The organism is Hugenholtzia roseola DSM 9546 (assembly GCF_000422585.1).
GTDB classification, from domain to species: domain Bacteria; phylum Bacteroidota; class Bacteroidia; order Cytophagales; family Bernardetiaceae; genus Hugenholtzia; species Hugenholtzia roseola.
In genome coordinates this window covers 24,408-81,882 of the sequence record NZ_KE383878.1, presented here as the reverse complement: position 1 = coordinate 81,882, position 57,475 = coordinate 24,408, and the positions used below count along the sequence as shown (strand labels likewise).

53 protein-coding genes, 1 tRNA gene, 1 other RNA gene and 1 pseudogene (1 of these 56 running past the window's edge) are annotated in these 57,475 nt (G+C 42.8%); 21 read left to right on the top strand and 35 right to left on the bottom strand.

Going from position 1 to position 57,475, the window contains the following annotated elements; translation table 11 throughout:
* On the top strand, positions 1-845 hold the 3' portion of the coding sequence (locus G500_RS0108705; RefSeq protein ID WP_027002267.1) for a M23 family metallopeptidase. 13 nt of this gene lie to the left of the window's left edge; only the last 845 of its 858 coding nucleotides appear in the window; its start codon lies off the left edge, out of view; the stop codon is at positions 843-845.
* An 18-nt stretch (positions 846-863) separates the two neighbouring features.
* On the opposite strand, the gene G500_RS0108700 is transcribed toward G500_RS0108705, so the two are convergent.
* Positions 864-2,027: an FtsW/RodA/SpoVE family cell cycle protein gene (locus tag G500_RS0108700; RefSeq protein WP_027002266.1), complete on the bottom strand. Its 1,164-nt coding sequence runs from the start codon at positions 2,025-2,027 to the stop codon at positions 864-866.
* 372 nt (positions 2,028-2,399) lie between these two features.
* Here G500_RS0108700 and G500_RS0108690 point away from each other — a divergent pair, with 372 nt between their 5' ends.
* The 3 genes from G500_RS0108690 to G500_RS0108680 all read left to right on the top strand — a co-directional run bounded on the left by G500_RS0108690 (position 2,400) and on the right by G500_RS0108680 (position 5,062).
* Complete coding sequence (locus tag G500_RS0108690) at positions 2,400-3,596, top strand: NAD(P)/FAD-dependent oxidoreductase (protein WP_027002265.1); 1,197 nt, start codon at positions 2,400-2,402, stop codon at positions 3,594-3,596.
* Positions 3,597-3,759: 163 nt separating this feature from the next.
* An RNA gene (gene ffs / locus G500_RS25495) (signal recognition particle sRNA small type) lies at positions 3,760-3,846 on the top strand.
* Positions 3,847-3,904: 58 nt separating this feature from the next.
* Positions 3,905-5,062: an aminotransferase class I/II-fold pyridoxal phosphate-dependent enzyme gene (locus G500_RS0108680; protein ID WP_027002264.1), complete on the top strand. Its 1,158-nt coding sequence runs from the start codon at positions 3,905-3,907 to the stop codon at positions 5,060-5,062.
* A 13-nt stretch (positions 5,063-5,075) separates the two neighbouring features.
* Here G500_RS0108680 and G500_RS0108675 read toward each other — a convergent pair whose 3' ends face one another.
* On the bottom strand, positions 5,076-5,456 hold the full coding sequence (locus G500_RS0108675) for a hypothetical protein (protein ID WP_027002263.1): 381 nt from the start codon (positions 5,454-5,456) through the stop codon (positions 5,076-5,078).
* Positions 5,457-5,513: 57 nt separating this feature from the next.
* Positions 5,514-5,978, bottom strand: coding sequence for a hypothetical protein (locus tag G500_RS22960; protein WP_161626108.1), 465 nt, complete (start codon positions 5,976-5,978; stop codon positions 5,514-5,516).
* 246 nt (positions 5,979-6,224) lie between these two features.
* On the opposite strand from G500_RS22960, the gene rlmB reads away from it, so the two are divergent.
* Positions 6,225-6,995, top strand: coding sequence for a 23S rRNA (guanosine(2251)-2'-O)-methyltransferase RlmB (gene rlmB, locus G500_RS0108655; protein WP_051203393.1), 771 nt, complete (start codon positions 6,225-6,227; stop codon positions 6,993-6,995).
* A gap of 376 nt (positions 6,996-7,371) precedes the next feature.
* Here rlmB and G500_RS0108650 read toward each other — a convergent pair whose 3' ends face one another.
* Positions 7,372-9,021 (bottom strand): pyruvate dehydrogenase complex dihydrolipoamide acetyltransferase, encoded by a 1,650-nt coding sequence (locus tag G500_RS0108650; RefSeq protein ID WP_027002261.1) that lies wholly within the window; start codon positions 9,019-9,021, stop codon positions 7,372-7,374.
* 228 nt (positions 9,022-9,249) lie between these two features.
* On the opposite strand from G500_RS0108650, the gene G500_RS0108640 reads away from it, so the two are divergent.
* Positions 9,250-9,816 carry a hypothetical protein gene (locus tag G500_RS0108640; protein WP_027002260.1) on the top strand — a complete coding sequence of 189 codons (567 nt, stop codon included), beginning with the start codon at positions 9,250-9,252 and terminating at the stop codon, positions 9,814-9,816.
* Between the two features lie 3 nt (positions 9,817-9,819).
* Here the strand turns inward: G500_RS0108640 and G500_RS0108635 are convergent, their stop codons facing one another.
* The 5 genes from G500_RS0108635 to G500_RS0108615 form a co-directional block, all read right to left on the bottom strand.
* The gene (locus G500_RS0108635) at positions 9,820-10,488 is read right to left on the bottom strand and encodes an MAE_28990/MAE_18760 family HEPN-like nuclease (RefSeq protein ID WP_027002259.1); all 669 of its coding nucleotides are present in this window, start codon (positions 10,486-10,488) and stop codon (positions 9,820-9,822) included.
* Positions 10,489-10,505: 17 nt separating this feature from the next.
* Positions 10,506-11,636, bottom strand: coding sequence for a DUF262 domain-containing protein (locus G500_RS22955; RefSeq protein ID WP_035756850.1), 1,131 nt, complete (start codon positions 11,634-11,636; stop codon positions 10,506-10,508).
* A 97-nt stretch (positions 11,637-11,733) separates the two neighbouring features.
* Positions 11,734-12,351, bottom strand: a complete 618-nt coding sequence (locus G500_RS0108625) for a Uma2 family endonuclease (protein ID WP_027002258.1) — start codon at positions 12,349-12,351, stop codon at positions 11,734-11,736.
* A 40-nt stretch (positions 12,352-12,391) separates the two neighbouring features.
* Positions 12,392-13,780, bottom strand: a complete 1,389-nt coding sequence (locus G500_RS0108620) for a high affinity choline transporter 1 (RefSeq protein WP_027002257.1) — start codon at positions 13,778-13,780, stop codon at positions 12,392-12,394.
* A 67-nt stretch (positions 13,781-13,847) separates the two neighbouring features.
* Positions 13,848-14,528 carry an N-acetylmuramoyl-L-alanine amidase gene (locus tag G500_RS0108615; protein WP_154657088.1) on the bottom strand — a complete coding sequence of 227 codons (681 nt, stop codon included), beginning with the start codon at positions 14,526-14,528 and terminating at the stop codon, positions 13,848-13,850.
* Positions 14,529-14,780: 252 nt separating this feature from the next.
* On the opposite strand from G500_RS0108615, the gene G500_RS0108610 reads away from it, so the two are divergent.
* Positions 14,781-15,860: an asparaginase gene (locus G500_RS0108610; RefSeq protein WP_027002255.1), complete on the top strand. Its 1,080-nt coding sequence runs from the start codon at positions 14,781-14,783 to the stop codon at positions 15,858-15,860.
* Between the two features lie 35 nt (positions 15,861-15,895).
* Complete coding sequence (gene proC / locus G500_RS0108605; protein WP_027002254.1) at positions 15,896-16,699, top strand: pyrroline-5-carboxylate reductase; 804 nt, start codon at positions 15,896-15,898, stop codon at positions 16,697-16,699.
* A 15-nt stretch (positions 16,700-16,714) separates the two neighbouring features.
* Here proC and G500_RS24965 read toward each other — a convergent pair whose 3' ends face one another.
* The 12 genes from G500_RS24965 to G500_RS0108535 form a co-directional block, all read right to left on the bottom strand.
* Entirely contained in the window at positions 16,715-17,557 is an 843-nt protein-coding gene (locus G500_RS24965) for a Uma2 family endonuclease (protein ID WP_051203391.1), read from the bottom strand.
* A 50-nt stretch (positions 17,558-17,607) separates the two neighbouring features.
* Positions 17,608-18,450 carry a Uma2 family endonuclease gene (locus G500_RS24960; RefSeq protein WP_051203390.1) on the bottom strand — a complete coding sequence of 281 codons (843 nt, stop codon included), beginning with the start codon at positions 18,448-18,450 and terminating at the stop codon, positions 17,608-17,610.
* 117 nt (positions 18,451-18,567) lie between these two features.
* Positions 18,568-19,041 (bottom strand): hypothetical protein, encoded by a 474-nt coding sequence (locus G500_RS0108590; protein WP_027002253.1) that lies wholly within the window; start codon positions 19,039-19,041, stop codon positions 18,568-18,570.
* A 57-nt stretch (positions 19,042-19,098) separates the two neighbouring features.
* Positions 19,099-19,563, bottom strand: coding sequence for a peroxiredoxin (locus G500_RS0108585; RefSeq protein WP_027002252.1), 465 nt, complete (start codon positions 19,561-19,563; stop codon positions 19,099-19,101).
* Positions 19,564-19,575: 12 nt separating this feature from the next.
* The gene (gene surE / locus G500_RS0108580) at positions 19,576-20,385 is read right to left on the bottom strand and encodes a 5'/3'-nucleotidase SurE (protein ID WP_211220147.1); all 810 of its coding nucleotides are present in this window, start codon (positions 20,383-20,385) and stop codon (positions 19,576-19,578) included.
* Between the two features lie 332 nt (positions 20,386-20,717).
* The gene (atpG, locus tag G500_RS0108570) at positions 20,718-21,638 is read right to left on the bottom strand and encodes an ATP synthase F1 subunit gamma (protein ID WP_027002250.1); all 921 of its coding nucleotides are present in this window, start codon (positions 21,636-21,638) and stop codon (positions 20,718-20,720) included.
* Positions 21,639-21,734: 96 nt separating this feature from the next.
* On the bottom strand, positions 21,735-23,315 hold the full coding sequence (gene atpA, locus G500_RS0108560) for a F0F1 ATP synthase subunit alpha (RefSeq protein WP_027002249.1): 1,581 nt from the start codon (positions 23,313-23,315) through the stop codon (positions 21,735-21,737).
* 182 nt (positions 23,316-23,497) lie between these two features.
* Positions 23,498-24,040: an ATP synthase F1 subunit delta gene (atpH, locus tag G500_RS0108555; protein ID WP_027002248.1), complete on the bottom strand. Its 543-nt coding sequence runs from the start codon at positions 24,038-24,040 to the stop codon at positions 23,498-23,500.
* Positions 24,041-24,178: 138 nt separating this feature from the next.
* The gene (gene atpF, locus G500_RS0108550; RefSeq protein WP_027002247.1) at positions 24,179-24,691 is read right to left on the bottom strand and encodes a F0F1 ATP synthase subunit B; all 513 of its coding nucleotides are present in this window, start codon (positions 24,689-24,691) and stop codon (positions 24,179-24,181) included.
* Between the two features lie 193 nt (positions 24,692-24,884).
* Positions 24,885-25,130, bottom strand: coding sequence for an ATP synthase F0 subunit C (gene atpE, locus G500_RS0108545; protein ID WP_425402041.1), 246 nt, complete (start codon positions 25,128-25,130; stop codon positions 24,885-24,887).
* Positions 25,131-25,292: 162 nt separating this feature from the next.
* Positions 25,293-26,339: a F0F1 ATP synthase subunit A gene (atpB, locus tag G500_RS0108540; RefSeq protein WP_027002245.1), complete on the bottom strand. Its 1,047-nt coding sequence runs from the start codon at positions 26,337-26,339 to the stop codon at positions 25,293-25,295.
* Position 26,340: 1 nt separating this feature from the next.
* On the bottom strand, positions 26,341-26,760 hold the full coding sequence (locus tag G500_RS0108535; protein WP_027002244.1) for a hypothetical protein: 420 nt from the start codon (positions 26,758-26,760) through the stop codon (positions 26,341-26,343).
* 504 nt (positions 26,761-27,264) lie between these two features.
* Here G500_RS0108535 and G500_RS0108525 point away from each other — a divergent pair.
* On the top strand, positions 27,265-27,705 hold the full coding sequence (locus tag G500_RS0108525; protein WP_035756950.1) for a DUF7832 domain-containing protein: 441 nt from the start codon (positions 27,265-27,267) through the stop codon (positions 27,703-27,705).
* 222 nt (positions 27,706-27,927) lie between these two features.
* On the opposite strand, the pseudogene G500_RS25490 reads toward G500_RS0108525, so the two are convergent.
* Positions 27,928-28,107 (bottom strand): annotated as a pseudogene (locus G500_RS25490) (helix-turn-helix domain-containing protein); the annotation flags it as partial.
* A 148-nt stretch (positions 28,108-28,255) separates the two neighbouring features.
* Between G500_RS25490 and G500_RS0108515 the strand changes: the two are divergent.
* Entirely contained in the window at positions 28,256-30,292 is a 2,037-nt protein-coding gene (locus G500_RS0108515) for an N-6 DNA methylase (RefSeq protein WP_027002242.1), read from the top strand.
* Here the strand turns inward: G500_RS0108515 and G500_RS0108510 are convergent.
* From G500_RS0108510 to G500_RS0108495, 4 genes are all read right to left on the bottom strand, one after another.
* Positions 30,289-30,957: a hypothetical protein gene (locus G500_RS0108510; RefSeq protein ID WP_027002241.1), complete on the bottom strand. Its 669-nt coding sequence runs from the start codon at positions 30,955-30,957 to the stop codon at positions 30,289-30,291. The two genes, G500_RS0108515 and G500_RS0108510, sit on opposite strands and share 4 nt — an antisense overlap.
* Positions 30,958-31,030: 73 nt before the next feature.
* On the bottom strand, positions 31,031-31,663 hold the full coding sequence (locus G500_RS0108505; protein WP_027002240.1) for a Crp/Fnr family transcriptional regulator: 633 nt from the start codon (positions 31,661-31,663) through the stop codon (positions 31,031-31,033).
* Positions 31,664-31,895: 232 nt separating this feature from the next.
* The gene (locus G500_RS0108500) at positions 31,896-33,329 is read right to left on the bottom strand and encodes an ABC1 kinase family protein (RefSeq protein ID WP_425402040.1); all 1,434 of its coding nucleotides are present in this window, start codon (positions 33,327-33,329) and stop codon (positions 31,896-31,898) included.
* 22 nt (positions 33,330-33,351) lie between these two features.
* Entirely contained in the window at positions 33,352-33,801 is a 450-nt protein-coding gene (locus tag G500_RS0108495; protein ID WP_035756944.1) for a hypothetical protein, read from the bottom strand.
* 116 nt (positions 33,802-33,917) lie between these two features.
* On the opposite strand from G500_RS0108495, the gene G500_RS0108490 reads away from it, so the two are divergent.
* The gene (locus G500_RS0108490; RefSeq protein WP_051203387.1) at positions 33,918-34,841 is read left to right on the top strand and encodes an NAD-dependent epimerase/dehydratase family protein; all 924 of its coding nucleotides are present in this window, start codon (positions 33,918-33,920) and stop codon (positions 34,839-34,841) included.
* 75 nt (positions 34,842-34,916) lie between these two features.
* Complete coding sequence (locus G500_RS0108485) at positions 34,917-36,026, top strand: DNA polymerase III subunit (RefSeq protein ID WP_027002236.1); 1,110 nt, start codon at positions 34,917-34,919, stop codon at positions 36,024-36,026.
* A gap of 11 nt (positions 36,027-36,037) precedes the next feature.
* Here the strand turns inward: G500_RS0108485 and G500_RS0108480 are convergent, their stop codons facing one another.
* The gene (locus G500_RS0108480; RefSeq protein WP_027002235.1) at positions 36,038-36,703 is read right to left on the bottom strand and encodes a hypothetical protein; all 666 of its coding nucleotides are present in this window, start codon (positions 36,701-36,703) and stop codon (positions 36,038-36,040) included.
* 171 nt (positions 36,704-36,874) lie between these two features.
* Between G500_RS0108480 and rpmH the strand changes: the two genes are divergently transcribed.
* Positions 36,875-37,030, top strand: coding sequence for a 50S ribosomal protein L34 (gene rpmH / locus G500_RS25485; protein ID WP_086047860.1), 156 nt, complete (start codon positions 36,875-36,877; stop codon positions 37,028-37,030).
* 20 nt (positions 37,031-37,050) lie between these two features.
* The gene (rnpA, locus tag G500_RS0108470) at positions 37,051-37,437 is read left to right on the top strand and encodes a ribonuclease P protein component (protein WP_027002233.1); all 387 of its coding nucleotides are present in this window, start codon (positions 37,051-37,053) and stop codon (positions 37,435-37,437) included.
* 32 nt (positions 37,438-37,469) lie between these two features.
* Here the strand turns inward: rnpA and dapB are convergent, their stop codons facing one another.
* Entirely contained in the window at positions 37,470-38,207 is a 738-nt protein-coding gene (gene dapB / locus G500_RS0108465; RefSeq protein ID WP_027002232.1) for a 4-hydroxy-tetrahydrodipicolinate reductase, read from the bottom strand.
* Positions 38,208-38,354: 147 nt separating this feature from the next.
* Here dapB and G500_RS0108455 point away from each other — a divergent pair, with 147 nt between their 5' ends.
* The 5 genes from G500_RS0108455 to G500_RS0108425 all read left to right on the top strand — a co-directional run bounded on the left by G500_RS0108455 (position 38,355) and on the right by G500_RS0108425 (position 48,826).
* The gene (locus G500_RS0108455) at positions 38,355-38,951 is read left to right on the top strand and encodes a hypothetical protein (protein ID WP_027002231.1); all 597 of its coding nucleotides are present in this window, start codon (positions 38,355-38,357) and stop codon (positions 38,949-38,951) included.
* A gap of 66 nt (positions 38,952-39,017) precedes the next feature.
* Positions 39,018-39,620, top strand: coding sequence for a hypothetical protein (locus G500_RS0108450; RefSeq protein ID WP_027002230.1), 603 nt, complete (start codon positions 39,018-39,020; stop codon positions 39,618-39,620).
* A 210-nt stretch (positions 39,621-39,830) separates the two neighbouring features.
* Positions 39,831-43,733, top strand: a complete 3,903-nt coding sequence (locus G500_RS0108440) for a response regulator (protein ID WP_027002229.1) — start codon at positions 39,831-39,833, stop codon at positions 43,731-43,733.
* Between the two features lie 592 nt (positions 43,734-44,325).
* Positions 44,326-47,475: a SusC/RagA family TonB-linked outer membrane protein gene (locus tag G500_RS0108430; protein WP_051203386.1), complete on the top strand. Its 3,150-nt coding sequence runs from the start codon at positions 44,326-44,328 to the stop codon at positions 47,473-47,475.
* A gap of 34 nt (positions 47,476-47,509) precedes the next feature.
* Entirely contained in the window at positions 47,510-48,826 is a 1,317-nt protein-coding gene (locus G500_RS0108425; RefSeq protein WP_027002227.1) for a SusD/RagB family nutrient-binding outer membrane lipoprotein, read from the top strand.
* Positions 48,827-48,836: 10 nt separating this feature from the next.
* On the opposite strand, the gene G500_RS25675 is transcribed toward G500_RS0108425, so the two are convergent.
* From G500_RS25675 to G500_RS0108390, 7 genes are all read right to left on the bottom strand, one after another.
* Positions 48,837-49,004, bottom strand: a complete 168-nt coding sequence (locus G500_RS25675) for a hypothetical protein (RefSeq protein WP_154657086.1) — start codon at positions 49,002-49,004, stop codon at positions 48,837-48,839.
* Positions 48,989-50,356, bottom strand: coding sequence for a dihydroorotase (locus G500_RS0108415; RefSeq protein ID WP_051203385.1), 1,368 nt, complete (start codon positions 50,354-50,356; stop codon positions 48,989-48,991). Before G500_RS0108415 ends, G500_RS25675 begins: the two co-directional genes overlap by 16 nt.
* Positions 50,357-50,456: 100 nt before the next feature.
* Positions 50,457-50,528, bottom strand: a tRNA-Arg gene (locus tag G500_RS0108410).
* A 95-nt stretch (positions 50,529-50,623) separates the two neighbouring features.
* Complete coding sequence (rimM, locus tag G500_RS0108405) at positions 50,624-51,196, bottom strand: ribosome maturation factor RimM (protein WP_027002225.1); 573 nt, start codon at positions 51,194-51,196, stop codon at positions 50,624-50,626.
* 104 nt (positions 51,197-51,300) lie between these two features.
* Positions 51,301-54,336: an excinuclease ABC subunit UvrA gene (gene uvrA, locus G500_RS0108400; RefSeq protein ID WP_027002224.1), complete on the bottom strand. Its 3,036-nt coding sequence runs from the start codon at positions 54,334-54,336 to the stop codon at positions 51,301-51,303.
* Positions 54,337-54,535: 199 nt separating this feature from the next.
* A complete protein-coding gene (gene ftsY, locus G500_RS0108395; RefSeq protein WP_027002223.1) occupies positions 54,536-55,498 on the bottom strand; it encodes a signal recognition particle-docking protein FtsY in 963 nt (320 codons plus the stop codon).
* A 244-nt stretch (positions 55,499-55,742) separates the two neighbouring features.
* Complete coding sequence (locus tag G500_RS0108390) at positions 55,743-56,483, bottom strand: hypothetical protein (RefSeq protein WP_027002222.1); 741 nt, start codon at positions 56,481-56,483, stop codon at positions 55,743-55,745.
* A 224-nt stretch (positions 56,484-56,707) separates the two neighbouring features.
* On the opposite strand from G500_RS0108390, the gene G500_RS0108380 reads away from it, so the two are divergent.
* Entirely contained in the window at positions 56,708-57,019 is a 312-nt protein-coding gene (locus G500_RS0108380; RefSeq protein ID WP_027002220.1) for a winged helix-turn-helix domain-containing protein, read from the top strand.
* Positions 57,020-57,117: 98 nt separating this feature from the next.
* Positions 57,118-57,429, top strand: a complete 312-nt coding sequence (locus tag G500_RS0108375; RefSeq protein WP_027002219.1) for a hypothetical protein — start codon at positions 57,118-57,120, stop codon at positions 57,427-57,429.
* Positions 57,430-57,475: the final 46 nt, after the last annotated feature.

Genomic DNA, 57,475 nt, shown 5'->3' with positions numbered 1-57,475 from the left:
GTACCCTTTGGGAACTGCTCACGCGCGGCTACCTTTTTATTGTGCGCGACGAGGAGAACTTCGAAATTCGTCGTTCTTTCCGTTTTAATTATGCCAAAATTGCCGTCTTGGGCATGGTGCTAAGTTTGTTCTTGCTTATCCCTGCGTTTTTTGTGGGTAGAAGTTTGGGTACAAATGCCATCACTATCGGTAGCGATAAAGCCGAACTACTCAAATTGTTGCAAAAAACGGACTCTTTGGAAACTACTTTGACACAACAAGAAGAATATCATAAACGTTTGCGAAGTATCATCAGCGGCAAGCCCATTGAAGAATTGATAGAGCAGGAGCAAGCGCAAGAAAATAGCGGCAGCATTTCGCCCGAAGAATTGGGCAAAATTTCAAAGCAGGATTCGCTTTTCCGCAAAGAATTTGAAGAAGATGAATCAGAATCGAAAAATAATTTGAAAAATAAACAAGAACAAGTAGAAATTCGAAATATCGTCTTTTTTCCCCCTGTTACGGGCATTATCACAAATCGCTACCAAAGCCAAACTGAGCATTACGGCGTAGATATTGTAGCTCCGAAGAACGAGCCTATCAAAGCCACTGCCGCAGGAACGGTGATTTTGGCTTCTTGGACACAAGACGCAGGTTATGTAATTGGGGTGCAGCACGCCAACGAATTGATTTCATTTTACAAGCATAATTCTGTATTGCTTAAAAGTGTAGGCGAAACGGTGAAAGCAGGCGAGCCGCTTGCCATTATAGGCAATACAGGTGAGCTTACTGATGGTCCTCACCTGCATTTCGAACTTTGGTATGCAGGAAACCCTGTCAATCCCGAAGATTTTGTTTCTTTCTAAAAATTAAATAAGTGTTTATTAGACGCGCTGAAAACCCGTTTCCACAGGTTTTTCATGGTCTAAAATTTCGCGCTCCCCTCGGCTAACACTTAGCACAATGCCAAGCGAAATGCCCGTAAAGAGCAGCGAAGTACCGCCCATGCTGATAAGGGGCAAGGGTAAGCCCGTTACAGGGGCAAGCCCTACCACAACTGCCATGTGCGTGAGTGCTTGCAAGACCAGACTAAAACTTAGCCCTGCCGAAAGCAAGCCCCCAAAGGCGCGTTCTGATTTCGCCATCGTAACCATGCCCCGATAGAGCAGAGTAAGAAATAAAATTAAGACAATAATTCCTCCGAAAAGTCCATATTCTTCTACAATAATCGCATAGATAAAGTCAGAATAAGGGTGCGGAAGCAGGTTGCGCTGATGGCTATTGCCGATTCCTTTCCCCACAATACCGCCCGTGGCGACGGCAATATAGGATTGTTCTTCCTGAAAAGAAACTTTATTATTCGCCCTTACAAACGTACTGACGCGCTCGATGGCTGTTCCCAGACGCTGCCCCAAGGCTAAGGCGATTCCGCAGGCAAGTCCGCCAATGACGACCATCGTCGCTAAATAGCGCAGCGGCACACGCCCAATAAACATCAGCAATAGGCAAGTAACGAAGAGCAAGACGGCACTCGAAAAATTACTAAGGGCTATCAAACCGCATATCAGACCACACCAAAAAATGATGGGCAAAATGGCGCGTTGTAGTTCGCGGATGCTCTGTTGTCGCTTTGAAAGCATGCTGGCAGTATTGGCAATGAGGGCTAATTTTGCCAAATCAGACACCTGAAAACTTTGGTTAATAAAAGGAATCATGAGCCAACGCGTTGCCTCATTGACCGTAGAGCCAAAAAGCCAAGTAAGCAAGAGCAGCGGGGCAGAAATGAGCAGGGCAAAGCGCGAAAGGCGCGAATAATATTTGTAGTCTATCCGATGACAGACCCACATCGCGACTAAGCTAAGTGCCAACAAAATGGCGTGTTTGAGCAAATAATATTCTGTATCACCATCTAAACGCTTGAAAGCCAGCGTGCCTGTGGCACTATAAACCGCCAAGACGCTAAAAATGGAGAGCAAAATGACGATAGCCCAAATGGTACGGTCGCCTTCAAAGAATTGCTTTTGGGTTTTGGTATAAAGGGTTTCCATCATACAGAGAAGACAAAAGAAAAAAGGAGAAAGATAACAAGGCAGAAAGATAATCATTTTTTCCACTTTTTCCATAGAAAGCCCCGAAAAATAGTAAAAAAATCGCCGACAGGCAGAGCCTACATAAATTGGCATCTGGAAGGCGCAAGACAATAAAAGACATTTTAGAGAGGCTAAAACCAAATAAAATAGTACATAAGTCTGATTCAGTGGCAATAAACGCTTGTTTTTTGAACACTTGAAAAAATGTTGTTATCTTTATAGAACTTTTGGCGCGTAGCTTCTTTTAGAAAGGCAACATTTTCAGCCAAAAACAAAAATTTTGATACCACAAACAACTCAAAAACAATCTAACAATAATATTGAAACTTTATGAATCAGACCCATTTTCAAATCCTTATCGCAGGGGGAGGCAATGCTGGAATAGGCACTGCCGCCCAACTTTTGCGCCAAAATTCGCAACTCAAAATAGGCATCATCGAGCCTTCGGATAAGCACTATTATCAACCTGCTTGGACGCTTGTCGGTGGTGGCGACTACGACATCAATGCCACTGTACGCCCTCAAAGTGAGTGCCTGCCCAAAAAAGCGACGCACATCAAGGCACGCGTTACGGCTTTCAAGCCCGAAGAAAATACCGTCGAAACCGATAACGGCATCTTTACTTACGACTACCTTATTGTGGCTTTGGGTATTCAATTAGATTGGGATAAAGTAAAAGGATTAAAAGAAAATTTAGGTAAAAATAATATCAGTAGCAACTATACCTTTCAAACCGCACCTTACACTTTCGAAGCCCTCAAAACTTTGAAAAAGGGACAAACGGCACTCTTTACAAACCCAAACACGCCTATCAAATGTGGGGGCGCACCCCAAAAAATTATGTATTTGGCGGCAGATTACCTCCGAAAACAAGGTATTTTGAAAGATGTGGGTGTACATTTTTATTCCGCAGGTGGTGTTATTTTTGGTGTAAAAAAATACGCCGATACGCTCAATAAAATCATTGCGCGTTATGGCATACAAACCCATTTTAAGCACAATTTAATAGAAATTAAAGGCGACGAAAAAAAGGCAATTTTTGTAAATGAAAATCAAGAAAAAGTAGAAGTAGATTTTGATATGATTCACGTAACGCCGCCTCAATCTGCCCCCGATGTTATTAAAAAAAGTGCTTTGGCAATGCCCGACAACCCTTTGGGGTGGGTAGAAGTAGATGCTGCTACGCTCCAACATAGGCGTTTTGCCAATGTTTTTAGTTTGGGCGACGCAGCTTCCACGCCTAACGCCAAAACTGGGGCAGCCATTCGCAAGCAAGCACCCGTATTGGTGCAAAACTTACTTGCTTTGATGCAAAATCAGCCACTCCTTGCTGCCTACAATGGCTACGGCTCTTGTCCGCTCATTACAGGTTATGGCAAATTGGTCTTAGCCGAATTCGATTACAAAAATGAACCTACGGAAACTTTCTTTTTCAACCAAGCCGAAGAAAGATTGAGCATGTATTGGCTCAAAAAGTACGCCCTGCCCTATTTATATTGGAATAAAATCTTGAAGGGGACAGCTTAGAAGGGCAAGCACGCGCTTCTTTTTTGTTTTTTAACTTTTTTTAACGAAAATAAAATGCTTGATTTTCAGTTTCTTAGCTTTTCGTTCATCTAAAAAGGCGAAATTTCGAATTTTTGTGGCGAAAAAATTTGGAAGTGTGCGCAAAAGATGCGTACCTTTGCACCGTAGTCAGTACGACAGCTCCCGCGAACCTCCCCAGAGTCGGAAGGCAGCAAGGATAAACGGTGAAGCGTCGGTGCTGGCTATTTTTTTATATTCAGATAGGATAGTTTTGTTTTCAAACTTTTTTAAAGGACACCTACAAGAATATGCGCCCCTTCCCTGCTTCTCTTGAAAAGGCTTTACAGCAACGTGCGTTGGCGGGCAATTTGCGTAGCTTGCAGCTTGCTATGCGAAAGGGCATCGATTTTTACTCGAATGATTATTTAGGCTTGGCGCAAAATGAAATTCTAAATCAAAAAATTAGAAGTGAGTACGAAAAATTAGTACAAAAAAAAGACTTTTTTCAGTATCAAGGGGCGACAGGCTCACGCCTACTTTCGGGCAACTACCCCTATTTAGAAGAAGCGGAAGCCTTTTGCGCTGATTTTTTCAAATCGGAAACGGCTCTTTTTTTTGCTTCGGGCTACCACGCCAATAGTGCCTTGCTTTCTGCTTTGCCTACGCGCCACGACCTCATTTTATACGATTCCCTCGTTCATGCTTCTTTAAAAGAGGGCTACCGTTTGAGTTTTGCGGAAAAAAAAGCCTTTGCGCATAATGATTTTGACGATTTAGAAAAAAAACTACAACAATTTAGAAAGCAAAAAAGCGAATGTTATATCATTTTGGAAAGTCTTTATTCTATGGACGGCGATAAGGCTGATATAAAAACTGCCGTTGCGTTAGCAAATCATTATCAAGCCTATCTAATTTTGGACGAAGCGCATACTACGGGCATTTGGGGCGAAACAGGGCAAGGCTGTGCAGTGGCTTTGGGCTTGGAAGGCGAAATTTTGGCGCGTGTGCATACCTTCGGGAAGGCGATTGGAGCGCAAGGGGCAGTAGTCTGTGGCAGTCAAGCCCTTAAATCCTATCTGGTCAATTTCGCCTTGCCTTTTATTTATTCTACTGCGCCGCCCTTGTTTCAGGTGCTTAGTGTGGTAGAATCGCTTACTTTTATCCAAAAAAATACCTATTTAATAAAAAAATTACAAGAAAATATTGATTTTTTTGGTCAGAAGATACAAAAAAAAGGTGCAAATATGCCATTTATGCCCGAAAGTCCCATTCAAACAGTGCCACAAAAAGGTAATTTGGCTTGTAAAACAAAAGCGAAAAAACTGCAAGAAAAGGGCTTCGAATTGCGCCCCATTCTTTCGCCCACCGTTAGAGAGGGGCAGGAAAGGCTTAGAGTTTGCCTGCATGCCTTCAATACGCACCAAGAAATTGAGCAGTTGGTAGAGGCGATTTGTGAAAATAATTGATTTTAGGCTATGCTTATTTTTTTATTAAAAATCCTACTAATAACTCTTTGGCTAAGGTCTTTAAAAAAGTTTGGGCTACTTTTCGCGCCTCTTTTTTGAAAAAATTTAGGGTAGGATTGCTGTTTTTAGTAGCAACAGTGGCATTGTCTAAATTATCTTTTTTTAGGTAGGTAGGATTTTCTTCTTTCTTTTTTGTAGATTTTTTTAGAATAAAACCAACTACTTTAAAACCAATAACCAATGTAGTGCCAAAAATGGCTGCACTTTTCAAAGTCTGGCTGCCTTCTTTTTGTAAGGTTAGGAGAGAAATTCGGATTTCCTGCTCATGAATCTGACGCTGCAATTCCAAAATTTTGCGATGTTCGGCGTAGGGTAAGTTTTTCAAATCAGACATAAAACAAATAATTTGAGGAGCGAATATAAATTTTAGAAAATAAACTTATAGAAAAGTCTAACTTGGATTTTCTTCGGAATTAGTGGGGTATGAAATAGAATTTTTTTCGGTTTCTTTTTCCAATCCTAATACTTTTTCCAAATCTTGGGGGGCTAAAAAAGTTTGGGCAAAGTGTGCCTTCAAACCTGCCGCTACGCCTTTGCGAATGGCATGGCGGGCGAGCCAAATAAGAAGCATAAGGAGCAGGTAGAAAAAGCCCATCAGGGCAAAACCCAATGCCATATTGTCTAACCACTGTCCGATAAGCAGCGCAAGAGAAAGGGTCAGAAAAAAGGCTGCCAACAAAAATAAAAGACTGAAAATGAGCGACTTAACAAATACATAGCCGAGATGACTTAGGTAGGCTTGTAGGTCTAATTTGACAATCTCAAAGCTGGTGCGTAGGTAGCCTTTGATGTCCTCTTTGAGGCGGTCTAAGCGAAAATGAGTCAGCAGCAAGTCGAAAAGAGTAGGTTTTTTCACAATCAGGGGGAGGTTTTTTATCAAAGTCCGCAATTTGCGCCAAAATTATGCGTAATTTGCCACATATTTACGAAAAAAACAAACGCAGGACTTCACTAAAAGTGTCAGCAGGTAGTTCTACTTTGCACCCAAAGCAGTTGCTTGTCATCTTTTTATGAGGCTAACGCCTTGATAGATAGCTTCTTAGCTTGCTTTTTCTTGCTTTTTTTTGAAGTCCCTTTCTCTCTTTTCTTATTCCCTTCAAAAATGACCATGCCTGCCTCGAATTTTCAAAAGCCTACGCCCAAAGATTTTATCTTCGGGATTCACCCCGTTTTAGAGGCTCTCTATGCCGAAACGGACATGGAGAAAATTTTTATCCAAAAAGACCTAAACAGTCCGCACATCGAGGAAATCCTCAAACTTGCCAAAGGCAGGCGCGTTATGGTGCAGCGCACGCCAAAAGAACGATTAGACCGCATTACGCGCAAGGTGCATCAGGGCGTTATTGCCTTTCTTTCGCTTGTCCCTTATGCAGATGTAGAAAACATTGTAGCCGAAACTTATTTGAAAGGCAAAGTGCCTTTTGTGCTGGCTTTGGATAGAATTACAGACGTGCGCAATTTTGGGGCAATGGTTCGAAGTGCCGAGTGTGCAGGGGTAGATGCGATTTTGATACCCGAAAAAGGGGCGGCGCGTATTGGCAGTGATGCGGTCAAGACTTCGGCAGGTGCGATTCACCACATTCCGATATGCAAGAGTCATAATTTTTGGCTTACGCTACGCAATTTGAAAGATGCAGGGTTGCAACTTGTGGCAGCCACAGAAAAGGGCAGCGATTCGCCCTACCAAACAGACTTCAATTTGCCTACGGTAGTGGTCATGGGGTCGGAAGAAGACGGCATCACAGAGGCGGTTCTTTCTCTGGCAGATAGAAAAGTTGCGATTCCGCTTCGAGGCAAAATCGGCTCTTTGAATGTATCGGTGGCAGCAGGTGTCTTGCTTTTTGAGGCATTGCGACAAAAAACAGAAAAGTAGAAAGTCGCTTAGATATGCAAGATTTATTAGCTTTTAAAACTAATAGTTTTCAAAAAACTATTAGTTTTTGGTTTTATACTATTTAGGACATTGATGTTAAATTCTAAAAATCAGGTGCAAACGTAGGGACAAGGCATTGCCTTTTTCGCATTGAGATTGAAATGAAAAAGGATTTTCAGACGTAAAAATAGGGTTCAGCCCAAATTTTATTTCGCTTCAAATTTGACCAAACAAGATTTTTTGCAGAACTTAACACTGCTACCCTTCGGTGTTCGCAATATTTGGCTTAAACCCTAAGTATCTTCAAAACACTTAGGGTTTGTTTTTTGCTTTTTCTCTCAATCCGACTTTGGATAAGGCAGTTCCTTTTTCGTAGTTAGACCAGCATGCGGACAGGATTTTCTAAAAGCGTTTGCAGCGTTTGTAGGAAAGACGCGCCTATTGCGCCATCTACTACGCGGTGGTCGCAAGAAAGGGTCATTTTCATCAAATTGCCTACCACAATTTGCCCGTTCCTGACAATCGGTTGCTCGATAATTGCCCCTACTGCCAAGATACAAGCATCAGGCGGATTGATGATACCCGTAAATTCCTCGATGCCAAACATGCCCAAATTAGAGATGGTGAAAGTATTGCCTTCCCAATCCGAAGGTTGGAGTTTTTTGTCTTTCGCTTTCTGTGCATAGCCTTTTACCTCACCTGCAATTTGTGAGAGCGATTTGGTGTCGGCAAAGCGCACAACAGGCACTAAAAGCCCTTCCTCTACCGCTACGGCTACGCCAATATGCACGTGCTGATTGTAACGAATGACATCTCCGCGCCAAGAAGAATTGACTTTGGGGTGCTTGCGAAGTGCCATCGCAACGGCTTTGATGACCATGTCATTGAAAGAAATCTTGACTTCGGAAACCTCATTGATGCTCTTGCGAGCGGCAATGGCGTTGTCCATATTGATAGAAATAGTCAGGTAGAAATGCGGTGCTGTGTATTTGCTATCTGCCAAACGCTTGGCGATAGTTTTGCGCATTTGGGAAACTTTTTCCTCTGTAAATTGCTCGCTTGCCGCCGAAATAGGGACTGCAAGCGGATTGCTGACAAGGGGTTGTGCCGCCGAAGGGCGGAAGGCTTCTACGTCTTTTTTTACAATTCTGCCCCCTTCGCCCGAACCTACAATTTGCGCCAAATCATACCCTTTTTCTTCTGCCAAACGCTTGGCAAGTGGCGAAATAAAGATGCGTCCGCCTGTTGTAGCAACGGCAGGCGTTGTCGCTTGTGCAGGGGCAGGCGTATGGACGGGGGTATTTTTTTCGCTATGGGCTGGCTCTTTTTTGCTCTCTTCCAAAACAGGCGTTTCCATTTCTAAGACCACGCCTTTTGCCTCTGCTTCCAAGATTTTGCTAAAATCTGCGCCTGCTTTGCCGACGATGGCTAAAATTGTCCCGACAGGAACGCTCGTTCCCGCTTCTACGGCAAGGTGCAGGATAGTGCCTTCGTCATAGGTTTCGAAGTCCATGGTGGCTTTGTCGGTTTCTACTTCGGCAACAGCGTCCCCAACTTTGACCTTATCGCCAACTTTGACCAACCAATTTGCCAAAACACCTTCTTCCATCGTGTCGGTCATTTTGCGCATGCGAATGGCAGTGGCTTCAATCGTGCTAAGGTCAATTTGGCTCGGCTTGGGCGCGGAGGTAGCCACAGGCGAGGGAGCAGCAACCGAAGGGAGAGCAGGAGCGGATTTTTCCGCGCCCCCTGCCCCAAATTCTTTGAGCAGTGCGTCAATGGCTTCGCCTTTCTTTCCGATAACAAAAACTGGAGCATTGACGGCAACGGTATCGCCTGCCTCGATGCCAACGTGCAAAATCACGCCCTCTACAAAAGATTCCCAAGGCATGGTAGCCTTATCCGTTTCTACCTCTGCCAATGTATCGCCCGATTTGACGCTATCGCCTACTTTTACCAATACCGAAGACACTACGCCTTCTTCCATCGTATCGGTCATGCGCGGCAAATTGATGATTTCTGCCATAATCTTGTTTGGGTTGTGGTGTATGTGTTGTATGTTTTCTCTGGTTACAAAAATAGGTTTTTTTTTGGGTTTTCGCCTGCTTTTGCCTAAAAATTACGAATTTGTTGAAATAGCATAGGGAGGATACCAAAACAAATTGCCTACGCTTTGCATTGAAAGAGCGTAAGTGGTCTTTCTTTTGTGCCTACGCCTCCTATTTTGCTCAAACTTGCCCAAAATATAAAAAATATGCACGACATTAGCCCTTTTTATCGCTGGGAAAAATTTTACCGCCCTTATCAAGACCCTCAATCACCTTTTTATGGCAAAAAATTCTCGAATCAGTACGAAAACGAAATTTATGGCTACTACATTCACCCCGATTGGGATTATATCGGCTCGGAAACGCTTTATATCAAAGTTTTATTTGTAGATTATCAGAAAAAAATCCTTATCATAGAACTGTTAGGCGAATGGAATGATGCCCTTCACAACGACATCATGCACCTGAAACGCAACATCATAGACGAATTTTTAAAACAAGACATACAGTATTTTATTCTGATAGGCGAAAATATTTTGAATTTTCATGGCTCTGACGATTGTTATTATGAAGAGTGGTTCGAGGAGTTGGAACAAGGCTGGATAGCCCTGCTCAATTTTCGCGACTTTGTCTTGAAGGAAATGACGCACTACAATTTAGACTCTTACCTCATCTGGGGCGGCTTGCTCGACCAATTAGACGAGTGGCGCACACAGCACCCCCTCAAACTTTTCCAACAAGTAGCACAGGAAGTGCGGCGCAGGATTGGGTGAGTTTTAGCGTAAATATGTTTTTAAATGTACTGCATTGAGAATTTCTGTTTTGAGTTCCTCAATGCTATTGAGTAGGGTCAAGCGCATTTGCTCATAATCTTCCCAACCATTCTTGTAATCTATAAATAATCGTTCGCCATGTACAATTTTATTTCTATTTTCTAATAATTTATCAAACGATTTTCTTTTTAGTTCAAAATTGTCGGGAATATTCAAGCCAATTGCATTCCAAATGTCTAATAAAACCTCATGGGTTAGGTTTGAAGTTGTATCAACGCCACTATTTGCCGCCAATTTTTTATCAAATTTACCGCCCTCAATCTGCCTAAGCGCGTTTAAAAAAGGCGCAATTCGTTTGGTATTTTCTATATCTTTTAGTGCCAAACGATTCAAAATTGCAGCGAAGTTGGGTTTGAGTTGCCTAAATTCTATCTCCTGAAATGCAACATACGCTAAGTAGGCGCGTGCGGCTTGCTTGACAAAGCCCTCCCAATGCGCGTAAAGATTTGCCCAAGCTGCTCGTAATAGCGTTTTTTGTCCCTCTTCCACCTGCCCTTTTTTATCTTTTCGTCTTTGGTTTAAAAGCTGAAAGAAAAACGCAATTTCTTTTTTGCGCCAACTACTTTCTTGTTCTAAAAAGGTTTGCAATTCTTCAAGGCTTTTTATGTCCATGAAAATAAATGTAAAAATTAAATTAAATTAGAGAAATATTTTCTTCCAAATTCTATTGTGTTACTGATACGTTGTACGAAATTTTTGCCTGCTCTAAGTTGATACATGTTTTCTTCTTGCTCACGCCATAAGTTCAAAACAAACTCTTTTACCACTTCAGGCGAAAGGGTTTCTAATTTAGAAGCCTGTTGTAAAAGTCCAAAACAAATAATTTCATACGCATAAACTGCAAATCGCCCTTCAAACCTATTTTTAGTAGGGTTGAAACGGCGAAAGGCATCTTCACCTAAACTGTTATCAAGTAGCAAGAAAAGAGATAAAATGTCGCTTTCTTCCTTTTCATAAGAAAAATCTGCTTTTTGTGCCAAAATAAGTGCTTCTTCTGTAAGAAAACTTTTAAAAGAACGAACTTTTTTTAAGTCCTCGACAGTTTTATTTTTAAAAACTAATAATCTTATCAGTAATTCTTTATCATATTGCTGCTCTTTTTCAGATTCGGAGATAATATTGCTAACTAAATTTGAGAAATTTGATGTTTTCGATAAATCTGTAAACCATTGATGAAAAATAGGGTTTTCCATCAAAAGTATTGCATTTCTTATCTCTGATTCTGAAAGTGGTGAGCCGCTAGTATTTAGTCTTTGGAAAATTTCATATTGGGCATTTTTATCACTTTGTTTTAGTATGACATTTACATCAATCCTTGCTCTTTTAATAAACATACGTTGTGCAGAGGTAAGACTATCTTCTGCGTCCTCCCCCTTTTCACCCCACTTTTTACCTTCCAAAGAGGGCAAGTATTTTGTTCCAACTAAATGAAGCTGTTTTTCCTTATGTTTTAAAATTCCCATGAACTCAAATAGAGTAGAAAGTCGTTGCAAGCCGTCTATCACACTCCAAACGCCGTTTTCGTCTGCCTGCACAAAAATAGGAGGCAGGGGGATACCCAATAAAATACTCTCAATTAAATTTGACTTTTGCTCAATATCCCAACGATACAAACGTTGAAAAGCGGGCTGAATTTCAAGTTCTTCATGTTCGTAAAGGTGCGCCAATTCTCCAATCGACATACTCATTGCATTTGTTTTGATGTCCGCAATTTTCCTGTCTATCTCTTCTTGTAGTGAATTTTTTATTTGTATAGACATAAGTTTTAAATGATTTTTGTAATAAGTTGTTATGTAAAAGTTATGCTTTTGTGTTTAAGATTCACAAAAACACAGAAGCAAATGTACAAAAAAATCCTCAATCCTCAAACACCTCCGCTACTTCAAACTGTAAATCGGGGAAAATGTGGGCAGTGATTTTGTCTTCGGCTAAATATATTTTTTTTAGGAAATACATATTTTTTTCGGGATTTTCAAAGTCTTTTTGTAGGATAAATTGAAAAATATGCTCTCTTTCGGGGTCAATTATCCAATATTCGCGCACGCCTACTTCACAATACAATTCATATTTGATTTGCATTTCTTTTTTAGAATTACCCTTTGAAAGAATTTCTATCACTAAATCGGGCGCACCCAAGCAGCCATTTTCGTCTATTTTTTCTATGTCGCAAATGACACAAAGGTCGGGCTGCACCACTGTTGTAATTTCTTTTGGGTCTTTGGCACGCGAAAGGCGCACATCGAAGGGAGCTTCATACAAACGGCAGGTTTTTCTTTTGAAATGGATACCCAAAAGAATGGTCAGATTGCGCGAAATAGCCTGATGCTTTGATTTGGGCGCAGGCGACATTCGAAAGACTTTGCCACGTATCAATTCGACAATTTCTGAAAATTGCCACGTGAGATAATCGGCATAACTATAAGATTTTTCTAAATCTAAGTGTGCAATGTTGCTAATTTTAGTCTGATTTTCCATGTTTTATGTCAAATTTGGTTTTAAATACAATCAAAAAAGCCTACTTATTGCGTGCCGCTTCCCAAAGGCTGCCACACCACATTGCCAAGCCGCTTCCTAATAAACCCCATATCAGCGGTGGCACTGCCGCTTCTGCAAAGGCAAATTCAGCAATTCCCCAAGCTATCATACCCAAACACATAGAGAGAAACGCACCCACAGGACTTGCTTTTTTCCAATACAAGCCTGCCGTAAGGGGTACGAAAAGCGATACTAACGAAAAAATAGAGGATTGGGCTACCAATTCGTGAATATTAGGCTTCCAAATTGCCATTGCTAATGAAAAAAGCATGACAAAAATAATAGAAATTCGAATGGTAAGTAAAAGATGTTTATCGGAAATGTCTTTTTTAAAATGGCGGATAATATTCTCTCCCAAAACAGAAGCTGGAGCTAATATCGCGCCGCTGGTCGTACTCATCACAGCCGAGAGCAATGCCCCAAAAAAGAGTACCTGAATAGCGATATGGCTATGATTTAATACCAAAGTTGGCAACAAATTTTCCCCTTTTTGCGCCAAATCTGGATAAACCTGAATCCCCGCCCATACCATCAGGACAGGCACAAGCCCCAAGCTAAGGTACATCAAGCCGCCTACATGCGAAGCCTGCACAGCCGTTTTAGGGCTTTTTGCCGCCATAACGCGCTGAAAAACATCTTGTTGTGGTATCGAACCCAACCCTATCGTTATCCAAGCTGCAAGATAGGTCATGCTGCTTGGCAGGTCTAATTCTTTGGGAGTCAGATTCCAAAAATCGGGTTTATGGGCAGGGGCTTGTAGTAAGATAGATAAATCTTCTATTTCTATTAAAATTCCAACTAAAACAGCAAGCAAGCCGCCAATGATAACAAAGGTCTGCAAAAAATCGGTGAGTGAAACTGCCCACATGCCACCGATATAGGTATAAAAAGTTACCAAAGCTGCACCAATCAATAAACCTGTATATTCGTCTATTCCCAAAACTGTTCCCATAATAATTTTGAGTGCCACAAGTTGCGCCCCTATCCAACCAAAATAAGAGGGAATGATAAGAAGGGCTGAAAGAAGTTCTGTTTTTTTACCAAAACGGATTTTAAAATAGTCGCAAAAGGTGAGCAAATTCAAACTGTATAGCTTTCGCGCATAAAAAAATCCTACCAAAAAAAGGCACAAAGCTGCCCCAAAAGGGTCTTGGATAAGTCCTAAAACGCCTTTTTCCACAAATTCGGCAGGCGAGGCTACGATAGTTTCAGAGCCAAACCAAGTGGCAAACATTACCGTCGCCGCCATAAAAAGGGGCAAACTGCGCCCTGCCACAACGAAATCTGCCGTATTTTTTACTTTCAAAGAAGCCAAATAACCTAAAATTAGCGTCAGAAGAAGGTATAAGGTGATGCAAAGGGCGAGCATAGCAGTATAAAAATAATTTGGTAAAAAATTTTGATAGAAAAAGCTATAAAAAATAAAATTTAAGATATTAAAGTCCTATTTTTTTCCAATCAAAAAGGCTACCTGGGTCGCTTCGGCGCGTAGGAGCGTACTCGTCATGCCCAACGATATGTTTTCGGTCATAGGAAATTGTGCTATGTCGTTTGCGAATATCTGCTAATAAAAGGTTCAAACTTTTATATTGTGCCTCTGTAAAACCAATACAGTCTTTCGGAATTTGCTCATATTGCGCTTCCGACATAAACATTTTCATCTCTTTTTTTGTGCCAATCGCCATCATTTCTATTCCGATAGAACGCCCGTTGAGGTCATTTTGGCGGTGCGCTTCGTGTGGCAAATGCCCTTTTCCAGCGTGATACGCAACCCGATTTTCCTCTACCAACTGATAAATCTGCCCTTCTCTATCGATAAGGTAGTGCGCCGAAACGCCATAGGTTTCAAAAGTCTTGAAAATATCCTCAAAACGGTAAGGATTTGTAGGATTTTCTATCGCATAACTGCAAAAATGCAGCATCACGTGCGTAATTGGGCTTGTTGAGCGCGGTTTCGAGCATTTGAGGCTTAATAATTTTTTGGTAGTTTGAAGGGGCGGTTCGGTTTGTGGATTGATGGTCTTATGACTTTGTAAAAAAACCAATAAAAGTAATAATCCTATAATTGCCAACAGAATAAAAATGCGATTTTGAGGACGTAAAATGAGATTTTTCATGGGTAAAAAGCAAGATAAAATAAGATAAAAGGAAAAGATAACAAACTTAAAAACAGAAGACTGCCCTAAGCCTCTCACAATTTAGAAACTGGGTGCAGGCTGCAAAGTAGCCTTGAAAGCCACGCTGGGCGGTATTCTTTTCAAAAACGCAAAGCTACCCCCTTCTCGACAACTCTAAAATACGGCTTTTTCTGTATTTTTGCAAACCCAACTCTTACAAAACTTTTTTACCTTCAAATTCTGCCCACACACATGCTTTTAGACCAATATCAAATCATCGAAGTAAGAACCGCTGCGGACGAGGATTGCGACACCAATATTTTGGTTATCTACACCGGTGGCACTATCGGTATGGACTATGCCGCTGATGGCAAGCACCTCATTCCCTTTGATTTTCAGGCACTTCTGGAAAAAGTACCCGAACTGATGCGTTTCCAATTTCGCCTGACATTGCTTGTTCCCTTCGAGCCGTTGGATTCTTCTAATATGGGCATTGACCATTGGTTGAGCTTGGGCTGGCTTATCGAGGAGGTCTATCATCAATACGACGGTTTTGTGGTCTTGCATGGCACAGATACGATGGCGTATAGTGCCTCTGCACTTAGTTTTTTGTTACAAAATTTGGATAAACCCATTATCTTTACAGGGGCGCAAATCCCTATTAGTGCCAATAGAACCGACGCACGCGAAAATTTGATTTCGGCTCTTGAAATTGCTTCGCACAAAACGGGCAATAGTGCTACTGTTTCGGAGGTCTGCATTTTTTTCGACAACCTGCTTCTGCGCGGCAATCGTGCAAGGAAGGTGCAAAGTTTAGATTTTACCGCCTTCGAATCGGAAAATTATCCACATTTGGCAGAGGCGGGTATTTTTATCAATTTCAATAAAAATGTATTTTTAGAAAGAACGACAAAACCATTTGTTTTTCATAGCGCAATGGAAAATAGCGTCTTGAATTGGAAAATTTTTCCAAGTATGAAGCCTCATTTTTTCGAAAAAATGCTCGACTGTGAAGGCATTAAAGGGGTTGTGTTGGAGTCTTTTGGGTCGGGCAATATTCCCACAGAAAGTTGGCTTTTAAAACTTTTACAAAAACTGGTAGATAGAAAAATCCTGATTTTCAACGTTTCTCAATGTGCAGGAGGCAAAGTCTTGCAAGGGCATTACGAAACGAGTCAGCCCTTAGACGATTTGGGGGTTGTGAGCGGACGCGACATCACACCCGAAGCCGCCATTACGAAAATGATGCACCTTTTGGCGATGGAGAAAGATTACAGCCTTTTGCAGGCGCGTTTGGCTACGCCTATTGCAGGTGAGATGAGCGAAAATTAGTCTTGTTTTTCATACAATATAAACAACAATTATTCATGGAAATTCTTATCGTTGGAGCAGGAAATATGGGCAAAACATACGCCGAAAGTTTTTTGCTCTCACAAAGTATCACCAAAGACGACTTGCTTATTTTGGAACGCGCTCCCGAAAAAGTGGAAGCCCTACAAGCCAATGGCTATCGCCACGTGATTTGTGAGCCTTCGCCGCTGATGGGGCAGGTCAAGTTGGTAATTTTGGCAATTAAGCCCCAAGACATCAAAGGACTTTTCGAGCGCATTGCGCCCTTTATGCACGCCGAGCAAGTTGTCCTTTCTGTGATGGCAGGCGTTACGATTGATACCATCAAGCAAGATTTGCCTACTACCAAAATCATTCGCGCCATGCCCAATCTGCCTGCACAAATTGGCATGGGCATGACGGCTTTCACCGCCGAACCTTCGGTTACGCGAGCGGAACTGTTTTTTGTCCAAAATTTGCTCAATACAACAGGAAAATCTTTATATTTTGATAAAGAAGAAAAATTAGATGCTGTTACTGCTATTTCGGGTAGCGGTCCCGCCTATGTTTATTTTTTTATGGACGCAATGATACAGGCAGCCGAAAAGATGGGCTTTTCGCCCTCACAAGCCGAACTTTTGGTTACACAAACTTTTATGGGGGCGGTGCATCTGGAAAATCGCAGTCCTTATTCTTGTCGAGAGTGGATTGAAAAAGTCGCTTCAAAAGGAGGGACTACCGAAGCCGCACTGGGGGTTTTTCAGGCGCAAGACCTCGAAGAAAAAATTGCGGCAGGTTTGCAGGCAGCACACCAAAGAGCGATTGAGTTAGGCAGAGGCTAACAAAATAAAAAATATTTATCTAAAAATTTTTTCTATATCCAAACTAAAACCTTCCAAGACTTTCGAGCGCACGATTCCATTTTGTTCGGCTTCTGAAAAAATTTGGTAGTGGCTACTTTGCGAAAGTGGGTCTTGCACTAAGGTTTCTATTTTTAGGTATTTTTTTTGTGGATAAATTTCCCAATATTCCTGCACGCCAAAATCGGCATACCGCGCCTTTTTTTCTTCTCTTAATTTTTTGTAGTTGGCGGGTGAAATTACTTCCACGACTAAATCGGGTGCTACCGTAATGGCTTGCATGCCAATGCTTGCTTTTTTAGAAATTGAAATAAAAATAATATCAGGTTCTAAGGCATTATTTTCATCTATTTTCACACTTACTGGCGCAACATAGACATCGCCTAAATCTTTTTCATTTACAAAAGTGTTTAGATAGGTCGATGTCTTTTTTAGTATTTTTTGGTGCAGCGTGCTTGGGTTTGGCATAAAATAGAGTTGATTATCAAGGAGTTGTTTTTTGATAGTGGTTTCGGGAAAGATGGTTTCGTCTTGCAAATCGCTAAAAGTCCAGAGCTTATCTTCGGGAAATTGTGCGACAATGGCGAGCAAATCTTCGTATCGATACGCTGTTTGAATGGGATAGTAAAGGCTATGAAAAGGTATTTTTTCGGATTCGAGAGCGGTATTTTTTTCTTGCGATTTTTCTTCTATGTTATTTTTTGTAAGATGATTTGTAAGATTTTCTGTATCATTTTTGTCATCAGGGCAGGCTTTCATTTCTATACCCAACTCTTGGGCAAGCAGCTGAAAGAGCAGAATTTGTGTCGCTTCTTCTATTTGGAGCAGAAAAGTTTGCATAGTTTTAGGTCTGAAAGGGTGAGAGGCAAAAGGTTAAATAATATTATTTTTTATCTAAAAATTTTTTCTATATCCAAACTAAAACCTTCTAACACTTTTGAGCGCACGATTCCATTTTGTTCGGCTTCTGAAAAAATTTGGTAGTGGCTACTTTGCGAAAGTGGGTCTTGTACTAAGGTTTCTATTTTTAGGTATTTTTTTTGTGGATAAATTTCCCAATATTCCTGCACGCCAAAGTCGGCATACCGCGCCTTTTTTTCTTCTCTTAATTTTTTGTAGTTGGCAGGTGAAATTACTTCCACGACCAAATCGGGTGCTACCGTAATGGCTTGCATGCCAATGCTTGCTTTTTTAGAAATTGAAATAAAAATAATATCAGGTTCTAAGGCATTATTTTCATCTATTTTCACACTCACAGGCGCAACATAGACATCGCCCAAATCGTTTTCACTCACAAAAAGGGTTAGATAAGTAGAAGTAAGATTTAGAATCTTCTGGTGCAGCGTGCTTGGGTTTGGCATAAAATAGAGTTGATTATCAAGGAGTTGTTTTTTGATAGTGGTTTCGGGAAAGATGGTTTCGTCTTGCAAATCGCTAAAAGTCCAGAGCTTATCTTCGGGAAATTGTGCGACAATGGCGAGCAAATCTTCGTATCGATAAGTCGTTTGAATGGGATAGTAAAGGCTATGAAAAGGCATTTTTTCGGATTCGAGAGCGGTATTTTTTTCTTGCGATTTTTCTTCTATGTTATTTTTTGTAAGATAATTTGTAAGATTTTCTGTATCATTTTTGTCATCAGGACAGGCTTTCATTTCTATACCCAACTCTTGGGCAAGCATCTGAAAGAGCAGAATTTGTGTCGCTTCTTCTATTTGGAGCAGAAAAGTTTGCATAGTTTTAGGTCTGAAAGGGGGTGAGGCGAGGTGTTGGTATAAAAAAGACTTTTCTCTGTTTGGGAAAGCAGAAAAAAGTCTTTTGTTTTTGGGTTTGATTTTATCGCAAAGATAAAATTATTGCAATCGTCTGATTCGAAAATCGTATCTTTCGCCGTTGCTTCTTCTGATGGCAAGATTGACTTCATTGATAATTTGCCCGTCAGATTTGTGTAGGAAAAAGCCTTGAATAGGACGATTGGCGTTGGCATCTAAGAATACGCCTTCTACTGTGCCACCTGCGGCAAAACTTTGTTGTGGCACTTCCAAGACCAACCCTGTGGAGGTTTCATCTTTTACCCGTAGGCGAAAGGTTACGGTGCTGTCGCTGTCGTTGAAAAACTGTTTGAAGTTGTATTCGCTACCATTGGCTTCGATGGTTACGATGGCAGGAAATTCGCCCAAGATACCTTTTAGATATGTACCTTCGTAATTGCCGAGCATCAATTTTTTGTAGTCAGGTGTGGTAGGTTCATCTTCTTTGCAAGCAGAAAAGACAAAGACCAAACAAGCCAAAAACAGATAAAGCGTCTTTTGTGATAAGGATTTCATTAGAAAATAGCGTTATGAAAAGAATGAAAATGAGAAATGAGGAAACAAAAGAGAACATTAGCGCAAAGCGGGTTCGTCTTTGAGCTTTTCTATCAGATTGCGAATTTCCTTTCCGTTGGCGAAAAGGTTTTTATAGATAGCCGCAATTTTAAGATTTTTGTCCAAAATAAAAGTATTCCTACTCACTACGCCTACTAAGGGAATCAGTGAGTCATAGCTTTTGCAGACTTTGCCCTCTGCGTCTGTGAGCAGTTCAAAGGGCAGCGCGTGTTCTTTCTGAAAGCGCAAATGAGTAGGCATATCGTCTTTATTGATACCCAATACTTTGACATCTAATTTTTTAAAGAAATCAAAGTAGTCGCGAAAAGCGCAGGCTTGTTCGGTGCAAACTGCCGTAAAGTCTTTCGGATAGAAATACAAAATAGAAGGCGCACCTTTTGCCTGCTCGTGCAGGTGGAAATCTGTGCCGCTGGTAGAGGGCAAAACAAAATCGGGTGCTAAATCACCTACGGAAAGTGCCATATCGATAAAATTTTAAAAGAGAGGAGCTTTTTCTAAATCCCATTCGTCGTTGATGCGTCCGATAAGGTGGTGTGCCGTCATATCAAACGAACAGGGTACTACGGAGGTGTAATTGTTGGCTATCGCCCATTCATCAGTATCCTCGCCGCGGTCGTGATTGACAAAATCGCCTGCTAACCAGAGATATTTTCTGCCGTAAGGGTCGGTGCGCTCGTCAAATTTTTCCTGCCACTTGGCACGCGCTTGGCGGCAAATGCGAACTCCTTTGATGGGCTGATTTTCCCTTTGGGCAGGGAAATTGACATTGAGGGCGGTAAATTTGGCTAACCCTTTTTCCAAAACCTGCTGGGCAATGAATTTTACATGCGAGCGCACATGGCTAAAATCTGCCTCGTCGCTATAATTGCACAAAGAATAACCAATCGAGGGCAAGCCTTCTATCGCCCCTTCTATCGCCGCCGACATCGTACCCGAATACAGCACGCTGATGGAAGTGTTGCTACCATGATTGATGCCACTAACTACCAAGTCAGGCGTTTGGTCGGGGAAAAGATGAAATTTCGCCAACTTGACACAATCGGCAGGCGTTCCCGAAACCTCGTATGCCTCTATGCCTTCAAAAATAGAAGAGCGGCGAACTTTTAGCGGCGAATGTATCGTAATGGCGTGTCCCATGCCTGATTGCGGACTATCGGGGGCTACCACCACTACCCGACCCAATTCAGACATAATTTCTACTAAGGTGCGAATCCCTTTGGCAGTAATGCCATCATCGTTCGAAACCAAAATCGTAGGACGTTTAGACAGAGCAGTTTCTGACATAAAAGTAGAGTTTGAGAAAGGCAAAGATACCAATTTATTCTCATTTGCCCAATTTTTACCAGAAAGAACCCCTTTCAGGAGTATTGATGTTAAATTCTAAAAATCAGATTCGAGTGTAGGGACAAGGCACCGCCTTGTCCTACTGTCTTGTTCGCAGTCTTATTCGTGGTGAGATTGAAATAAAAAAGAGTTTTCAGACCTAAAAATAATAATGCCCTTACAAACCAAAAGACAAAAAATAACCTTTCGTTCCGAAAAAGAAGAAAGGTTATCGCCTGTAAAGCATTTTGGGTAGGATAAAATGGCAGCGTTACTTGTCATTCCTTTTGGGCTTATTTCCCTAAGGCTTCTGCACCCCCTACAATTTCTAAAATCTCTTTGGTGATATTTGCCTGACGCGCTCTATTGTAGGAAAGTTTGAGTTCCTTCAATAGCTCACCTGCATTTTCGGTAGCCTTGTCCATTGCCGTCATGCGCGAACCTTGTTCGGAGGCGTTAGATTCTAAGACACTCTTGTAGAATTGTATTTTGAGCGTCTGTGGAATAAGACTTTCCAAAATCTCCTCTTTGTTGGGTTCGAAGACGTAGTCAGATTGTAGTTGTTTGTCTTTCGACTTAGACGTTTGCGAAGCCGCAGGCGCGTCCTCTTTCACAATTTGAATGGGAAGGAGCGTTTCGGTTTGGAGAATCTGGGTCGCAGCGTTCTTAAATTCGTTATATACCAATACTACCTTGTCGTATTTTTTGTCTAAAAAGCCCTTCATCGCAAATTCTGCCGCAGGAAGTACATCGCCAAAACCTAAGTCTTTGGCAGTCAGAATGGTGCTATAATCACTAATAAGTGGCACATTCCGACGCTTGAAATACTCGTATCCCTTTTTGCCGACACAAAGCAGGGTTACATTTCCTTTGGCGTGTTGGCTTCGATAGGTATCGTTGAGAAGCAGATTTACGGCTCTTGTTACATTTGTGTTGAAAGCACCGCAAAGCCCTTTGTCAGAGGTAATGACCACTAAGAGTATCTTTTCGGGTGTGCGTGCTTGGCTATAAGCATTGTTGAAATCATCACCCACCAAGGAAGAGGTTACATTCTGCAAAATTTGAGTGAGCTTCTGTGCGTATGGGCGCATCTGCACAATTTTGTTTTGAGCGCGACGCAACTTGGCAGCCGCCACCATTTTCATCGCCTTGGTGATTTGCTGCGTAGATTTAACAGAGGAAATTCTATTGCGGACTTCTTTTAAACTTGGCATAGGGTTAGATGAGTCTAATGCTTGTCAATCTTTTGCTTGTCAATCTTTTGAAACGCCAAGCCAGCAGCAGCCTGCCACTCGCTTGGCGTTTTGGGGTTATTTGCTAAATCCTTTGGCAACATCAAGGGCTACTTTTTTGAGTGTAGCCATAATGTTATCGTCCCATTTTTGGTTGCGGATTTGTGCAAGTGTATCTGCCTGATTGCGGCTTAATTCGCTCAAATAGGCTTCTTCAAAGGCTTTCACCTTTTCCACAGGAACAGTATCGATAAAGCCATTTGTAGAAACATAGATAATCGCTACTTGCTTTTCTACCTCCACAGGCGAATATTGCTTTTGCTTCAAAATTTCAGTGTTCCTACGACCGCGCTCAATGACAAGTTTAGTTGCTGCATCAAGGTCAGAGCCGAATTTTGAGAAGGCTTCCAACTCGCGAAACTGTGCTTGGTCTAATTTGAGCGTACCCGCTACCTTCTTCATAGGCTTGATTTGTGCCGAACCCCCTACACGCGATACCGAAATACCTACGTTGATGGCAGGGCGAATACCAGAGTTGAAGAGGTTGGTTTCCAAAAATATCTGTCCGTCGGTAATAGAAATTACGTTGGTAGGGATATAAGCCGAAACGTCGCCTGCTTGTGTTTCGATAATAGGAAGGGCAGTAAGCGAGCCACCCCCTTTTACGACAGGCTTCAAAGATTCGGGCAAATCGTTCATCTTTGCCGCCAATTCGTCAGAATTGATAACCTTTGCTGCACGCTCTAAAAGGCGTGAGTGTAGGTAGAATACGTCCCCAGGATAGGCTTCACGACCGGGAGGACGGCGCAAAAGCAAAGACACTTCGCGATAGGAAACGGCTTGTTTTGAAAGGTCATCATAAATTACTAAGGCAGGACGACCTGTGTCGCGGAAGTATTCGCCAATAGCCGCACCTGCAAAAGGCGCGTAAAATTGCATAGGGGCAGGCGAAGAGGCAGGCGCAGCTACAATCGTGGTGTATTTCATCGCACCATAGCGTTCTAAGGTAGAAACGATACCTGCTACCGTAGATGCCTTCTGACCGATAGCAACATAGATACAATAAACAGGATTGCCTGCTTCGTAAAATTCTTTCTGATTGATAATGGTATCTATCGCAACCGTAGTTTTTCCTGTTTGGCGGTCGCCGATAATAAGTTCGCGCTGTCCTCTGCCGATTGGCACCATGGCATCAATCGCTTTCAGACCTGTCTGCAAAGGCTCTTTTACAGGTTCGCGGAAAATTACGCCCGGTGCTTTGCGCTCGATGGGCATTTCATAGAGTTGCCCTGAAATAGCTCCTTTGCCGTCGATGGGCTGTCCTAAGGTATCCACCACGCGCCCTACCACGCCGTCGCCTACCTTGATAGAAGCGATACGTCCTGTGCGTTTTACGGTATCGCCTTCTTTGATAGTGGTGTAATCGCCGAAAAGTACCGCCCCAACGTTGTCTTCCTCGAGGTTGAGTACCAAGCCTGTAACATCATGGGTAAATTCTAAAAGTTCGCCTGCGCGAGCATTAGTGAGTCCGTAGATGCGTGCCACGCCGTCGCCAACTTGCAACACCGTGCCTACTTCTTCGAGTTCGGCTTCGGTCTTGAAGCTCGAGAGCTGTTCGCGTAATATCGCTGAAACTTCGTCAGGTCTTACTTGTGCCATATAGGTAACCGTTTTGTATGATGCGTATTTAGAAGATGCGTAATGGATTAGACAAAAAAGAGGCGGCAAAGGGGCAAACTACCTTGAATAAGTGGTGTCCCTTATCGGGGATTTGCAGATATAGTAGCGAATAAGCCATGCGAAGCCTCTTTGCAGAGCGGGGAAACCGACTCTGAAAGGAGTTAGTTGTGTGTATAAAGTTTCTTTCTCAACTCCTGCAAGCGCGTTTTGATAGAATCATCTACCTGCTTTCCTGCCACGCTCAATACGTAGCCGCCGATAAGGGTAGGGTCTATTTTTTCGTGTAATTCTACCGCTGCCTTGCCCGAAATTTGCTTAACACGTTCCTTGAAGGCTTCGCGTAGGGTTTCATCGAGGGGGGCAGCCGTAATAACTTGTGCGATAGAGATGCTCTTGTGCTGATTGTAGAGGTTGCGAAACTGTTGGGCTACTTCACCCAAAGCACCCTCTCTGCCTTTGCGAGTGAGGATTTCGAAGAAAGTCGTCAGTAGCGCACTGCTCTGCGTGAAGATGGCTTTTAGAACGTTGAGCTTTTTGCCACTATTGATAATGGGGCTTTTGAGCATCTTATCTAAATCGCGATTCTGTTTGATGGTAGCCGCAATCTCTGCCATGCTTTCAGCAACGGCTTCTAATTCACCGCGCTCAAGGGCAAGGTCGAAGATGGATTTGGCATAGCGGGAAGCAACTCTTACGTCAGACATAGCGTTAGGGCAGGGAGGGAAAAATTACGAAAATAGAAGAGAGAACAAGTAATAAACAAGGATTATTGAAAGTAGGGCTGCATGAGAAAATGTCGCCAATCAGACCTACTATGGGTAAAGTTGTAAGTGGAAAGAGCCTTAGTTTAACGGCGTTTCTTTGAGGTAGCTTTTCACCAACTCTTGCTGTGAAGCGTCGTTAGAGAGCTGCTTGCGAATGAGCTTTTCAGCAATTTCCAAAGAGATTTCTGCTACTTTGCTTTTTACTTCGCCTAAGGCTTGCTGTTTCTGACGCTCGATTTCTGCTTTTGCGTCTTCTACAATGCGATTGTACTCTACCGTCGCTTTCTGACGTGCTTCTTCGGTCAGGGCAGTAGCCGTTTCGCGTGCCTCTTTGAGGAGTTTTTCGCGCTCGGTGCGTCCTTCTTGTTTAATTTTTTCAATTTCTTTTTCCAAATCAGATTTGGCTTGGCGTGCAATCTCGGCAGCGGCTAAGGCTTCCTCGATAGACTTTTCACGCGCTTCTACTGCGCCCAAAATGGCAGGCCAAACGAACTTGCCCAAAACGATTACTAAAAGCACGAAAACAAGTGCCGTCCAGAAGACAAGCCCTATGCCGGGAGTTACGATAGCAGGTAGTTGCAGTAATTGCATAAGATTATATCGTTTAAAGATGATTTCGTTAGGAGTCGGGATATATCAGAAGTAGAACGAAATTTCGATAAGATTCGAACCTTTTTTATTCTCTGGTTCTCTTTGTGTTGCTTTTTGGAAAGTAGAAGATGTAGGTTTTGAAAACAAACTTTTCATTTGCCTACACCTTCTTTCCTTTTAGGAAAGGACAGAATTAGTTGCCCTGACCAATCAAGAAACCAACTACGATAGCAAAGAGAGCTGCACCTTCAATAAGAGCGGCTGCGATAATCATAGCAGTTTGGATTTGTCCTAATTTTTCAGGCTGACGTGCCATCGCTTCCATAGCGCGACCGCCTACCTGACCAATACCAATACCTGCACCAAGTACCGCCAAACCAGCACCAAGACCACCGCCAATTGCGTTGAGTGTGCCAGAAAGTTCCATGAAGATAGCCATCAAAGTAGAAAGCATAATGAGAATAAATTAAGGAGTAATGAATAGAAAGAAAAGAAAACGGGAATTTGAGGGGCTGCGCCTTTTGTGGCGCAAAGATAGCACAAAGAAATCAGATTAGAAACTTATCGCCTCAATTAAGACTTTTTCTAAAAGGCAGCGATTTTAATGATGGTCTTCCGCAACGGCTTGTCCGATAAAGAGTGCCGTAAGCAAGGTGAAGATGTAGGCTTGTAAAAGTGCTACAAAAAGTTCTAAGCAATTCATCGCCAATACGAAAAGCGTAACGGGAACACCTAAGAACATATTTTGGAAAATAAAGACCAAGCCTACTAAGCTCAAAATGATAGTGTGTCCTGCCGTAATGTTGGCAAAAAGACGAATCATAAGGGCGAAAGGCTTTGTAAAGATACCGATTACTTCGACAGGAATCATAATGATAAGCAAAGGCTTAGGTACGCCGGGAGTGGCAAAGATGTGTCCCCAATAGCTCTTGTTGCCTGAAAAAACGGTGAGAAGCAGGGTAAGCGAAGCCATAACCATTGTAAAGGCAATGTTACCCGTTAGGTTTGCGCCTGTGGGAACTAAGCCCAAAAGGTTATTGACCCAAATAAAGAAAAAGAGGGTAAGCAGATAAGGCAGATACTTTTTGTAGTAATGATGACCGATATTGGGCAGCGCAATTTCGTCGCGAATGAAAAGGATAAGGGGTTCTAAAAGCGACTGTAAGCCTTTGGGGGCTTGGCTTGCGCGTTTGGCGTATGCCGATTTGACATTAAAAAATATAAGAAGCAAAATCACCACACTAATAAGCATCGAGGCTACATTTTTGGTGATAGAAAAGTCTAAGGGTTGAGAAACGCCTTCCAACTTCTTGCCTTGTGCGTCGGCTAAATAAATATGTTCGTGGTCGAGGATATAGTGGCTATTGCCCTTGCTCACAACGGGGCTATGGTGAAATTCGCTCGATGAGAAAACGACAAGTCCTTCGTTTGTCCAAAGGATAATCGGCAGCGGAATACTGTAATGATGCTCTTTACCCGTCGTTTCGTCGGTAGTAGAGATTAGATGCCATTCGTGTGCATCTAAGATGTGGTGGTTTATCATTTCAGCCACATTGAATTTTTTACCATCAGTACCACCGCCAGCGAAGGCAGGAAGGGTAAAGCCTACTAAAAGGCTTAGAATCAGGAGAGTAGCGAGTTTTTTCACCTTATTGTTCGTTTTGCTTGAAAGAGCTATCTGAATTTTGGCGCAATTTAGCCAACAATGTTCGAATTTCAAATCCGATGAATAGAAAATAAAGAATGAAGAAGGTAAAGGCAAAAAGCATTTGATTTTGTCTTTGATAGTACAAATAGACAAAAAGCACTACGGCTGAAAGCAAAAGCCGAATTCCTGTGGCGGCTAAGGTCATATTGGCAAAATCTTCGTTGCCCAAGCCTTTTTTTGAAATCATGTACGTAACCAAGGTCAGGAGCGTACAATATCCCAGCACCCACCAAGCATGCACATGGAAGTAGGCAGGCGCAAAGAGTGCCACACCGCCCATGATTGCCACTATCAGCGCGACGAAAAAGGCAAAGGATTTGAGAAAACCGCCATCGAGAAGTGCGTTGTCAGAAGATGCCATTTGCAGTCAGAAGTCGGGTAGAGATGTCGAGTATAATAGAAATGCTTTGGGGCTTTGGCGTTAAAAAAAAGACCACAAAGGGAACTTTTTTCACTTTTCGGATAAGCCCTGCTCAAATGCGTTGCAAACTTAGCAATTATTTCTTTTGTCTCAGACACTTGAAAGCAACTTTTGTGTATTTTTCTTAAAATTTCTATAATTTGGGTCTGAAAAATGCGTTTTTGCTGCAATCCTTTCTTGTCTTTCCTTAGCCTATCTTCAAAAAGAGCCTATAAATGTTACTTCAAACCCAAGACCCAAAAAATAAACGCCAAATAAACACCAAATAAATCTGATATAAACGCTAAAAATTCTATCCTACCCCAAAATATAGAAATTGAGATAGAAATAAAGTGGCAAAACAAACCCAAGAGCTTTCAAGCCCCTTTGCGTTTGAGCCAAACTTTATTTTGTTTTCAAACTTTTGAACGACTTGTTATCCCCTTTTTCTAAAATTTGAAGCAAATGCCTACTATTTACGATGTTGCCCGCCAACACTTTGAAGCGGCACACTATCCTACCGCCTTGCCCATCGAGGCTGCCTATCTACACATTGGCGTTTTCTTGGGTTGGGCTATTGAAGAAAACCTCATCAGCGATGCCTTCGAGGAAGATTTTATGCTCAAAATCAGGCACTTTAAAAATAGAGAGGTTTCCTGCACCGTTATTAGCGCACTTTGGGACGGCTATATCACCGACGAGATGCTCAATCGCGACGGACGCTCTTTTGCCGAAAGCTATTATCTGACGGGTTTTTATCTCAAAGATTATCACAAGTTATACCCCAAAGCCTCCACCATTTACCACATAGAGGACACTTGGGAGCATTACGAAAAGGTAAAGGCGCACCTTTCCGAAAAATATCGCGAGTGGAGAGAAGAAAATCGTCAGAAAAATCGTTCCTAAGTGGCTTCTAAAAAAGAGGCTTGGGGCAGTGATGTTAAATTCTAAAAATTAGGTTCGAGTGTAGGGACAAGGCATTGCCTTGTTCGCTATTAAGATTGAAATAAAAAGGGTTTTTCAGACCCAAAAATGGGTTTTAGTCCAAATTTTATTTCGCCTGTCATTTGACAAAACAAGGTTTTTCGCAGAACTTAAATTATCGAGGCTTGGGGTTTGTATCCAAAACTACACCACCCTTTTCAAGATTTTGATTTGGTTGCGCCCTGTTTCTATGTAGCCCATTTCTTTGAGCTTTTTGATAAGGTGCGTAGCCGATTCGCGTTGAATGTTTAATTCTTGTGCAATTTCTTCATGGCTGACCTGCAAAACTTGCGTCTTTTGTGCCAAAGCACGCGCTTTGAGGTACTTCCAAAGGCGTTTGGTCGATGACTATACGATAAGTACATTTAGAAAAGAACTTGCCTTTTATCAATACTTCCCAAAAAGAGTGAGTAGCATTTTCTGCATTGTTTTTTATTGCTTACATTTGTGAGATGAACAAATAGCCCTACACATGGAAATGAAGACGACAGACTTGCAGAGCGCAATCAACAATATATACAATCATTTATACGGTAATTCAGAAACTCGTACCCCGCAAGGAATTAGTATTGAAGTGGGTAAGATTTTGCATACCGCTATGTATTTGGAAGAGCAAGCAAAAAATGGGGCTGCCTTTGAATTTAGCCCAAAAAATATAAAGGATTTGAGAGAAAACGCCAATAATTGTGCTGATATTTTTGCAGAGAACCTACGCAAAAAATTTGCGTCTATGAACTCTGCTTGGAATTTCTACGAACTTTCAGATGAAATAAAGTTAAATAATTTTGATTTGGCTTACACTTGTTCGCAACTCAACTACATCAAAGTTTCAGATACCAAAAGAGATGTATTTGGTGATACGGTAGAGATTATTCGTGGGCAATGGGCAAAACAAATAGGCGGGCAATTTTTTACAGATAGTTTAGTTACAAAACTGGCTATGTACCTTTTAAATTTCAACCCTTTAAATGGTGATGATTTAGTAGATATTTGTGCTGGTACAGGTGGTTTTTTACTATCAGGATTAAACCACATTAGAGAAATTTTAGAAAAGCAAAATATAGAAAATGTAGAATTAGAGTTGGTCAAACTTGCAAAAAATAGTTTAAAAGGACAAGAAATAGATAAAGAAGTTTGTGCGGTGGCTAATGCTACTCTAACTGCTCGATTAGGTAAAAACGATTTGCCTTTTGTATTAAATGGTGACTCGTTAAATTTCAACAATGAAAATTTATTAGGTATTGGTTTTGATAAACATTTGTGCGTCGCATCAAACCCGCCCTTTGGCACTAAAATCACGATTAAAGATTATAAAGTTTTAAAAAATTTTGAATTAGCAAAAAGTCATTCAAAAAATGATTTCTTGTTTAATGAAAAACTTAGTTTTCGTTCTCCTGATACACTATTTGTTGAACAAAATGTAAAGTTATTAAAAAAAGGTGAAGGTCGTTTGGCAATTATTTTACCTTATCAAATACTTTCGGGACCCCAAACTGCATTTATTAGAAATTGGTTGTTAAAAAATACGATTATTCAGGCAGTTATAGATTTGCCAAGCGAAACTTTCCAGCCACACACAGGCACAAAAACCTGCTTGTTGCTTGCACAACGTAGAAAAGAAGTTTTGGAAAATATAGAAAATATAGAAGATTACCCTGTTTTTATGGCAATTCCTAAGTATATTGGACACGATAGACGAGGTAAAACTGTTTATAAAAAATTGCCAAATGGTAAAAATTCAAATGAAGTTTTAACAGATTTTCCAGAATTGCAAAAGGCTTTTGAACTTTACAAAAGTGGCGAAAATCCAACTGAAAAATATGAAAATTCATACGTTATTTCTTCAAAAAGAATTATAAAAAATGACTTACTACAATTAAATGCCCAATTTTACAAGCCAAGTAAATTTAACAGCAAAATTGTTGTTAATGAAAAATGGAATTTTGTAAAAATTGAAGACGTTACAGAAAATATATTTTTTCCCACTCGCTTTAAACGAAACTATGTAGATTACTTTAAAGGTGCAATACCCTTTTTTGGTGGTTCTGATATTTTACAATTAATTTCAGAAACAGGCAAATGGTTAAGCCCAGATAACCCAAATATAAAAGACTTAACGGTAAGAAAAGATTGGATTTTGATAACTCGTAGTGGCTCAACGGGCATTGTTTCCATTGTACCAGAGGCTTGGGAAGGAATGGCAATGTCTGAACACATTATTAGAATAATACCCAAAACAGAGCTTATCAATCCGTATTATTTGTTAGGGTTTCTACGTTCAAATTATTGTAAAGAAATTTTGGGTAAAGGAATTTTCGGTTCTGTTATTGACGAAATAGAGCCTAATTTTATTGGAAAAATAGAAATTCCTATACCCAATAACAAAACCGAAATTCAATCTATTATTGCTCAAATAGAACTTGCTGAAAAGGCACGAAATGAGGCTATTTTAAATACACAAACGGGATTATCGGAACTAAATTTACTATTTGAAAAACATTTTACTTAACTAATTTTGCGTTTTTCTGCGTGTCTTTTGGTTATTTCTTCCATTAAAGCAACCAACTCTTCTAAGGTTAAATTTCCTTGTAATTGGTTGCTTCTATGTAACATCAAAAAAGCATTTTTAGGCTCGTGTTTACCGTCCCTGTCCAAAGGGTGTAAATGTCCTGATTGTATTATTTTGGCATCATCAACTACTTCTTTCAAAGAAATAGGCAACAGTTGTATAGGGTCAAGATAAAAATTAGGCTTTACCTCGTGTTCAATTAACCAATTAAATGAATTTTGTATAGTGTTTTCGGGTAGTAATGGTGCGTTATCCATACTTAACAACTGCAAAAAGTATTTTATTTCTACTAATGTTGCTGTTATTTCGTCTGCATAAAATTTGTGGTCTGTTGGCAATAACCACCTGCTTATACGATTGCCATCGTTCCCATCTTGCGGTCTGCCTGGCACCCTGCTTGATGTTGGTTTCCAAGGGGGAGAGCGTCTGCCTGCATCTCGTAATTTTGTAGTAATTCTTAATATTTGGCGTTTATCATAGCCAAAATCTACACACAGTTCACTAAAAACACTTGAAATATCTTTAATCATTGTCCGCACTTGCTCGACATTGACTTGGTATTCAAGTTTTGCATATTCTTGCAGTCTATTTAGTTGTTTTTCCATTGATAATTTTTTGTGTTAAAAAAAGTTAGACATGTTTCATGTATTTGATAAAACTTATCAAAATATTAAAAAACTACACCACCCTTTTCAAGATTTTGATTTGGTTGCGCCCTGTTTCTATGTAGCCCATTTCTTTGAGCTTTTTGATAAGGCGCGTAGCCGATTCGCGTTGAATGTTTAATTCTTGTGCAATTTCTTCATGGCTGACCTGCAAAATTTGCGTCTTTTGTGCCAAAGCACGCGCTTTGAGGTACTTCCAAAGGCGTTTGTCTAAGTTTTCAAAGGCAATTTGGTCGATGACTTCTAAAAGGCGATTGAAGCGATTTTGATAAGTTGTGCCAATAAATTCGCGCCACTCCTTGTATTTTTGCCACTCCTCGATGTACTGAATCGGAATTGCCCAAAATTCGGTATCCTCCTCGGCAATGGTCTTGACCTCGCTGGGGCGTTGGGTAGAGCAGCAGGTAAGCGAAAGGGCGCAGGTTTCGCCCGGCATCAGGTGGTACAAAAAGGTTTCTTTGCCATCTTCGCTTTGGCGCAAAACGCGGATACAGCCTTTGGTCAGAATGGGCATCATCTTGATATAGCGTCCTGCCTCCATCAAAACCGTGCCTGCTTTTACCGTCTGCAAGACTGCATTTTTTTCAAACTCTTGTTTTAGTTGCGCATCAGCAAAAAACTGAATCGGATTTCTATTGGTACTCATAAAAGGGGGGCGAAGTTTGTCGGGATTAGTCAAATTTGCTTGAAAAACTTGTTTTGTTTTCCTACTAAAATGTTTTTGGAAACTGCAATCTACGTTTTCTGACCGAAAAATAAAACAAATCCTATCCCCCATTTTTCCAGAAAGGAATTTTTGGGCGATAGGTCTGTGATTTTTTGATAAGATTTTTACTAAGACAAGAAAAAGAAAATAAGGTAGCCAACAGTTTAGGCGGCTATTTTTTCTTTTCAAACCAAATCGAGCGCACCGATACTACCGATTTTAGCTCGTGTAAAATAAAATACAAGCCAAAATAAGTTCGGTTCAGATAAAGGGCGTGTTGTGAGCCGCGTGCCTGTTTGGAATTGCGTAGTTCGTCCATTTTGGAAAGCCGCTCGCCAAATTCGTTGAGTTTATCAAAATAAGCATCATCGCCAAAATCGAAGGTGTCGCCTTCAAAAGGCGTTGTGGTGAGCAAAAGCAGTTCGCGAAAGACCGCTACAAAAAACTTGCGCTCTTCGGGCGTATCGCTGGGCAGCAAAAAGCCCAACTCTTCGAAGAGCGTTTCGGCTTTGCTTTCTTCTACCAAATTGTCCCTATCCATTACCTTAAAGTGCTTGGGATAGTAGTCGGCAGGAATTTTTTTGACGCAGCCAAAATCTATAATACCTACTTTTCCTTCGGGCGTGAATAAGAAATTGCCAGGGTGCGGGTCGGCATGGACTTCTTGTAGCTCGTGCATTTGCTTATCGTAAAAATCCCATAGCGTCTGCCCTACTTGGTTGCGAATTTCTTGGGAAGGATTGCTTGCCAAAAAAGCGTCTAAATGCACGCCTTCGAGCCAATCCATTGTCAGGACTCTTTCAGCGGAATATTCTTTGTAGTAAGTAGGAAAAAACGCACCTTTGATGTCGGCGCAGGCTTGTGTAATTTTTTCCGACCGCTGCAATTCTTCTAAATAATTGGTTTCCGATTTGAGCATATCGCCCACTTCATTCATATACAAGTCCAAATCTTTTTCGCTTAGGCGCAAAAGCTGCATGGCAAAGGGCTTGACCATCTTCAAGTCGGAATCGATGCTATCTGCTACCCCCGGATACTGGACTTTTACTGCCATCTTTCTGCCTCCTTTTTCGGCTTGATGCACCTGCCCAATAGAAGCAGCATTGACGGCATCTTTGCTAAAAGCATCAAAAATTTCGGTCGGTGTTTTGCCAAAAGCCTCTTTGAAGGTCTTGACTACCAAAGGATAAGAAAGCGGCGGCGCAGAGTATTGCGACATCTTAAACTTTTCGCTATAAGCACTGGGCAAAACGCCTTCGCTCATGCTCATCATCTGCGCCACTTTCAAGGCACTGCCTTTGAGTTTGCTTAGGGTTTCGTAGATGTCGGCGGCGTTTTCCTTGTCTAAATCTGCTTGGGTTAGATTTTTATCTACAATTTTTCGCGCATAGTGCTTGACATAATTGCCGCCTACTTTCAAACCTGTTTTGGCAAAGCGGGCAGCGCGTTCTACCTTACTTGTGGGGATACTATTTTGGGGCTTATTTTCCATAGTGTTCGGAATCTGGACAGAGGGTTTCGAATGGGAAGCGTCTTGAAAACACGTCGCATCTTGGGTGAGATAGCTTTTGGGCGTAGCCTCTTCGATAACGGATTTAGACTGCAAAAGTTCAACCTTTTTGTTTTGTTTAGGCTATCCAACTTTTTACCGTATCATAGCCCCATTCTATCAGGACAAAAGAAAAAATCAGACTCCAAAAAAGCGCACTTAACGCCATAAAAAGCACAATTCTACTCTTTTTTTCGCCAAAAGAAACGGCAATCAATGTCCCTACAATAGGGCTAAAAAGTAGCGGCGTGAGAAAGGCTACCCCTACGATACCATATTTGCGCCAAATGCGCACGATTCGGCGATTGCGCGGCGTGAAGGTTTTTCGCTTTTTAAAAAAGGTATCGAGCAGCCAAAGCCGCATAGGGCTGCCGCCCCAACTAAAAAAAGCAGCACTAAACGTCGTGCCTGCACTTGTAGCGACAACCGTTTCCAAAATCGACAAATTCAGGCTTGCGCCTGCCAAAGGTGCTAAAATAAACTTGAAGGTAGCCAAGAAAAAAACGTAAAAATAGCTCTCCCAATCCATAAATATAAGCGGAAATATAAGCCGTAGGCGTGAAAAACAGTCTAAGTTAGGAAAAGAATCCTTATTTTGCATAGCCTTTTCGCCTCTCTAAAAAGGTTTTCTAAAAAAGACAGCTTATGCCTTCAAAAAATATAGAATTATCGCCAAAAAGTGCTACTATCTTAGGTGCAGGCTGGCTTGGCTTCCCTTTGGCACTTTACTTAGCGCAGGAACACCATTTTGAAATAAACGCCACGACGACCACTGTCGAAAAAATCGCCTCCTTCGAAGCCGAAGGCATCAAGCCCTATTTGCTCGAATTGCCCCTTTCTACTCGAAAAGAAGTTGCTCTTGATGCAGCAAGTCAGGATAGCTCAACCCTCGATTCGCTCTTCGAAACTGCCTTTATCTGTTTTGCCTTTCCGCCCAAAAGCCGCAACCAAAAAGAAGCAGACACTTATTCCGAAAAAGTGCAAAGTGTCATTGATTTTTTATCAGAAAAGTATAAAAATTTAGATAACAAAGAGCAAAAACCCAAGCTCATCTTCCTTAGTTCTACTTCGGTCTATCCCGATTGCAACCAAGAGGTAGAAGAAAGCTATCCTATTACCGCCCAAAATTCGCCTTCGCCGCATATTTTGGCAGCAGAAAACATTTTAAAAACACAGACGATTTTTGACTATTGCATCTTGCGTTTGGCGGGTCTGATGGGCTACGACCGCTGTGCAGGCAAATATTTTGCAGGGCAGCAAAATCTTACCTTTGGCAATCAGCCTGTCAATCACGTGCATCGCGCCGATGTCGTTCGCATTATCTACGAAATTATGAGGGAGGAAAATCCGCTTTTTCAGCAGCAAATTTGGAATCAGGTTTTCAATGTCGTTGCGCCCATTCACCCTTTGCGCAAGCGTTTGTACCTTTCTAATGCTTTCAAATACAAATTCGAGCCGCCGATTTTTGTAGAAAGTCCTGCACCGCCGCATAAGGTTGTCAGGGGGGAAAAGTTGGAAAAAGCCTTAGATTACGACTATCTTTTTCCAAACCCCTTAGAATTTCTTTAAACGCAGGTGTGTTCTAAAACAAGCGAAGCCAACTTCAAGACCTTTTCACCATTTAAAAATTAAAACCATAAAGCCATGCTATTTTCAGAAATCATTGGGCAGGAGGGTATCAAAAATGCCCTTGTCAAGGGACACTATCAAAATCACGTTGCCCATGCACAGTTGCTTATCGGAAAGAGCGGAGGGGCAGGGCTTTCTTTGGCTTTGGCGTATGCCACCTTTATCAACTGTTACGACAAAAAAGAAAACGACGCTTGCGGTAAATGTGCTTCCTGCCATAAGTTTTCCAAACTCATTCACCCCGATTTGCATTTTATCTTCCCCACAGCCGCTACAAAGGAGCTAAAAGAGCGCGAAGATTTTTTGCAGCCCTTCCGCAATTTCTGTTTGGAAAAGCCCTTTGGTACGCTCAACGATTGGAGTAGCTTTTTTGGCGCAGAAGACAAACAACTCAATATCCCAGTTTCGGAAAGCCGCTACATTAGCAAGATTTTATCGATGAAACCTTACGACAAAGGCTATAAAATTCTCATTCTTTGGTTGCCCGAAATGATGCGAGCCGCTGCCGCCAACGCCCTTTTAAAGGGACTGGAAGAGCCGCCTGCCAAGACGCTTTTTCTTTTGGTGAGCGAAAATGCCGAGCAGATTCTGATGACGATTTGGTCGCGCTGCCAGCCCATGCGCATACCGCCCTATCAAGAAGCCGATGTAGAGCATTTTTTGGTAACCAGAGGCGTTTCGCAGGAAAAAGCGCGTGAAATTGCGCCCATTGCAGAAGGCAATTTTTCAGAGGCTTTGCGTTTGGCTTCTTCCGACGACAACAATAGGCAAGAATGGTTGCGCGAATGGCTAAGAATTTGTTTTAAAAATAATGTCGCAGAGCTTATCGCTTGGGGCGAAAAATTCCAAGCCTTAGGCAAAGAGGAGCAAAAAAACTTGCTTCGCTACGGGCTTCATATCTTTCGAAATGCCTTAGCTATCCAAATGCAAGCAGATAATACCGTCCGAATGGATATGCAAACTAAGACCTTTGCCCAAAATTTCGCCAAAGTTCTCACCCTACAAAATACCGAAGTCTTCCTCAAACTCTTCGACGAAGCCTATTTTCACATCGAGCGCAATGCCAATGTCAAGATTCTCTTTCTCGACCTTTCCCTACAAATGGCAAAGTGGCTCAAAAGGTAGGTTTTGCCTTTTTAAACGCTAAAAAAACGCTCCCAAATTTGACTTTTATACCGAAAATAGAGCCAAAAAGTAGGCTTTTTTTCTATCAAATTTGCTTTTCGCCACTGCCACACAGAATAAGGAAAAAGCGAAATCCGCAGTGCAAAAAATCGGTGTTCGCTATTTTGTAGTTTCTTTATCTGTTTTTCAAAGCGAAGTAAGGCTAAAAATAGGGCAAAATCATCTTTGTATTTTTCAATATTTTTCACTTTTTGAAATTCTGCCTTTGCTTTTTTTTCTAAAAAAGAAAGAAAAGCAAGGGCTTCTTCGGTATAAGTTTGGGTAAAATCTTTCGGATTTTGGTGGTAGAAAAGCTCGAAAAAGCTAAAAAATGCACTTTTTTGGGCGGTAAAAATCGTATTTTCAAAGTCGGACGAAGTCGCAAATACTTTTTTTTCCAAAAAAGAGAAGGCGTTTTCTACAATAGGCAACATCTTTTTGAGCGTACCCGCCTTTTTGTGCAAAAGCGAACTGGCAAAAAAATCTATCTTTTCGGCTAATTCGGCGGCTAAAAAGGTGGCGGTCTGTTCCGAAACCTGATAGGCGGCAGCCGTCTGGATAGGGTTTTCTAAAAAGGTTGCTCGAAAATCTTTGTCGGTATAAAGCAGGGCTAAAAAGTATTGGTATTGGGGCGACATTGCATTTTTTTGGCAAAGAAAACAAAGATACAGCAGCGGAAAAGGAACTTTCGAAAAGAAAATGCTTTTTTTTGCTCAAATTTTGGCAAACGCAAAAAAAGCCTTACCTTTGCGGTTCATTATCCAAAAACGGACTCCGTTTGAATTTAGAATCGTCAATTCCAAATTGCCATGAAAAGAACATTCCAACCTTCAAGACGCAAGCGTGCCAATAAGCATGGCTTTCGCAGTCGTATGGAAACACCCGGAGGACGCAATGTTTTGAGAAGCAGACGTGCCAAAGGTCGCTATAAACTGAGTGTTTCAGACGAAAAATCTCACAAGTAATATAGCACCGACTTCTGCCAATGTCTTCACAAACATTACCCAAATCGGAACGACTTTATCACAAGAAAGTTATACAGGAGCTTTTCAAGGAAGGCTCCTCTCTTTTTTCCTACCCTTTCAAACTCATTTTTTTGGTAGAAAAAGAGCCATTGCTTTCCCCTACAAAACCTACTTTTCCTGCCTTGCTTATCAGTGTGGGCAAGAAAAACTTTAAAAAGGCACACGACCGCAATCGCCTCAAACGCCAAATCCGCGAAGCCTATCGCCTACAAAAGGGGCTGCATTTTTCGAAGCCTGCGGCTACGCCTATTCGCGCCCTTGCCCTGATTTATGTGGGAAAGGAACACAACACGACGGCACTTTTAAGTCAGAAAATTCACTTTTTGCTTAAAAAGCTAACCGCTTGATAGCAAGAAACTTAGCCCCTTCTATTGCCCATTTAGGGTATCAAATCGTCCATGCCAAAAACGCCTTTTTTACCGTACAAAAATTCGGCAGCCACTACTGCACCTAAGGCAAAGCCCTGCCGCGAATGTGCCTTGTGTGTGAGCGAAATTTGGTCATATTCGCCTTCTAAAAAGAGCGTATGCGTGCCGACAACGCCTTCCTCGCGTAGGGCTTCAATGGGTAGCGTCGCTGGTGCAAGGTCTTGTCCTTGGTTTAGCGTCCATTGTTGTAGTTTCTGAAAGTGAGGCAGCACTTGTTCGGCTAAGGTGATGGCTGTACCGCTGGGTGCGTCCTTTTTTTGGGTATGATGGATTTCGGTAATGTGTGGCTGATATGCCTGTGGCGCAGCTAATTGGCTCATCAGGCGGCTCATCTTGAAAAAAAGATGCACGCCGATAGAAAAATTGGAAGCCCAAAAGAAAGAGCCACCTTCTGCCAAACAGTCGCGCTCGAAGGCGGCTTTGGCATCGAGCCAACCTGTTGTGCCGCTCACTAAGGGCAGGCGATTTTGTAGGCAGAGATAGGCGTTTTGGGCGGCAGCTTCAGGGGTTGTAAATTCTATCGCTACCTGCCCTAAGCGAATTTTTTGCGCTGCCACTTCGGGCGTGTCGGTCTTTTGCACCACAGCGGCGATATGATGACCGCGCTCTTGTGCAATTTTTTCTATAATTTGCCCCATTTTTCCATATCCTATCAAAACAAGGGCAAGTGCTGGCGGAGAAGAAGTCATAAATGCGTTTTTTTTCTGAAAAAATCTTAAAAAAAAGAGTCTTGATGCCAATTTTTGGCTATCTTGTCATCAGGGTTACAAAGGTAAGACTTTCTGGCTTTTTCTTTTTCACCCTTTTCTTTTTCACTTCATTCTTTTTGTAGCGATATGAAAGCAATTTTGGCAGGTGTGGCAAATTCTATTGCACTATTGACAGCACAGGTAGCTTTTTGGGCAATTCTGATAATCGTTTTTGGGTTTTACAATCCTCTTGTTGCCTTTTTTAGCCTGATTCCTGTTATGCTATTTAGTTATCTAAAAAGTTTCGGTTATTTTCTCAAACTATTAAAGCTTCCCAATGCAGACGAAGAATACAGACGTTTCAGAAATCGGAACAAAGACTCGACTTGGCGCATGGAGGGCGTGCAGACAGATTTGACGTTGGGTTCTCTTGTTGCCTTTTTTCCGCTTTTTTTTGGGTCGGCTTTTATTATATTCAGCAGCGGATTTCTCTATGAAAGCTATGAATTGAGTGCGCATGCCAAGATTTCGCCTGCGGTGGTGGTAGAAAAGCGAACCTACGAAAGCAGGGGCGTTAAGTATCAATTAGACCTCGAATTTTTCTGTTCCGACGAAAAAGATGCTACGCCAACTTTGGAAAAATTAGACATCAGTTCGGCATTTTATGAGGAGGTAGAAAAGGGCGACACCCTTCTGATTCGCCATTCTACGCGCAACTGTGATGTTTTGGAACTTGCGTATTAGACTTTTCCGAAAACAATTTTTACGAAATTTTCATAAAACTTTGAAATAAATTTTTAATAAAATTCTATGAAAGCAATTTGGGCGGGCTTGGCAAATTCGACAATTCTTTTATCCTTGCAGGCTCTTTTTTGGGCTTTTATGATTGTAGTCGTGGGTTATTATTCCTACACTATTGCTTTCTTGTTCATCTTTTTGGTGATGATACTTAGCACTTTTAAAAGTTATTACTACTTTCTCAAACTATTCAAATTTCCCAACTTAGACGAAGAATACACGCGCTTTCAGAAGCGCAAAGAAGACCCTACTTGGCGCAAGCAGGGAGCGCAGGGGCAGTTATTTTTCGGCAATTTGCTCGCCTCTTTTCCGCTTTTCTTTGGGTCGGGCTTTATTCTGATTAGCAGCAGCGATTTTTATGCGCGTTATGAGTTGGAAAATTATGGCAAAATATCGCCTGCCGTTGTGGTGGGCAAAAATACGTACAAAGAAAGAGGGGCAAGGTACAATTTATCGCTTGCATATTTTTGTACGGAAGCAAAAAATGACGCGCCCACTTCTCAAAATATGGAGGTAAGTTTGTACTTTTACGAGCGAATAGACAAGGGCGATACCGTTTGGGTACGTCATTCTACGCGCAACTGTGAGGTCGTGGAATTGGCAGAGCCTCAATAAGGGCAAGGTGGCGCAATATTTCTATCTGCCTTGTGGCTTGTTTGGCGGCAAAGTTTTCGTATTTTTATCGAAAAATCGGCTTTCTATGTCCGAATTGCAGGGTATTTGTTTTTCTTTGCAAAAGAAAGACAAAAAAGCCCGTATCTTGGTGCAACCGAAAAGAGCCGCTGACGGCTTTTCAGAATCAATAGCTCATCAACATAACTAAATATGAATCTCTTTAAGTGGTTTAGCAATCTAAATATCAATGCTAAACTTTCGTTTAGCTACTTTTTTATCGTGGCAATGGTGGTAGCGATGAGCTATGTAGCTCTTTCCGACGTTGAGCGGCTGCGAAACCGTGCCGAGCAGGTTGCCAATAAGCAATTTGCAGGACTCAAACTCCTGACGCATATTGCAGAGGCGTATCCGCTCACGCTCACACGCACGCGCGATGCCATTTTTGCGCCGCAGGCAAATCAGCGTTCCCTTTTTCGCGAGGAGATTTTCTTTTTAGAAAAGCAAATCGATACGTGGAGCAGAGAATTAGATTCCAAACTCGAAACCGACGAGGAGCGCGAACTTTTCGAGCGATATAGCAAGGCTCTTAACACGTTTCGCAAAAAAAGAGGTGAGGTTTTGAGCATAGACAACAATAGCGTTGAATCGGAAGCCGCCCTTACCAAAGCCCTTTATGGCGATTTACAAGCCTCTTCTGATGAGCTAAAAAATGCGATTGACGACCTTATCAAAAAGAAAGAAGAAGTAGCCGAACAAAGCCAAGCGCAAAATCAGGCTACTGTACGCGAAGCCTATATGACTTTGCTCTCTTTGGCAGCGATTACCATTTTGGTAATTTTTGTGATGTGGTTTGTTATCAAAGGTTACGTAAGCAAACCCATCGAGGAATTGGAAAAAAGTGCTGCTGCCGTTGCTTTGGGCGACTTAAACGTGCATATCAAAGGGCATAGAAACGACGAAATTGGCAAACTTTCACAAAGTTTTAATCAGATTGTTCGAAGCCTCGACCAAATTGTAAGCCAAGCCAATGCGATTTCACAAGGCGATTTTTCTACCAATATCACACCCCGCAGTGAAAAAGACCAGTTGGCTATCGCCCTGACGCGCATGACGAGCAATTTGCGCGACCAAAATTATCTCAAAGACGGACTCACACGCCTCAACGTCCTGCTTTCGGGGCATTATAGCACCGAAGAACTCTCCGAGCGCATTATCTCCTTTTTAGGCGAATTTTTGGAAGTGGGCTGTGGCGTTCTCTATGTCTATTACGACGAAACAAGGCGTTTGCACCTGACCAGCTCTTATGCCTTTGTAGAGCGCGATTCTTTGCGCACTTCTTTTGGTATCAAAGAGGGTATCGTGGGGCAAGTGGCACACGAGCGCAAGCCTATTTTGCTCAAAAATGCCCAAAACGAAACGGAAATGCGCATTACTTCGGGTACGGTGGAGCGCAAACCTACACAGGTTCTTGCCTTTCCTTTGGTTTATGAAAATGAACTCTGTGGGGTGATAGAACTTGCCGCCTTCGAGCCTTTCACTGCCTTGCAGCGCACTTTTTTGGAAGATGCAACCGAGACTATGGCTTCGCACCTTTATTCTGCCTTGCAGGAGTCGAAGATGAAACTTCTATTTGAGATGGCAGAATCGGCACGCAAAGAAGCCGAAGAGCAGGCAAAGCGCGTAGAACAAGCCAATCTCCAACTCAAAGCCGAACAAATGCGCGTGCAGCAGCAGTCGGAAGAATTGCAGCAACAAAATGAAGAAATGCAGCAGCAAGCCGAAGAATTGCAGCAAACCAATGAGGAATTGCAACAGCAGCAAGAGCAACTCGAACGCCAAAGAAGCGAACTCGAATTTAGAAATGAACTCTTGGTAGATGCACAAAAAGAGCTTGAAACCAAAGCCGAAGAGTTGCAGCGTTCGAGCAAATACAAGTCGGAATTTTTGGCAAATATGTCGCACGAATTGCGCACGCCTCTTAATTCTATCATCTTGCTTTCGGATATGCTTCGCCGCAATTCTACCAAGACCCTTTCAGACCGCGAAGTTCAGAAATGTCAGGTAATTTATCAATCGGGTAATGATTTATTAAATCTTATCAATGACATCTTAGACATTTCCAAGATAGAGGCAGGGCGCATGGTGGTCAATATTTTCCACTTCCAGACCGAAGAGCTAACCGCCCAACTCAAAGCCCTTTTTGATGAGATTGCCAAACAGAAGGGTTTGCAGTTTCATATCGTCGATGAACTTCAATCCGAATTAGTCAATGACAGGGACAAATTGGCGCAGGTGCTTAAAAATTTCCTTTCCAATGCCTTCAAATTTACGCGCGAAGGCAGCGTTACGCTACGCATTTCGCACAATCCTGATGCCAAAACCAAAGCCAAACACCCAATTCGCATAGGCGTAAAAGATACAGGTATCGGGATTCCGAAAGACAAGCAAAAGATTATTTTTGAAGCCTTCCAGCAAGTAGATGGTTCGGTTTCGCGTGAATTTGGAGGCACAGGCTTGGGGCTTTCTATCGCGCGTGAGCTTACGATGATGCTGGGTGGTGAATTGCATTTGGAGAGCAAGGAAAACGAAGGCAGCGAGTTTTATATCTTATTGCCTTTGCGCAACGAAATTCGCAACTCTTCCATTCGCGACCGCCAAATAGAGGTCAATTACGAACCTAAAAATCTGACTATGCAGGCTGCTACCGAAGTAGCCGAAAATGCGCCGCGTCAGATGCCTATGTATCGAGGAGTGGTCAAACTCTCGATAGACGACGACCGCGAAACCATTACCGAAGACGACAAAGTTATTTTGATTGTGGAAGACAACATCGACTATGCCAATAGCTTGGCTGAAATTAGTCGTGGGGCAGGCATGAAAGCCCTCATTGCCACTTCCGCAAAGGAGGCTTTGAGCGATTTGGAGCAAATTGTGCCTGTTGGCATTTTGTTGGATTTGGGCTTGCCTGATATGAATGGTAGCGAACTTTTAGAACTTATCAAACAAAAAGACGAACTTCGCGCCATTCCAATTAGCATTGTTTCGGCACGCGACAAAAACTTAGAACTCTTTGAAAAAGGCGCAATCGGCTACCTACAAAAGCCCATCGAGGCTTGGCAGGTGCGCGAGGAAGTAGTGCGCTTGGCAGGTATTTCGAGCAAACAAGAAAAACAGATGCTTTTGGTAGAAGACGACCCTATCCAACAGGGTTTCTTATTGGAAATGTTCAATAAAGAGGCAGTAAGTTGTAAAGCCGTTACTACCGAAGATGCCGCCAAAGAGGAACTTTCAAAGGGTGCTTATGATGCCGTCATTGCCGACCTAAACTTGGAAAAAGGCAGTGGCATGGCACTTAGCCGCTACATTCGCGAGCAGCGCATGAATATCCCCGTTATCATTTACACCAGCAAAGACCTCACACCCGAAGAAACCAGCGAATTGAGGCTCTATTCGGTGAGTATTATCATCAAAAATCCACAATCGCATAATCAGCTTTTAGATAAAACCAAGATGTTTTTGCATCAGGTTTCGAAAGAAACGCCGATTAAATCGAACAAAAAGCCGCTTTTCAAACCCAAACCTGTCGTGGTAGAGCCTGAACCGCTGCCGCTGCCGCCCGACCCTTCTACCCAAAACGCGCCTGATATTCAGCCCATTCAGGTAGTGAATGAAAAGTTGGAGAAACTCTTAGTCAATGAATCGGAATCGTCTAATATGCTATCTGGCAAGCGTATCTTGATTGTAGATGATGATATTAGAAATGTCTTTGTCATTACGTCGGCTTTGGAAAATCACGAAGCCGAGATTTTTGAAGCCCTCAATGGACAGGAAGCCCTCAATGTTTTGGAGGAGGAAGAAATAGACCTTATTTTGATGGACATCATGATGCCCATCATGGACGGCTATGAAACCATTAAAAACATTCGCAAAGATGAGCGCATCAAGCACATTCCCATCATTGCCGTTACTGCAAAGGCTTTGAAGGAAGACCGCGATAAGTGCATAGAGGCAGGGGCAGATGATTACATGACCAAGCCCATCGACTACAATCTTTTGCTTAAATTGGTACGAGAGCAACTTGAAAGATTGCAGAAAGCGAAAAAGTTGCGTTAGGTAGCGCACCGCACTACCCGATAAATGGATAGAAAAACACAGAAAAACACATAGAAACATAGGGCAGCACTCAAAAGGCTGCCCTATATTTTTTTGCAAAGGCTTCAAAAAAGCTAAATTTTGCCATGTAAGAATTTGTATGAAAAAGGGTGAAAAAGGGGGAAATTGCCTTCTTTTTGTTTAGAATGATTCTAAATTAAGGGTTTTGTCAAACAATCTTCGAGGTGATTAGGTTTGAAAGAAAACTTTTTTTTCTTTATATTAGGATAATTACAATTTTAAGAAGCTAAAATCGAATTTGAAAAAGTGGCTAAGAATCAGCATTTTAGGAATATCAGCACGCCTACTATCTTATTTTCTTTGCTAAAAAGGCGAAAAAGGGAATATAATAGCCTACTTTGGTAGGAAACCAAAATTTAAACACGCCGACTTCACAAAAAAGCAACGATTTGTTTTTTTTAATCTTTTTTTTCATACATTTGCCCATGCTTAGGGTTCGAAGCCCTAACTGCACTTGTAGAAACTTCAAAGATTTAAAAATCCACCTTTAACCACTTTAAAATTTATGCGTGTAAGATTCATCTTTGGTCTTATGATGCTCCTTGCTCTATCCACTACGGCTTGGGCGCAGAATAAGGTCATTACAGGCAAAGTCGTATCGGAGGCAGGCGAAACCATGCCCGGTGTTACGGTGCAAGGCAAAGGCACTAACACAGGTACGCAGACAGACATTGAGGGGAAATATCGCATAGAAGTCCCTTCGGAAGTAGATGTGCTGTTGTTCCGTTTTGTAGGTATGCAAGCGGTAGAAGAAACGATTGGCAATCGCACAACGATTGACGTTACGATGGTAGAAGATAGCAAAGTCTTGGGCGATGTCGTCGTCGTGGGCTTCGGTGTGCCTACAGAGGCAAAGGCTTTGGGCTACGCCGTAGAGCAGGTCAGTGGCGATAAGCTCATGCAATCGCGCGAAACCAACGTTATTAGCGCACTTTCAGGCAAAGCCGCAGGGGTGCAGGTCGTCAATTCTTCAGGTGCAGCAGGCGCGGCTTCTTATGTTAAAATTCGTGGCAATGCCTCTATGACAGGTGAGAATCAGCCACTTATCGTAATTGACGGTATTCCTATCAACAACGACCAACTTCGCACCGAAGACCTCCGCTCTGGTGTCGCGCTTTCTAACCGTGCTATCGACTTAAATCCAGACGATATTGCAGAAATGAACATCTTGAAGGGGGGCGCAGCCGCTGCTATTTACGGCTCACGTGGGGCAAATGGCGTTATTCTTATCACAACCAAAAAGGGACAATTAGGCAAGAAATTTAGCGTAGGCTACACGGGTTCTGTGGAAGTGAGCCAAGTGAACAAACTCCCTGAATTACAGAATACTTACGGACAAGGTATCGATGGAGAGTGGGCTTTGACTACCCTTAGCTGGGGACCTCGTGTTACGGATATGCGCTTAGACGCAAACGGTTTTGCCGTAGGTGCTGAAACACCGGGTGCGACTTCTACGCCTGCACGTGCTTACAACAACACCGAACAATTTTTCCGTGATGGCTTCAAATATGAAAATGCTATCAACGTTTCGGGTGGAACAGACAAGGCTACTTATTTTGCCTCGCTTTCACGCCTAACGCAAGAAGGTATCGTACCGCTCAATACTTTCGAGCGTACCTCTATGCGTATTTCGGGCATGGGCAAAGTATCGGATAAAATTTCGGTAAGTGGTTCGGCAAACTATGTCAAGTCGGGCGGCAGACGTATTCAGCAAGGCTCGAATATTTCGGGTCTGATGTTGGGCTTATTGCGCACTACCCCAAGTTTCGACAACTCTAACGGCTTAGATGACCCCAAAGACCGCAATGCGTACCTCAATCCTGACGGCACACAGCGCAACTATGTGCGTGGTGGTGGTTATGACAACCCTTATTGGGCTATCAATGAAAACCCCTTCGAAGACGAAGTAAATCGCTTGATAGGTAACATCGACCTTTCTTACAAGGCTACTGATTGGCTTAGTGTCAGATATCAATTAGGAACAGACGTGTATTCTGATAAGCGTCGTCAGATTTTTGCAGTGCGCTCGCGTTCAGTGCCTGCGGGTAGAATTGTAGAAGATGCGTATTTCTATCGCGAAGTTACGGGCAACCTTTTCATCAACTTAGAAAAACGTTTTGATGACTTCGGTATCGCCGCTACTTTGGGCAACCAAATCAACCACAGAGCCTTAGAAAATACCTACGTACAGGGCGACGGGCTAATTGTACCTGCCTTTTACAACCTTTCTAACGCACAATCGGTCTTGGCTACTGAAAGCAAAACGCTTATCCGCACTTCGGGCTTCTTTGCAGACGTGCGTTTAGACTACAAAAACATGCTTTTCGCTACCTTGACAGGTCGTCGTGATGCGGCTTCTACCTTTGGTGATGCCACTAATAGTGCCTTCTTCTATCCTTCTGCAAGTTTGGCTTTTGTCTTTACAGAGGCTTTGGAAGTGCCTGAATGGTTCACTTTCGGAAAACTTCGCGTTTCGTATGCACAAGTAGGTAATCAGCCGCCTGCTTATGTAACCAAAACGTATTTCGGCAACGTGGGAGATTCTTTCTCAGCCGTAAGTAGCTGGTTGGATAATGGTATTCAGTATCCTTTCTTTGGTCAGATTGGTTTTAGCGAATCTACCGTATTAGGCAATTCTCAATTAAAGCCTGAAAAAGTAAATACTTTTGAAATCGGGACTACTTTGAAATTCTTAGACGACCGCGCAGGCATCGACATCACCTACTACAATCAGCGTTCGGTAGACCAAATCTTCGCTGTGCCGATTGCAGCCTCTTCGGGTTATCGCAGCCGTTTTATCAATGCAGGTGAGATGGAAAACAAAGGTTTCGAAATTAGTGCGTATTTCACCCCTGTCAAAACCAATGACTTCACTTGGGAAATCAACGCCAACTTCACACGCAACCGCAATAAGGTTATCTCATTGGCAGAAGGTGTAGATGTCATCAACTTGCCTTGGGGCTTTGCAGGTGCAAACCAACGCTTGGTAGCAGGTGAGGCGTATGGTACGCTTTATGGCGACGACTGGGAAAGAGATGAGCAAGGCAGAGTATTGGTAGGCTTAGATGGCGTGCCGCTTATTTCGCCTTTGGAAACTGTCGTAGGCGACCCGAACCCCGATTGGCTCGCAGGCATCACCAACACCTTTACCTACAAAGGCTTTGGCGTAAATGTGCTTTTTGACATCAGAAAAGGTGGCGACATCTGGAACGGTACAAAAGGTGCGCTTTATTACTTCGGCACACATGCAGACACAGAAAGCCGCGAAACGGCTACTATGGTCTTTGATGGCGTGTATGCTGAATCAGGTACAAATGCCAACGGACAAGACGTGCAGGAAGGACAGCAAAACAACGTTGAAATTCCAAAAGACATCAACTGGTATGTCTTCGGACCGGGGTCTGGCTTTACAGGACCTTCTTCTCAATTCATCGAAGATGGCGGCTGGGTGCGTTTGCGCGAGTTATCACTTTCTTACCGTTTGAACAACGAATGGTTGAAGAAGACACCTTTCAGCAATCTTAGCATTGTCTTGACAGGTAGAAACTTAGCACTTTGGACGAAATACACAGGCATCGACCCTGAAACCAACTTGGCAGGTGCTACCAACGCACAAGGGGCAGACTACTTCAACATGCCTAACACAAGAGGCTTCTCGGCTACTTTGCGTGCCAATTTCTAAGTCTTGGGTTTAAAACGATTAAATTTTCGCAACCATGAAAAAATTTAGTATATATTCTCTAATCCTTACCTTCTTCTTTGCCCTTACCGCTTGCGACGGCTTTTTAGAAGGCTACGAAGACAGCCCCAACGAGCCGCAAGACGTGCCGATGTCTTCACTCCTTACACAAGGGGAGGTCTTTACCTACTTCCTCTATGGCGATGAACTTACTCGTACTTCGAGCATCATCTTACAACAAATGACAGGCGCAGACCGCCAATTTGTGGCGCAAAACCGATACGTCATCGGTAGCGGTGATTTCGAAACTACGTGGGAATTTAACGCCTATGCAGGTGCTTTCAATAACTACCGCATCATCTTAGAAAAGGCAGAAGCCGCCAACGCGCCACACTATGCAGGCGTAGCGCGTATCCTAACGGCAATGAGCTTAGGCATCATGACAGACTGCTTTGGCGACATTCCTTATAGCGAAGCCCTTAGAGGAAACGACAACCTCACCCCTAAGTACGACTCGCAAGAGGAAATCTACAATACCATCTTTGACCTTTTAGACCAAGGCATCAGCGACTTGGCGGCAAGTTCAAGCTCGCTTTCACCACGCGCAGACGACCTTATTTATGGGGGCGACCGCGAAAAATGGACAAAGTTGGCATACTCGCTCAAAGCTCGCTATCTCAATCACCTTTCTAAAAAAGGCGACAGAAATGCGGAAATCTTGGCGGCTATCAGCAATGGCTTTACTTCCGCTGCTGATGATGCCTTAGGAAAATTCCAATCTGCCGTACCACAATCGAACCTTTGGTATCAATTCACAGTGGTAGATAGAGAAGGTTATATGACGCAAAATGGCTTTATGTACGATTTGATGGAGCAACTAAACGACCCACGTGTGCCTTTCTACCGTACCGAAGACCTTTCTGGACTACCCGTTTTGGGACAGGCTACTTCGCCGCTTCTTTTGATGACCTACATGGAATTGAAGTTTATTGAAGCCGAAGTAAGAGCGCGTCAGAATGGTGATGCTGCCACGCCTTTGCGCGAAGGCATACAGGCTTCTATGGATTTGATGGGCGTACCTGCCGACCAAGCACAAGCCTTTATCGGTGCAACGGTACAAAATACTTTGCAGTCAGTCATGACGCACAAGTATATCGCGATGTACACCCAATTAGAATCTTGGACGGATTGGAGAAGAACAGGAATCCCAACGCTCACGCCTGCCGCAGATGGTCAGATAAGCGAAATTCCACGCCGCTTCCCTTATCCGCAGTCGGAATATCTTTACAATCCGAATACACCTACTCTGGATTTTCCAAACAACCTCACTGACCGCGTTTGGTGGGATAGATAGTCTGATAGTCTTAGATAGTGATGAGATAGCTATTAAAGAGTCCTTTAATGCTCTTTAAATAGACTTTTCCGCTACAAAGGAAAAACAAAATAACAGTAAGTTTTTCATAGTTTTGTATAAAAAAAAGCACCTGCTTCTTGGGCAGGTGTTTTTTTTGTGTCGTTAAAATAGGTAGCATTTTTCGTTCTCTACCACGCCTAACACCCTACCTTTGAGCTTTTGGGCTGCAATTTTGGCATCTAAAAAAGGCGAGTTAGTGGCTTTCGAGGCATTTTTAGCCAAAGGATTGTTTTCAAAATCATGGGCTGCCTCTGGTGCAAAGAGTGTGAAAAAGGCTTTTTCCCCTACTTTGACTACTTTCTTTTCGAGTCCTAAAATGGCGCGAGGGGCAGCTGTTAGTTTTTCCACTGCTAAGGCGAGGCTTTTTTCTCTACCTAAGTGAGGCAGTAGGGCAGCATAAAGGCTTGAAAACGCCGTTTGTAGGCTTGTGATACCAAATTCTGCTAAGTCAAATTCTAAACGTTTGCTTTCAAGGTCTTGCGGTTGGTGATTCGAAACGACGCAATCTATCGTCCCATCTTGCAGGGCAGAAAGGAGTGCCAAACGGTCGGTATTGCCGCGAAAGGGCGGATATACTTTCAGATGCGTGTCAAATTCTGCTAAATCTTCATCTAAAAAGGAAAGTTGATAGGCTGCCATATCTGCACTCACCGCCAAGCCTTCGGCTTTGGCTTTTCGTATCAGAGCTACGCCCTCTGCCGTAGAAAGGGTAGAAAAGTGCAAACGCCCTCCCGTATAGCGCAACAACGCCAACATCTGCTCTATCGCCATTGCTTCGGCTAAGGCAGGCAGCCCACGTAGCCCCAAGCGCGTAGAGGCGATTCCCTCGTGCATTTGTCCCCGTTCGGAAAGGTAGGGTTCTTTGCTTATTTGCATCAGAACTGCGCCCAAAGGTTTGGCATACTGCAAGGCGCGTAGCAAAGTACCTGTATGATGCACTGCCTTCAATCCGTCTGAAAAAGCAACCGCCCCTGCCGCCTGTAAATCGTGAAATTCGGTGAGGTCTTTGCCCTGACATTGCGCTGTGAGTGCCGCAATGGGTAGCCATTCTACCGCGCCGTTTTCTATTTTTTTCTTGTTTTTAAAAAAAGCCACAGTCTCTTTGTTTTCTAAAATGGGCTGCTGATTGGGCAAAATGGCTACCTGCAAAAAGCCGCCACGCAGCGCAGCCGCTTCGGTCTGGATAAGCGTTTCTTTGTATTCATAGCCCATTTCACCTACCCAAGCCCGCATATCGAGCCAAGCCGCAGAAAGGCAGATTTCATTTTCCCTTGTGGCAGGGGCAGGCAAAGGACGAGCAAAATTGGCAGCAATCGGGCGACTTTGGGTAGGATAAAGCCCCGTAATGATGCCTTCTTCTACCCATATATCAAAAAGTTGGTCGGAAATACCTGTGCCTTCTACCAAACGGACGGCTTCTAAAACGAAAGCAGGCGCAAACAAAGGGGCTAAGTGTGCAGAATGGTTCATGTTTTTATACAAATAACCCTTACAAAACAGAAAATCGCCTTGTAAGGGAGTCAGAAGATAGACAACAAAAGGGGAACGTGAAAATGCTTTTTTCACCAAGTACACGCAGCAGGAATCGAACCTGCATCTTCGGAACCGGAATCCGAAATTTTATCCATTAAACTATGCGTGCAGGAAGCGGAAAGTCCAGCTGCTTTTTCGCTGTCTTGTGCTTCAAACAACGGCACAAAAATAAACGCTTTTTCCGAAAATGCCAAATCTTGAAACTTATTGCTCCATTTCGTCTTCGCCGTCTTTATCGGCTGCCGTTTGGGGCTGTGTATAGACTTCTAAAAGCCCTTCGGGAAGGCGCATCTCTATTTTTTTTGCCGTCTTGTCTAAATTCAGTATCCATTGGCTTTGCATCAAAATCAAGACCTCTGCCCCTTGATAGGTGAGGACAAGTGCGTTTTCGGTTGGAAGTTCATAGACATTTTCTACCACGCCGAGCCGCCCTATTTTTTCGTCTAAGACTTCATAGCCCACTAACTCATGAAGGAAATATTCATCAGCCTCTAATTCAGGTAGATAGCTATCGGGTAGCCAAACGGCAAGTTGGCTTAGAGCCTGTGCCGCCTCTATCGAATCAATCCCTTCGAGTGCCAATAGTGCGCGTCCGTTGGGCTGCAAATGCAAAGATTCTACAAAATAAGGGCTAAGTTGTCCTTTTTTTTCTATAAAGAGGGTATCCAAATCCAAATAATCTTCGGGATTATCTACTTCAAGTAAGATGACCATTTCGCCTGCCAAGCCATGCGGACGAATGATTCTGCCCAGCTCAAAGCATTTTTTCTTGTCCATACACTAATTTTTTCGAAGGGTAAGATTGATTTCAAAAAGAACCGTTTGCAGAGAAAATCTGCAACCTATCAAGCAATTTTTAGGAGGCAATCCCTACAAAAGGCTTATTTTTTTTCTAAACTTTTCCGCAAAAAATGCGCCGTATAATTGTCTTTTTCTAAGATTAGATTTTCAGGTGTGCCTTCAAAACATAGATTTCCCCCTTTTTTGCCGCCATCTTTACCCAAATCTATGACCCAATCGGCAGCCTGAATCATCTCGGTATTATGCTCGATGACAATGGCGGTGTGTCCCAAATCTACTAAGGCATTGATAGAGGTGAGCAGTTTGGCTATATCGTGAAAGTGCAAACCCGTCGTCGGCTCATCGAAAATAAAGACGATATGTTCGTTTGCGCTATTCTGCCCTTTTCCTAAAAAGGAGGCTAATTTGATGCGTTGGGCTTCGCCACCAGAAAGCGTATTAGAAGACTGCCCTAATTGAACGTAGCCTAAGCCTACTTCTTGCAAGGGTAGCAATTTATCTACAATACGAGGCTTGTTTTTGAAAAAGAGGACGCTTTCATCTACGGTCATTTCTAAAACTTCGGTGATGTTTTTGTCTTGATAGGTAATATCTAAAATTTCCTTTTTAAATCTTTTACCCTGACACACTTCACAGGTTAGATAAATATCTGCCATAAATTGCATCTCTATCTTAATCTTACCTTCGCCTTGGCAATTATCGCACCTGCCGCCTTCTACATTGAAAGAAAACATAGCGGGTCTGTATCCACGCTGCACCGCAAGCGGCTGTTCGGCATATAGGGTACGAATCAGGTCGTAGGCTTTGACGTAGGTAACGGGATTGGAGCGCGAAGATTTCCCTATCGGATTTTGGTCTACCATCTCCACCTGCGTAATTTTTTTGAGGCTGCCCGATATGTCGCGCATTTTTCCCACTTCTTCGCTGGTGCTGCCTAAGTTTCGAAGTAGGGCAGGGTATAATAGTTGGCGAATCAAAGTAGATTTGCCACTACCCGAAACACCTGTAACGGCAGTTAGTACGCCCAAGGGAAATTTGACATCGAGGTTGCGCAAATTGTTTTCCCTTGCGCCTTCAATAAGAATAAAATCCGACCATTCGCGCCTCTTTTGGGGCTGAAAGACTTGCAATCTGCCACTTAGGTACTGCGCTGTGTAGCTTCCCTCCTGATTTTGATTTTCTGCCAATTCTGAAGGTGTGCCTTCAAAGATGACTTCGCCGCCCCCTCTGCCTGCGTCCATGCCGATGTCGATGAGGTAGTCGGCGGCTCTAATTACTTCCTCCTCGTGTTCTACTACAATGACGGTATTGCCCAAATCGCGCAACTGTTTCAAGACGCGAATCAGGTTTTGCGTATCTTTTGGGTGCAAACCAATGCTGGGTTCGTCTAAGATGTACATCGAGCCTACCAATGCCGAACCCAAAGAAGTGGCTAATTTGATGCGCTGAAATTCGCCGCCCGAAAGGGTTGCTGTTTGGCGGTTGAGGGTCAGATAAGGCAAACCCACTTCCAAAAGGTATCCCAAACGGTTTTTAATTTCTATCAAAATTCGGCGTGCAATTTTTTCCTCATGCGCATTGAGCTGTATTTGATTTAAAAATTCTACCAACTCATCTATCGGCATCAAGACCAAATCTTGAATAGATTTGCCCCCAATCTTGACAAAACCCGCTTCTTTTCTGATGCGCGAGCCTTTGCAGTCGGGGCAGGTCTGCTTGCCTTTGTAGCGCGAATAAAGCACGCGATACTGAATTTGGTGGCTTTCGCGCTCTAAAAAGTTGAAAAAGCCATCTAAGCCTTCAAAATAGGAATTGCCACTCCAAAGCAGATCCTTGTGCGCTTGGTCTAATTCCTCATAAGGGCGGTGAATCGGAAAATCAAACTCTATGCCCTGTCTTAGCAGCGGTTCGAGCCAACTGCGCATTTTGGGCGTGCGCCAAGGGGCGATTGCACCCTCATAGACAGACAAGGTTTTGTCGGGAAAGACCAATTCTTCATCAATGCCCAAGATATTGCCAAAGCCTTCGCAACGCCTACAAGCTCCTTGCGGACTATTGAAGCTAAAAAAGTTAATAGTAGGCTCTTCAAAGACGATACCATCGGCTTCGAATTTATCCGAAAAGATAGAAACGGTAGGCTCTGCCTGCGGTTCAAAAATTTCTACCCTACAAATGCCATCACTTTCATAAAATGCCGTCTGTACCGAATCGGCTAATCGAAAGAGAACACTCTCATCTTGCTGTTTGACAATGCCTCTATCTATCAAAACAAAGAGTTGCGCTTGCTCCTTTTCTATCAAATCTTGAATTTTTTGCAATTCGGCAGATAGTGGCGCAGCAGTGGCGATATTTTTTTCCTTGTTGGTTTTTTTACTACCCTTTTTCTTTTTTTGAGGGGCTTCGGCTTCTATTTCTTCGTCCCAATCTTCGGCTTCTTCGGTTTCTTGTTCGTCTTCGATAGGGGTAGGAATGGCATCAGCAGGCAGCAGTTGTTCGATAAAAATTACCTCGTCTTGAAGTTTGATGCGCGTAAAGCCCTGTTGGAGTAGGATTTTGAAGGTTTCGGCAAGGCTTCTATCTTCTCGCATTTGTAGCGGCGCAAGCAGGAGATACTTGGTGTTTTCGGGGTGCTTCAAAATAAAATCCACTACGTCGGAAACGCTATCTTTGCGCACTTCCTTCCCTGAAATAGGCGAATAGGTCTTGCCGATACGCGCAAAAAACAGTTTGAGGTAATCATAAATTTCGGTAGTTGTCCCGACGGTAGAGCGCGGATTGCGCGTATTGACCTTCTGCTCTACGGCAATGGCAGGGGAAACGCCACGAATCCAATCTACGTCTGGCTTTTCCATTCTACCCAAAAACTGCCGCATGTAGCTATTAAGGCTTTCTACATACATGCGCTGCCCTTCGGCAAAGAGTGTATCGAAAGCCAAAGAAGATTTGCCACTACCCGAAACTCCCGTAACGACGATAAAGCGATTGCGCGGCAGTGCCAAGTTGATATTTTTGAGATTATTGACACGCGCTCCCTTGATGAGGATATAATCGCGCGTATTGAGGTCTTCGGAAAAAGTAAGTCGTTTCAAAGCGGCAGAGTCGGAAAGGGAGGTCATGGCAAAAAACAAGGTGAGGTAAAGAATCTAAACGCGAAAAACGCGCCTTCTGTTTTCATACAGGTAAGGAAGTTGCTCTGTATGAGGTGTGGCATAAAGGCGAAAGCGTCGAGCTTGTAGGGACAAAAGATTGCCCCTATCCTACTCCAAATTTTAGGGATTATCGCTTTCGCTACCTTCCTACTTTTTAGGGCTAAGTTTAGGCGTTTTGAATAGAAAAGAAAGAATCTACAAATTCGTACTTGTCGAAAATTTGCAGGTCTTCTACTTTTTCTCCTACTCCGATATATTTGACGGGAATTTTAAACTGGTCTGAAATGCCTATCACAACGCCTCCTTTTGCTGTGCCATCTAATTTGGTAATTGCCAAAGAGGTTACTTGGGTAGCTTTCGTAAATTCTTGGGCTTGGAAAAAGGCGTTCTGTCCTGTACTGCCATCTAAAACCAACATTACCTCGTGTGGCGCATCGGGGAGGTGCTTCTGAATCACTTTCTTGATTTTAGAGAGTTCGTTCATCAGGTTAATCTTATTGTGAAGCCTGCCTGCCGTATCGATGATAACGATGTCGGCTTCTTCTTTCATCGCAAAATCTACCGCATCGAAGGCTACGGTGGCAGGATGTACGCCCATGCCTTTCGAAACCACAGGCACGCCTACGCGGTTGCCCCAAGTGATGAGCTGCTCCACAGCGGCAGCGCGGAAGGTATCGGCAGCCCCTAAGACTACTTTTTTCCCTGCGGCTTTGTATTGGGCAGCTAATTTGCCAATCGTGGTGGTCTTGCCTACGCCATTGACCCCTACTACCATCAAGACGTAAGGTTTGGTTTGGGCAGGAAGGTCAAAATTTTGAGCTGGGGTCGAGTTTTCGGACAAAAGGGCGGCAATTTCCTCGCGCAAGATGCGGTCTAATTCAGAGGTAGTGGCGTACTTATCTTTGGCTACGCGCTCCTCGATGCGTTTGATAATCTTTACCGTTGTTTCTACGCCTACGTCAGAGGCTACTAAGATGTTTTCGAGGTCGTCTAATACATCGTCATCTACTTTGGATTTGCCAATAAGTGCTTTACTTACTTTATCAAAAAAGCTACTCTTGCTTTTTTCTAAACCTTTATCAAGCGTTTGTTTTTGTTCTTTGGTGAAGAAGCGTTTAAAGATAGACATAAGAAAATGGAAAATAGGGTGAGCAGTAAGAAGGGGAATTATTGCCGAGCGCAAACGGAGAGAAGACCCTTAGCAAAGCAGCAGTAGCGGCATGGTATCATCATACACAATGCCCTGTCTGAATACCCTGCAAAGATACACAAAAGCAAAGAAAAAAGACAACAAAACCCCAAGCCGCCACAAGAAGGCTTAGGGTTTTGTCGGGTTCTTACCCATAAAAGGGCAGGCTAAGGAAATATCGCGCTTATTGGGCTTCAAATTTTTCTACTACCGTATAAAGCCCGTCGGGGGTGCGGTAGCGCAGTGTCATATTGAAAGGGGTAAATTCCACCAATTCGTAATAACGTTGGGCGGTAAAAACGCCGAGCAATAGCCCATTGCCGTCAGGAGCTACCTGCCAAATATCCTGCCCTACTTCTCTGCCGGGGAATTGGCAAAACTCATTGCCTTCTACTTTCTGAATAAGGTTGTTGTTGCGAAAGATATGCACCAAACGGTTGCCACAATTTGCATTGGGCGCATTGCCGTTGATGGCGTAATAGGTCTGTTTCCACTTTTTTTCAAATTTGCCTGCCAAATCTGCCATCATCGAGCGGCGAATCGTTACGATAGCCTGATTCACGCCCAACTGTTCATAGACCTCGATGTTGAAGCTCGAATACCAATTATTTTCAAATTCGGTTTCGGCACAAACGTACAAAATAAGGTCTTCGGGTTTAAACTCGGCATTGACATAGCCGTCTTTATCGGTAAAAAGCGTATCGAGCAGTTGTCTTGTGCCTGTACGAAAATCTATTTCCGACACATAAAACATGACCGCCGCGCCTTCCACAGGTTCGGCAGATTCATTGACCACACGCAGGCGAAGCCTTTTGCCCGGCAAAACCTCCTCTTCCCTACAGCCTGCCAAAAGAAGGCTTAGTAGCAGAATCGGAACAAATACGCGACATAGGAGGCGAATGGTGAAGGCATATTTTTTTTTCATCTCTATCAAATCGGTTTTAGAAAATTTTATTTGGCTGCAAAGTTCGCCTTTTTTGGCAAAATCAGAAAGCCTGCCACGCCAAACAAACGCAAAAAATGTTATTTTTGCTGCAAAAGAACTTTTCAAAGTTGCCTACAAAAACAAAGTGAAACCTTTTTCCAAAGATATTTCGTACCTTCGCAGGTGCAAAGCCTCTTTTTACGACCCTTTTCCTCTTTGAAGCCATGACCGACCTTCGTAGTATCCTTGCCAACCTCGACAAAGCCTTCAATAATCGCATCAGATTGGCTATCATGACGGCACTCTCACAAAACGATTGGACAGACTTTAATGCCCTTAAAATCGCCTTAGACCTCACCGACGGCAACTTAGCCAGCCATATCGCCGCCTTAGAGGAGTGCGATTATGTCAAAGTCAAGAAGCGTTTTATCGGCAAAAAGCCCAACACCTCTTATAGCCTTTCCGAAAGGGGCAAGCGTGCCTATTTTGTCCATCTCAACGCCTTGAAAGAATTGATGAGCCAAACCAAGATGTAAGCTATTGGCTTCTGCCTTTTTCAAGCAGAAACTTGCTTAATTTTAGCCTACTTTTTCACTTAAATTTAACCTGATTCACCTAATTTATCCGTTTTTTTATGAGCCTCGAAACAGAACACCTTTTAATGCGCAAAGCCAGCACGCTGATAGCTTTTCGCTGCCTACCACAAGAAGTGGACATGATTGCCATAGCCAGTTCTTCGCCCAACTACCTCATCGAGGATAAAATCTTGATGCAGGGCGCGATTCCTGCCGACCTGCGAAGCCATTTTCTTGTCAAACGCGAGTTTTTGCCTTATGTCGGCGAGCGCGATTTGGTGATTCAGACCTTACAGCAAGACGGCTTTTTGCCTATCACTGCCGAGATTTTTGAAAGCATTGTCCAAATTTGGCAATCTTATCAAGTGTAGAAAATCGGCGTTCTTTTTTCGAACACAGATAAAACAGATAAAACGG

Excerpts from the sequence above, each read along its gene's own strand:
- G500_RS0108640 (WP_027002260.1), top strand. The coding sequence starts at position 9,250 with ATGCACGACATTAGCCCTTTTTATCGCTGGGAAAAATTTTACCGCCCT.
- atpG (WP_027002250.1), bottom strand. The coding sequence starts at position 21,638 with ATGCCAAGTTTAAAAGAAGTCCGCAATAGAATTTCCTCTGTTAAATCT.
- G500_RS0108415 (WP_051203385.1), bottom strand. The coding sequence starts at position 50,356 with ATGAACCATTCTGCACACTTAGCCCCTTTGTTTGCGCCTGCTTTCGTT.
- atpE (WP_425402041.1), bottom strand. The coding sequence starts at position 25,130 with ATGGCTATCTTCATGGAACTTTCTGGCACACTCAACGCAATTGGCGGT.
- G500_RS0108700 (WP_027002266.1), bottom strand. The coding sequence starts at position 2,027 with ATGGAAACCCTTTATACCAAAACCCAAAAGCAATTCTTTGAAGGCGAC.
- G500_RS0108430 (WP_051203386.1), top strand. The coding sequence starts at position 44,326 with ATGATGCTCCTTGCTCTATCCACTACGGCTTGGGCGCAGAATAAGGTC.
- G500_RS0108610 (WP_027002255.1), top strand. The coding sequence starts at position 14,781 with ATGCTTTTAGACCAATATCAAATCATCGAAGTAAGAACCGCTGCGGAC.
- G500_RS24960 (WP_051203390.1), bottom strand. The coding sequence starts at position 18,450 with ATGCAAACTTTTCTGCTCCAAATAGAAGAAGCGACACAAATTCTGCTC.
- G500_RS0108535 (WP_027002244.1), bottom strand. The coding sequence starts at position 26,760 with ATGGCATCTTCTGACAACGCACTTCTCGATGGCGGTTTTCTCAAATCC.
- G500_RS0108425 (WP_027002227.1), top strand. The coding sequence starts at position 47,510 with ATGAAAAAATTTAGTATATATTCTCTAATCCTTACCTTCTTCTTTGCC.
- atpF (WP_027002247.1), bottom strand. The coding sequence starts at position 24,691 with ATGCAATTACTGCAACTACCTGCTATCGTAACTCCCGGCATAGGGCTT.
- G500_RS0108515 (WP_027002242.1), top strand. The coding sequence starts at position 28,256 with ATGGAAATGAAGACGACAGACTTGCAGAGCGCAATCAACAATATATAC.
- G500_RS0108450 (WP_027002230.1), top strand. The coding sequence starts at position 39,018 with ATGAAAGCAATTTGGGCGGGCTTGGCAAATTCGACAATTCTTTTATCC.
- G500_RS0108440 (WP_027002229.1), top strand. The coding sequence starts at position 39,831 with ATGAATCTCTTTAAGTGGTTTAGCAATCTAAATATCAATGCTAAACTT.
- rnpA (WP_027002233.1), top strand. The coding sequence starts at position 37,051 with ATGTCTTCACAAACATTACCCAAATCGGAACGACTTTATCACAAGAAA.
- G500_RS0108510 (WP_027002241.1), bottom strand. The coding sequence starts at position 30,957 with ATGGAAAAACAACTAAATAGACTGCAAGAATATGCAAAACTTGAATAC.
- rlmB (WP_051203393.1), top strand. The coding sequence starts at position 6,225 with ATGACCATGCCTGCCTCGAATTTTCAAAAGCCTACGCCCAAAGATTTT.
- G500_RS0108375 (WP_027002219.1), top strand. The coding sequence starts at position 57,118 with ATGAGCCTCGAAACAGAACACCTTTTAATGCGCAAAGCCAGCACGCTG.
- dapB (WP_027002232.1), bottom strand. The coding sequence starts at position 38,207 with ATGACTTCTTCTCCGCCAGCACTTGCCCTTGTTTTGATAGGATATGGA.
- G500_RS0108675 (WP_027002263.1), bottom strand. The coding sequence starts at position 5,456 with ATGTCTGATTTGAAAAACTTACCCTACGCCGAACATCGCAAAATTTTG.
- rpmH (WP_086047860.1), top strand. The coding sequence starts at position 36,875 with ATGAAAAGAACATTCCAACCTTCAAGACGCAAGCGTGCCAATAAGCAT.
- G500_RS0108480 (WP_027002235.1), bottom strand. The coding sequence starts at position 36,703 with ATGTCGCCCCAATACCAATACTTTTTAGCCCTGCTTTATACCGACAAA.
- G500_RS0108525 (WP_035756950.1), top strand. The coding sequence starts at position 27,265 with ATGCCTACTATTTACGATGTTGCCCGCCAACACTTTGAAGCGGCACAC.
- G500_RS24965 (WP_051203391.1), bottom strand. The coding sequence starts at position 17,557 with ATGCAAACTTTTCTGCTCCAAATAGAAGAAGCGACACAAATTCTGCTC.
- G500_RS0108495 (WP_035756944.1), bottom strand. The coding sequence starts at position 33,801 with ATGGATTGGGAGAGCTATTTTTACGTTTTTTTCTTGGCTACCTTCAAG.
- G500_RS0108485 (WP_027002236.1), top strand. The coding sequence starts at position 34,917 with ATGCTATTTTCAGAAATCATTGGGCAGGAGGGTATCAAAAATGCCCTT.
- G500_RS0108650 (WP_027002261.1), bottom strand. The coding sequence starts at position 9,021 with ATGGCAGAAATCATCAATTTGCCGCGCATGACCGATACGATGGAAGAA.
- proC (WP_027002254.1), top strand. The coding sequence starts at position 15,896 with ATGGAAATTCTTATCGTTGGAGCAGGAAATATGGGCAAAACATACGCC.
- G500_RS22955 (WP_035756850.1), bottom strand. The coding sequence starts at position 11,636 with ATGTCTATACAAATAAAAAATTCACTACAAGAAGAGATAGACAGGAAA.
- G500_RS0108615 (WP_154657088.1), bottom strand. The coding sequence starts at position 14,528 with ATGAAAAATCTCATTTTACGTCCTCAAAATCGCATTTTTATTCTGTTG.
- G500_RS0108590 (WP_027002253.1), bottom strand. The coding sequence starts at position 19,041 with ATGAAATCCTTATCACAAAAGACGCTTTATCTGTTTTTGGCTTGTTTG.
- G500_RS0108690 (WP_027002265.1), top strand. The coding sequence starts at position 2,400 with ATGAATCAGACCCATTTTCAAATCCTTATCGCAGGGGGAGGCAATGCT.
- rimM (WP_027002225.1), bottom strand. The coding sequence starts at position 51,196 with ATGGACAAGAAAAAATGCTTTGAGCTGGGCAGAATCATTCGTCCGCAT.
- G500_RS0108490 (WP_051203387.1), top strand. The coding sequence starts at position 33,918 with ATGCCTTCAAAAAATATAGAATTATCGCCAAAAAGTGCTACTATCTTA.
- G500_RS0108680 (WP_027002264.1), top strand. The coding sequence starts at position 3,905 with ATGCGCCCCTTCCCTGCTTCTCTTGAAAAGGCTTTACAGCAACGTGCG.
- G500_RS0108625 (WP_027002258.1), bottom strand. The coding sequence starts at position 12,351 with ATGGAAAATCAGACTAAAATTAGCAACATTGCACACTTAGATTTAGAA.
- ftsY (WP_027002223.1), bottom strand. The coding sequence starts at position 55,498 with ATGTCTATCTTTAAACGCTTCTTCACCAAAGAACAAAAACAAACGCTT.
- atpH (WP_027002248.1), bottom strand. The coding sequence starts at position 24,040 with ATGTCTGACGTAAGAGTTGCTTCCCGCTATGCCAAATCCATCTTCGAC.
- G500_RS0108635 (WP_027002259.1), bottom strand. The coding sequence starts at position 10,488 with ATGGACATAAAAAGCCTTGAAGAATTGCAAACCTTTTTAGAACAAGAA.
- surE (WP_211220147.1), bottom strand. The coding sequence starts at position 20,385 with ATGTCAGAAACTGCTCTGTCTAAACGTCCTACGATTTTGGTTTCGAAC.
- uvrA (WP_027002224.1), bottom strand. The coding sequence starts at position 54,336 with ATGACCTCCCTTTCCGACTCTGCCGCTTTGAAACGACTTACTTTTTCC.
- G500_RS0108390 (WP_027002222.1), bottom strand. The coding sequence starts at position 56,483 with ATGAAAAAAAAATATGCCTTCACCATTCGCCTCCTATGTCGCGTATTT.
- G500_RS0108380 (WP_027002220.1), top strand. The coding sequence starts at position 56,708 with ATGACCGACCTTCGTAGTATCCTTGCCAACCTCGACAAAGCCTTCAAT.
- G500_RS25675 (WP_154657086.1), bottom strand. The coding sequence starts at position 49,004 with ATGCTACCTATTTTAACGACACAAAAAAAACACCTGCCCAAGAAGCAG.
- G500_RS0108585 (WP_027002252.1), bottom strand. The coding sequence starts at position 19,563 with ATGGCACTTTCCGTAGGTGATTTAGCACCCGATTTTGTTTTGCCCTCT.
- G500_RS0108620 (WP_027002257.1), bottom strand. The coding sequence starts at position 13,780 with ATGCTCGCCCTTTGCATCACCTTATACCTTCTTCTGACGCTAATTTTA.
- G500_RS0108455 (WP_027002231.1), top strand. The coding sequence starts at position 38,355 with ATGAAAGCAATTTTGGCAGGTGTGGCAAATTCTATTGCACTATTGACA.
- G500_RS0108505 (WP_027002240.1), bottom strand. The coding sequence starts at position 31,663 with ATGAGTACCAATAGAAATCCGATTCAGTTTTTTGCTGATGCGCAACTA.
- atpA (WP_027002249.1), bottom strand. The coding sequence starts at position 23,315 with ATGGCACAAGTAAGACCTGACGAAGTTTCAGCGATATTACGCGAACAG.